Raw genomic sequence first — 55,817 nt, forward strand, 5'->3', positions numbered from 1 at the left:
TCGTCGTCCATGGCGGGGTTGTAGCCCCACAGCAGGCGGTTGCCCCAAGCCCAAGTGCCGCAGCCCATGGGTGGCAAGGACAAGGAAGTTAGGGAAGAAAGGGGCATAGATCAAGACAGGCTAGACAACGGGGCCTCGGTGTTCAACCGCGCCGATTGCAGATATAGCACAGCCTGGTCTAGGGGCAAGGGTTTGGCGAACAGATAGCCCTGGGCCGCCTCGCAGCCGAGCTGGCGGAGCTGCTGCCGTTGCTCTTCGGTTTCCACCCCTTCGGCAATACAGTCCATCGCTAGGTTGTGGGCTAGGTCAATGATGGCCTGCACAATGCCCTGTCTTTCCGGCTGCATTTGGTTGACGAAGGATCGATCAATTTTGAGGGTTTCTACCGCAAACTGACTGAGGTAGCGCAGCGACGAATATCCCGTGCCAAAGTCGTCAATGCTGAGGGTAATCCCACGCTGATGAATGGCGTCAAGGGTGTAGGCAATGCTATCCGATTGCTCTAGCAAAATACGTTCAGTAATTTCTAGCTTGAGGCGACAACCCTGCGCTCCGGTTTCGGCCAAAATGTGGTCGAGGGTTTGGATAAAGCGATTATCTCGAAACTGTTGGCCAGACACGTTGATGCTAACCTTAAACCGATCACTCAGCTTTTCTTGGGCTTCCCATTCGGCGATGGTTTGGCAAACCTGATACAGAATTTGCTTGCCAATGGGCTTAATCAGCCCAGTATCTTCTGCCAGGTCGATAAATACCCCTGGCATCACTAAGCCCTGTTGAGGGTGTTGCCATCGAGCAAGGGCCTCAAAGCCCACTAAAATATCAGACTGCAAATCAATAATAGGCTGATAGTGAACCGTAAAGGCTTCGGTGCTGATCGCTTCTCGCAGCTCATTTTCAAGGGTGAGCAGAGACAACGCCTTTTGATACATTTCCATGCCAAAGATTTCGTAGCGATTACGACCACCTTCCTTGGCTCGATAGAGGGCAATATCTACATCCCTAAAAATTTCATTGCTGTTTGTATAGGTGGCACTGCCAATCAAAATTCCAATACTAGCGGAGGTAAAAATAATCTTTCCATCTACTTCCAATGGGTTTTCTAGGGCACGGTTAATAACTTCAGCAACCTGAACCACCTCTTGGATATGATTGACATTATCTAGGAAAATAACAAATTCGTCGCCGCCCCAACGAGAAACCATATCCACCTTGCGGACCGTGGTTTTTAAAAGTTCAGCCACGGCAATCAGCAGTTTATCGCCGATCAAATGGCCAAGGCTATCATTAACCGCCTTGAACCGATCTAGGTCGATCATGAGCAGCCCGAACTGGCGACCAGGTTGACGACGACACTGCAAAATTTCCATTTCCAGTCGTTTGGCTAGCCAGTCTCGATTAGGAAGATGGGTGAGGGCATCGTGGAGGGCATCATAGCGGAGTTGCCGCTCGATTTTGATCCGCCGGGTGACATCCCGCGAACTGGTGACAATTCCCGTAATGGGGCTGTCCTCATCCATAATGGATTTAGCCAGGGTCTCAATCCAAACGTAGCGCCCCGACTGACTTCGCAACCGATAGGCGCTGGTAATAGAATCAGCGCTCTGAAAAGACTCTTGAAAATGCAGTTGGAGGCAGGGAAGATCGTCGGGATGGCAGAGATCTTGGATATTTTTACCCTGTAATTCCTCCGGGCTGTAGCCCAATAGGGTTTGCACCGAGGGGCTGATGTACAAAAACTCGCCCTGGTGGTTGTGGAGACAAACTAGATCGCCCATGTGATTGGCAATGAGGCGATAGCGAGCTTCGCTAAGCCGGAGGTCTTCCTCTACATTTTGGCGCACCTGAATTTCTGCGTGAAGGGCCTGATTGGCCTGGGCGAGTTCCTGGGTGCGCTGCTGAACTAATGCCTCTAGTTCCTGATTAAATTGCTGAAGTTGTTGCTGGGCATGGCGAAGGCTGAGCTGGGTATTGATACGCGCGATAACCTCCACCATTTTGACAGGTTTGGAGAGGTAGTCTACCCCGCCCACTTCAAAGGCTTTGACCTTATCAAAGGGATCGTCTAGGGCACTGACAAAAATGACCGGAATCGCTTGGGTGGCACTATGGGATTTGAGGGCTTGGCAGACCTCATAGCCATCCATATCTGGCAGCATAATATCGAGCAAAATGAGGTCGATCTTGGCCAACTGGGCTACCGTCAGGGCCATTGCGCCCGTTAACACACCGCGTGTTTCGTAGCCGTGGTTGGTCAGTTCTCGCGTTAGGAGGTGGAGATTATCAGGAATGTCGTCAACCACCAGGATGGTTGGCTTAGGCGAAGGGGCGAGACTCATCTTGGCTGCGGGTAAGGATCATAATCTTATCAAATTGAAAATTTTCAATGCATTCCATTAGGGCTTGTCGCAAATCAGCTTGGTCGTCTGGCAAGTCGTTGATTAGGGCTTGGAGGGCGGTTTGGTCGGCCTGGGTGGCATAGCGATAAAGCTGATCGCGCCACTCGCTAGGGAGATCGGCTAAACTTTCTGCCGATAAAGGTAGGGATGGTGGGGGGGCTGGTAATGGCGCTTGGCTCGGTTCGGCATAGACAAACTGGACTCCCAAATGTTGGATTAGTTTTTCGACAATGACAGCCTGGTGGAAGGGTTTTCGCACAAAGTCGTCACACCCGGCATCTAACACCAGTTGGCGCTCCGATTCAAAAATGCTGGCGGTGAGGGCAATGATGGCCGTGGCCTGTCCTTGGAGGTGGCCTTTGATATGGCGAGTGGCAGCATAGCCATCCATAATGGGCATCCGCATATCCATCCAGATTAAGTTAGGATGCCAATCCTCCCATTGTTCAATGGCCTCCTGGCCGTTGCTGGCCTCCCGCACGCTAAACCCTAAGTCGGAGAGGAAGCGGTTGAGTAGGGCGCGGTTGCTGGGCTGGTCGTCCACAATCAGCAGCCGCCACTCTGGGGAGAAGGGGTCGATCCCTACCGGGATACGCGCCTTGACCGGGACAGGCTGGAGTTCCTCCTTGGCAATTTCTACCGGGAACGTCACTCGAAATTGGGTGCCTACCCCCACCTGGCTTTGGACGGCGATAGCTCCACCCATCAACTGCACAAACTGATCGCTAATCCGCAGCCCTAGCCCGGTGCCCTCGTGGCTGGCTTTGCCCAATTCAGTCTGGGAGAAGGCTTTGAACAGCAGGGGCAGTTCCTCTGGGGCTATGCCGGGGCCTGTGTCCTCAACGTCCATCTGAAGCCACAGAATTTTCTCATCAGGGAGCTGGTCGGAGAGGGGCTGTACCCGCAGCGTTACCCGCCCCCGATCGGTAAACTTGATGGCGTTGCCCATGAGGTTGATCAACACCTGGCGCAGCTTACGCTCGTCTGCGTTGATCACCAGGGGCAGATCGGGGGATCGCTCTACCACCAGGCTGAGATCCTTAGCCTCAGCCCTGGGGCGGAAGAGATCTTCGATGCTGTCGATCAGCCCATCTAAATGGAAGTTGTCAGGACGCAGGCTCATCTGGCCCGCCTCAATTTTGGCTAGGTCTAAAATGTCGTTGATCAGATCCAGCAGGTGGGTACCGCTGCTTTGAATGACGTTGAGATCGGCGCGGTGGGCCTGAAGTTCGGGCCGACGGCTGAGCAACTCCGTGAAGCCTAGGATGGCGTTGAGGGGAGTGCGAAGTTCGTGGCTCATGTTGGCCAAAAACTCGCTCTTGGTCTGGTTGGCCACCTCAGCTTTTTGGCGGGCCTGCTGAAGCTCCTGAAATTTATCGGTGAGGGTAGCGGTCATCTGCTGAAAGTTTGTCACCAGGGATCGCAGTTCCACCACAGGGCTGCTGGGCCAGCGAATGGTGCGCTGCTCTAGCACCTGGGCAGGCAGGTTGGTGGTCACTTGAGCCAGATCAAACAACGGCTTCACAAACTCATGGCTGAGGGCCGCTGCAATGGCCAAGGCCACCCCTGTCACCAGCATCAAAATAAACAGCGATTGAATCAGTGCCTGTTGTACCTGCTTCGCCTGGGGATAGGCAAAGGATTCCACAATTAGCGTCCATCCGGTCAGGGCAGATAGGGGCGTTTCCCTAACAAACCGGGAATTGCGCCAGCGCATGATGTACAGCGGATGGTAGAGCGGATTGCCGGGGGTCGGCAGAAGCTGGTAGGTCAAGTCTCCCAGGGGAACTGCTTCCCCCGATTGGCGCAGGTCGAGATCGGTGCCCCACGGACGAGTTTGGTCGGTACTCACCAGCACCCGCTGGTTAGGGTCGAGCAGGGTGAGCTGAAACTGAATATCCTGGGTAGTATCCAGTAGAATGCTCTTGAGCGCCGTCAGATCAATTTCACCCCACACCCGCCCCTGAATTTCGCCCTGGCTAATGATGGGCTGGCTCAGGAGGGCACTATCTTCCTGACTGCTATCTTCGCCCAGGCTCTCCAAAACCAGAGACGGGGATGTATTCCGAGATAGAGGCAACTGGGGCAGTCGTAGGGGATGGGTAGGCCCTTGATCTGTGGTGGTGTGGGCGATGATATCGTTGGCCCCATTTGTGACTACCAAATGCCGAAAATCAGACACCAGGGCTTGAATGGTGGCGGCCTGGGCCTGGAGGATGGGCTGGGTATTCACCGAGAGGGGGGCTTGGGTCGCCGCTGCCGTGGCGACATTGGCCAGGGTGTCGGTGGCTTTTACGTGGCGCTGGTACCAACTGTCTAGCCGATTGACCAAGGGCTGAGACACGAGTTCCAGATGAATTTGCTCCTCCGCCACAATATCAGCGACCACTCGGTGGCTATTCACGGCCATCAGCAACAGCGTAGGGAAAAACGCCGACGCCACCAACAGGTTAAACAGCGTTTGCTGAAGGTACAACGCACTGGCTGACTGGGGCCGCCCCAGCCAACGATGGATGGGCGTATAGGTAATCAACAAGCTGGCAATCAGCGCATTAAAAATGCCATTAATCGCCTGCTTCAGCATGACAATCTGGGTTTGAGTAGAGTCTAGGCTTAGCACTTGGCCATAAAATAGCCACACCAGCGGAATGCCAAGGGCGACCCAGTAAATTGCCGTCAGCAGCACCAAATTGCGCTGGCGCTGACGGGTATATAACCAGGCCACAAACAAATATTCAGCGGCAAAAATAATGACGGCATAGGGGTGATTCCACAAAAAATAGGTGCACAGCCCCCCGGCGATGGCCGCCACGCCCCCCCAGCGCAATCCATAGAAATTGAGCACCAGCCAGACGGCAATGGTGCCAAAGAGGAAGTCAATGTGAAAGAAAAGTGACCAGCGAAAATAGTTGCCCAGCACCGCCAGGGTCAGCAACACCCCCAAGCCCAGCCAACTTCGGGGGCTACGGCGGCCAAGGACGAACAGAGACTCACCGACAATAGTGGCCATGGCAGATCACGAAGGACGATCAGGGAAAATACGAGGAGGCCGTGGAAGGGATCCTATACCCCTATCACACGTCCTACCTCGCATCTTACTAGCCTTAAAATGCCCAACCGACGCCAAAACTTGCAGAGGCAAAAGAACTTAATTTACCTTAACCCGCCTATCCGACTTTCCCGACCTATGGGACGAAAAGACACCCCCATACCACAGCAATCGCCCACCCAAGACAGGCAACCCACCGATCAGGGCAGCGGAATAGAGACTCAGTAGAGCACAAACACGCTCGTTGGCCACGATCTAGCCCTCACCCTCAACCCATCTCCCAGGGGGAAGAGGGATTTAGGGTAAGGGCTGCGGGGACTTTGCGATCTACTGAGACTGGGGGGTAGGGGCAACCGTACCTGGCGAGGGAGGGAATTGCCGCTTGTGCTGGGAGGGGTGCAGCGTCAAAAATGCCCATAGCACTGCAGACCTAACCAAGTAACTGAACCGCCATGACGACGATTCTGGAACAGGGCAACATTACGATCCATACCGAGAATATTTTTCCGATTATTAAAAAAGCGCTCTACTCCGAGCACGAAATTTTTCTGCGCGAACTAATTTCCAACGCCGTAGACGCCATTAAAAAGCTCTCCATGGTCTCTCGATCTGGGGAATACAGCGGCGACATCAGTAGTCCCGAAATTGAAATTAAACTAGATAAAGACAAGAAGACCCTCAGCGTATCGGATACCGGAATTGGCATGACCGCTGACGAGGTGAAGCAATATATCAATCAGGTCGCCTTTTCCAGCGCTGAAGAATTTATCACGAAGTATAAAGACAGCGCTGCGGAAGATCCAATTATTGGTCACTTCGGGCTTGGCTTTTACTCTTCCTTCATGGTGGCATCCACCGTCGAAATTGACACCCTTTCCTATCGAGAAGCCGCCGAAGCCGTTCACTGGAGTTGTGACGGCACCACCCAGTTTTCCCTTAGTCCTTCGGAGCGGAGCACCGTGGGCACCACTATCACCCTGCATCTGATGGATGGCGAGGAAGAGTACCTAGAGCCCGCCCGCATTCGACAGTTGATTAAAACCTACTGCGACTTCATGCCCGTCCCGATCAAGCTCGATGGCGAAGTCGTCAACAAGCATGAGGCACCCTGGAAAAAATCCCCCAGCAGCCTGACCGACGAGGATTATCTAGAGTTTTACCGCTATCTGTATCCCTTCCAAGAAGATCCACTGCTGTGGATTCATTTGAATACCGATTATCCCTTTGTCGTTAACGGTATTCTCTATTTCCCGAAACTCAAGCCCGACATTGATATTACCAAAAGCAGCATTAAGCTTTACTGCAACCAGGTGTTTGTCACCGACAACTGCGAGGAAGTTGTGCCCCGCTTCCTGCTACCCTTGCGCGGGGTGATTGACAGCACCGATATTCCCCTCAATGTCAGCCGCAGTTTTTTGCAAGGGGATCGTACCGTCCGTCGCATCGCTGACTATATTGCCAAAAAAGTGGGCGACAGCCTCAAGGCTTTGTATCGTGATGATTCTGCCAAGTACATTTCTAGCTGGCAAGATTTGGGTAACTTTGTCAAATTTGGCTCCCTCAATGACGACAAATTTAAAGAGCAAGTCAAGGATATTCTCATCTTCCGCACCACGGCCCAGTTCGGGAACGCGGACGAAGCTGCCAAGGTAGAAGTGCAAGCCGAAGAAGGCGATGCCTGGGCCGAAGTTTCTGAAAATCAACCTGCCACCGACGCCAACGGCAATTTCTACACCACCCTCAAAGAGTACCTAGATCGTAATCAGGGCAAGCACGAAAACCGCGTATTCTACGCCACCGATGAAGTCTCCCAGGCTACCTATATTGAGCTATTCAAAGGACAGGGCCTAGAAATCTTGTTCATGGATTCCTTCATCGACACCCACTTTGTGCCAACCCTAGAACGCGACTATTCTGACGTCAAATTCGTCCGAGTGGATGCGGATCTCGATGATATGTTGCTGGATAAGGACAAGCAAAGCGAAATTGTTGATCCCGCCACCAACAAAACCCGTGATGATGAAATTAAGGAAATGTTTGAAAAAGCTCTGAGCAAACCCAGAGTAAACATCAAACCCCAAGCCCTGAAAGGCGAAAATGCGCCCCCGGCCATGGTGCTGCTGCCCGAAGAAGCTCGCCGCATGCAGGAAATTAGCGCCCTAATTCAGCAAAAGGCCATGGAATTTCCCGAAGACCATGTGCTGATGGTGAATACCGCTCACCCGCTGATTCAAAACCTGCTGAGCCTCAGCCAAAGCACCATCCTCGGAGCAGATGGCAACACCTCTCCAACGGGTGCCCTAGCTGAGATGATTTGCAACCAGGTTTACGACACGGCCCTCATGGCCCAAAAGGGCTTTGATGCTGAAGGGATGAAAACCTTTGTAGAGCGGTCGAACGCTCTGCTGACCAAGCTCACGGAACGGTAATCTCCGTCCCTCTGCCCATTGTCATTTTCTGAAAGCTAAGCCCTGGTTTCTTGAGGAAGCCAGGGCTTGTATCGTTTTCCCAAGAAAGGATCGGGCATGGTCATCGACGCAAAGGCGCGAACTTTTGTCGGGGGTTAATCCAACCCCATGGAAGCTTCTCGACCGACGGAGGATGTCAAAATCCCAGGAGTCTTTTCCACCCCCTGGCTCTAGAACAGCCTTTAGTGAAATCGTTTAAAGGCGACACCCGGATTCGAACCGGGGGATGGAGGTTTTGCAGACCTCCGAGTAAAGCCCCTAATGCCTTGATTTGCAAGGTTTTTGAGAATCGAGCCTAAAAGCTTGCCTAGTTTATGCCCTAGTTTAGCTCGATCAACCATGCTGGAATGGGCCAAAATTAGGTAGATTTCAATGCTCAATCCTACCTATGACCACACTAAACCCCGCCACTCAAATCCCCGTCGCTAACAATACGCTTGAAAAGGTTCTTGCTTGGGCTGGATTAGCTTTCTACAAACTGCACAATAAAACCGAGTACCAAGAGCAGCGGAACGGCCCCAATATCCCCATCGTGACCGCTACGGATGGTCTGGCCGAAGACGGCTCGGAGCGGCTCATCCTTCACATCTCGCTTCCTCTGAATCCCAACTGGAGGGAAAGCACTAATCCGTTATGGCTGGATGCTATTGAAGTTTCAAACGTTGCCATGCCCACCGCCTGGTTGCCATAAATGCCCGTGTCTGCCGTTAATGCTGCCGCTACGCCCCGCGCCCCCATGCCGACTGGTGGGGGGCGTGTTGTGCAGGGAAATTTTGGTGGCCCCCGGCCCGTAAACCCCCTGCCTCAAAATGTGGTGCCGGGGAATTTCGGCGGCCCTCGCCCCGTGAACCCCCTGCCTCAAAATGTGGTGCCTGCCAATTTCGGCGGCAACCCCCGCCCCGTCAATCCCGTGGCTCAGCCAGGAACCTACACTGGCCCCCGGCCCGTGAACACTACGCGCCCCGTGGCAGGCATTACCCCAGGCGGTGCGGCGGTGGGGCTGGGTGAAGCAGTAGCACAGGCAGGCGTTGATAGCTTTTTCCGGTGGGCCTATCCCCAGCCCGATCTGCCCCCTGGTGCTGTTGGCTCCCTGCCCAGTGGGGATATCCCAAACCCTGCCAGGGATGGCGTCAATCCCACGATTGCCGATGCGATGGGCATTCCGGCCACCATCCCCGGCCCACCGCTACCTGTTTTTCCGCAATATCCCAACCAGCTTGATCCAGGGGCCATTCCTAGGGGCACAAATACAGATCTCGGAATGCCACCGCCTTTTAGGGGTGGGCAAATGGCTGTGCCCTATCGCGTTGAGGGCGTTTGGTTCGCTCCTAAACATTTTGTGGGGGCTACGCTAGACGATGGCATAGATGCTCAGTATGCTTTTTTTGCCAATGTGCAAGGGCCGATTTCTGGGATCGGCCTGTTCAATCATCCGTATTGGGGTCGGGTGTATTGTGTTTTTACCGAGACGGCTATTGTCCCGACCACGCCCATTCTAGGCGCGGGGCGGCTGAACAACGAATCAATCCGCAACCTGTCGATTCGGAGATCAGACGGATTGCCTGATACAGGCGGTGATCCACCCGGAGAAATTCTGCCCCAATATGAGCCCAACCCCTCCCGCCGCCGCCGTTCCCCGGCGTTGCCCGTGCCCAACCTGCCCAGCCAGCCAGATGATCTGCCGTGGCCGCTACGCAATCCCACGCCCGCCCCGCCGCAATTTCCCTTTGCGCCCCCGGCCCCGGCCCCTAGGACAAACCCCGACCCCACCGCACCACCTGCCCCACAGCGGCCCCTAGACCCGCGCCCCACGCCCCAACCCACGCCCCAGCCAAACCCCCAGCCCCAGCCACAGCCACAACCCCAGCCAAACCCCAGCCCCAACCCTGGCCCCCGGCCAAACTATGACCCCGGAGCACCTCGCCCCGCGCAGCGGCCCCTGATAAATCCAAATCCCACCCGGCGATTTCAGCCCCGCATCATTCCGGGCCGCATCAGCACGCCCACGCCGTTCATACCGGGCATTAATCCCAACCCCTCAAATTGGCCAGAGGTGCCCGTTCGCATTCGGCCTGGTGAGCGGCCCCGGGTAAACACGCCCACCAACCCCGATCTAAGCGGCAACCCGGCCACCAATCCCCTGATCCAGATCGTTACCCAAACGGTTAACCAAACCAACAACATTCAGCGGCCTGCGGTTTGTCGATATGATTCCCGCAACATTGCCGGGAAGTGCGACAAGATCCAGAGGGTTGTGGACGACAACAAGAAAATCCTAACGGACAATCTCGATAAAGCCTACGAAGGAGAGATTGACCTTAGCCCTTGCCCCGTGGGAGAAGATCCGCCACAGGATATCCGCTCATCCGAAGCAGACGGCATCCCCGGCATTGATGCCAAGCTGAATTTGGCCCTAGATGGCATTGCCGCCCTGTGGGAGCTGCTGAGATGCCCACCAGAGGAAAGTGACGGCATAGCCATTCCTGAAACCTGGAATCTGAAGAAGTCGATCAGCGTTGACCAGATGATCATCGTGACCAAGCCCAGCGGGAACGACGGTTCGCCGACCTATAGACGAAGCTTCACCATTCCGCACCCTCGATATACGACGCAGCGGGACATCGAAACCCTCAAGAGAATCAAGCGATTTAAGTATCGCCGTGGCAGTTTTCAGGCGACTATTCAGCTTGCCGATAATTCCTGCTGCGTGTTGAACTGCTTTAATCGAGCTGAAGCAAAACGAACATCTGAATATGTGCTGTCGTTGATTAGCCGCAATTGGGCTAGGGGGGCAATCGTTAAAATCACCGAAAAAATCAACTTGGAGATAGCACCTGTTCCCGTTGAGTTTCACGTTGCGAAGTATTACAGCAGTAGCGACGACCGATTGTTACCCGTTTGGTCTCTACCGATTCCCTAGCCTGTTTTGGGGTCTAGGGGCCAAAACGAGAATGTAATCTCCTGCCCTAAAAACAGGGTTGAACTGGGCTATAACGGAATTGTCTTTCCGTTGAGAAACCCGTTATGGCTGCTGCTATTAACTCCACTGCCACCTCTGCCGAAGCTCAAGCGATTGAAGTTGCCAGCGCGCTGAATGCCCTGGAACGTGCCCAATCCACCGACCTGGAACCCCTCAACAATGTGCAGGTTGATTTGGATGCAGAGAACGGCCTGCTGTCCATCACCATGACTCTGCCTGTCACCGTCACGGCAACCGCTACGGGCTTTGCCGTTGCAGCGGTTCCTTACCTGACCTAAATCAATACTGAACGCCTGTTTAACAATGCCCCTAACGGGGCTTCGATCTCCTAACAATCTTTTTGACTGAGGGTCATTATGGGAACCGAAAAATTGCGATTGATTGCCGACGACATCGGCGGTACTCGTCTCCGATTTAGTGGGGCAAAATACTTTTACGGAAATAGATCCGTTAAGCGGATCATTGGCATTAAGCCTGCAACCGACCGCGACAACTCAACCAACAAACTGAAAATGAAAACCCAGGACTATAAGAAGTACCTGGTTCGGATGGTTGCGGTTGCTACTGGTCAAGTCGCTGGCGGGGTTGGCACGAATCAAGCCCAGCGAGACAAGAAATTCCGAATTACGTTTTACTGCCACCCGGACAAGGTGGATAATGCAATTTTGGAGTTGCCTGGTAAGAACGTTGATCGGGGTGCTGGGATTGGGAGCCTCAAAATTGATGAGGTCTACCGCCCCCGGAAGGTCAACTACATCTAATGGTGTGGCGGCCCTTGCTGACACGGCCTGTTTTGGGAACTAATCAGGCCGTGTCCCTCTCCCCAAAAGAGTGGGGCCGCCGCAATGGCTACAGTCCCAGCGGGGTGCTGTATTTGATTCGCACCAATAAGCTTTATGCGTTTCGCCACGCAGGCCGCTGGTATATCCCAGTTGAGATGAAGCGGCGATGAGTGATCAGTGGCGATTTATCGGCAGTGTGCTGTACACCGAGAAGGGCTACCGTGATCCGCGAACCCTGCCCATGGTTTTGCAGGCGGAATATATCCGGGTGGAAGTATCGTTTCTGAAGCGCCCTGAACCGGACTGGTATCGGGCCGGATGGCTGAATCAGGTAGCCCAGTTTGGCACTAAGCGGCTATTGCTTCCTTCTCAGGTTGTGCCCCTAGAGGCTCCCTCTGGGCTTCGCATGGATACGGCCCGTCCCTATCGGATTCGGTTTGCCCCAGTGCCCTGGCTGCCAGGGGCGCGGGTGTCGTTTTGGCGGTTGCTCTAGATGCCCAAATTGACGCTCTATTTTGACCCAACCTTTGGGGATAAGTCCTGGGCCGGGTCTTACTTTTCGATTGACGCGCCAGAGCCGGAGGAGTCCCACCATACCCGCCTGGGGGAGTGGATCGTTGGCAGACATCCCCAGTGCGACTTAACTATAGGCATTCCCTCGGTGAGCCGCAAGCACGCCGCCATTGCCTACTCGTTTGCCTCAGACCGTTGGACGATCACCGACTTGGGCAGCACGAGTGGCACCCGCCTAGATGGGCAGTTGCTCCAGGCCCACGACCCCAAGCCGATCTGCATTGGCTCTAGGCTCAATTTGGGAAATGCGCTGATCCGCATTGTTGAAGACGAGCTGGACACGATCAACACGGACGATGGCCCCACCACGGTAGCAGGGCTAAATCCTCTTGATCATCACACTGGAGAACCCCTACCCCCGCCACCGTCGCCACCGCCCAAAACCATGGCCGACACCCTATACCTGGGGGCATCGTGGATTATCACCCCTACCACCATGGTGGGGATGGTGTATCGGCTGATCATCATTGCGGTGTCTGCCCTGGTAGCCGTGCTGATTTTGGGGGCACTCTAAGCGGGATGAGCTTGGCAGGGCGATGGATTTTTTGCTGTTTGCGGCTGCGGTGTTTGGGCTGGTGTGGTTGCTGGTGCTGGTGCTGGCGGTGCCTGTGCTCCTAGTGTGGGCCGTTCGCCGCCAGCGGCCACCCATATCGCCCCGTAGGCAACGCCGCCCCCGCCTACTGACGGCCACCCCTCACCAGATACGGGCTGCTGTGAAGGAAATCTCTATCTACACCCACAATGAAGAAATATCGGCCCGGTTGTTGCACCACACGCGCCTGGAGAACCGGGGCAAGCCGCTGAGCTGGTGCGTGGAAAAAACCATCCACGACCTGGTGCGAGACCGTCGATAATGGAGGGGTAGCCATCCCCCGATTGCCATGACTGCCAGTAGCGAGAGCAACGACCGCCTAGACCGGATAGAAGCCACCCTAGAGAAGCTGGCCACTGATCTGGGCCAGATGAGGGAGGAGCAAGACCGGGGCCGCAAGTGGGAAGACCGGACTTGGGATGTGATCAAGTGGGTGGGTGGCATTTCGGCGGCACTGTCGATTAGTGCGGCCATTGCCCTGGTCGGGCTGGTGATTCGGTTGTCGCTGGGCAATTAGCCGAAACCAAGCCCAAAGCAAAACCCCCGACCCATGGGCCGGGGGTTTGTGGTTACTTGGCAGCGTTGATCATCCTAATGGCCATGTTCCAGGCCGTGAGCCACCCGATAGCCGGGGCATTGGCGCGAATCTTCCGCGCCAGGTCTTCAATGTGCTGTTGGGTCATGGGGTTGCTGCTCCCAAACGAGCTGTAGGGTGTGGTTCCTCATGTAGCTTTTGAGCCGAGCAAAATGGTATTCGGCGGTTGCCCGGTTGTGGTTTTGGCCAATCAGATGCCATTTAACTTTGCATGGCCCTAGCAGGTAGATTTTCCACATAGCTAAATTTCCTCCAGCTTAGAAAGTCGTTCCTCTAGTTGCTCCAGCCGCCGTGAAAACTCCTGATCCTCCTCCAGTTGGATCAGCCGATCTTGCTGAATCCGCCATGCACCATCAAGCCGCTGGATCTGCTGATAGAGCTGAATTATCGCTGTGGCGATAACCTGCTCGCTCTCGGAAAGCCGACTGTAGTTGTCTTTCAGCCAATTCAACCTAGGCTCTAGGTGGTAATCCCGCAGCGGGTTGATGATGTCTGGGCGCAAAACATCGGCCCCCGGTTGGGGGCTGTTGTCGTTGGGTACCATAGGGGTGTCCTTAAATTTGAGAGTTTGGCGGGGGTGCTGCATTGCGGCCCCCCGTTTTTGTTACTGCTCGAAAAAGTCGTCTGGCAGGTCTCGAAGCTCACATCTCAACACATTGCACAGGGCTTTAACCTGGCGAATGGTGAGCTGTGCCCTAGCCCTACCTTTGACCCAATTTCGATACGTGTGATCCGTGACCCCAAGGGCTTTCGCCACATCTTCTTGGGTCACATCTGCTTGCATCCGAAGGACTTCCAAGGGTGACTCCTTCTTAGAATTCTGTTTCATAGTAGCGTAAACCAGTTTACGGGTAAAGCCGTTTACGCTATCCTTCAGAGGAAGCATAAATTGCTTTACGGAACAAACCCCTCTGATGCGCCCTGCCAAGTTTGCTTCAGGGGGGAACCCCAATTATCCCAACCTGTTGTGACGCTATGTATTCCGGTAAAAACTGGTTACGAATTGAGCGAATAGACGAAACGGCCATCCATCTGCGATGCGGCAACCTAGGGGCACCGAACATTCAACCCCGCGCCGCCCTGCTGCACGGGGCCGCCGCCGATGAACAGCGCCGCCTGCGGCCCGAACACCAACAGGCCCAAGCCCACGCCCCTTTTTATGACTGGGTGGGCAAGCTGCTGTGTGAAGACGACGCCAGCCGGGGCACGGGCCGATGAATGACGCTGAATCAACCTATCAAGAGTTGCTTTGCCCTAGCTGCCTGGGGTCGTGGGTTGAGCCAGATGAGGAGGAATCCCCCTGGTGGAACTGCGAAGAATGCGGCTGGACAGGCAAGCCTGATGATTTGCTGGCACTGGACGAAGATGGCCAGATTCAGCCGAACGAAGAAATGAAAACGGCGACCACCGCCCTAGGTGATCGCCTTTTTGGTGTTGTGATTCAGAGGTAAAAAATTGTGAAGACAGCCTTATTGCCGAGCCATCCGCATGGAGCCAGGATAGCAGAAATCTTTAGCTACAGTTGGCGCTGGATAGAGACCCCCAACGACGGGCTAAAGACCGACTGGAAGACCAACACAAAGCACCCCATCCGGCCCCGCATTTTGTGGCAGAAATACCAAGACGCCAGCACCATTGTGGGGGTTCGGTTTGGCAGCACCACCCGCTACGGCCTGGTGGATGTTGACCACGACAGCCCCCACAACACCCCCGAAGGGATTCAGAAATTGTGCTGGGCACTGGAGACCATCGGCATTGCGCGGCCCATCGTGATCCGTAGTTCATGGAGTGGTGGGCACCACATCTATTGCCCCCTGCCCCAGGCCGTCAACACCTTTGGCCTAGCCGTCGCCCTAGAGCAAACCTTCCTAGCCCATGGCTACCCCCTCGCCCCTGGCCAGCTAGAGTGCTTCCCCAACGTGAAAGCCTATGCCAAATGGTGGGAAGGCGAGTTTACCGAGTACAACGGGCACCGCCTGCCGCTGCAACCCGCCACCGGGAGCTGTGTAGTCGATCCCTTCGACCTAGACCCCATGCCCCAGGGCGAAAACCTGGCCATCTTCCTGGGAATGTGGGACAACCGCCAACAGCACACCGACATGGAGATGCTGCTAGAGGCCATTTCCACTGCCAAGGCCCACCGCCGCAAACGGCAGCGCATGGCCAAAGGCAAGGTAGCCCAGTGGCAAGCCGACCTGGAGGCCACTATTGCAGAGGGGTGGACAGGCCCACACCAGACCAACCACCTGCTGAAGGAAATCGCCTGCTACGGGAGAGTGTTTCGCGGCCTCGGTGGACAGGAGCTGGTGGACTACATCGAGCGCACCGCCACCAATGCCCCCGGCTTCTTCCAGTTCAGCGATCACCAGGCCGACCTCAACCGCCGTGCCCATCATTGGGCCATCTCCGCCAGCCATTACTACTGGCCCCTGGGCAGCTTGCCCTTGATCAACCACACCAACCTATCGGTAAACGAATACCGTGCCGCCGAGGCCCGCGAGCGCATCAAAGAGGCGATCACCAAGCTGGGCGATGCCGTGGGCCTTTCCATCCGCCAACTGGCCACTAAGCTGGCAGAGCTGGCCCAATGCTCCATCGCCACCCTGTACCGAAACCGGGAACTGTGGCACCCCGCAGGCACCGCAGAGGCCACCCCAGAGGCCACCCCAGAGGCCACCCCCACCGAACAGCCTGTAACAGCCCAGACAGAGCGGGTTCCAGCCACCATAGAGGAGATGAGAGCCCTCGTGAGGGAGAGCCTCGGAATCCTTGAAAACTCGACTGTTACAGGCCAAGGGGGGGAAAATGAAGTGTGTAGCTTGAAATCCCTCCTTCAAAAAAATTTAAAATCCGGGCAGAGAGAGGGGGGGCCGGGGGGGAGAGAGGGTTTTCCACAGGGGAAGGCTGTGGAAAACTCCCCCGGTGTGGGCTGGCTACCCCGGTTGGACTGGAAAGAGGGGGCCGTGGCTGATGTCCGGTAGACTCCCCGCCCCCACCGACCTCTCCCCACTGATCGCCCAGGCCGACGCCCTGCGAATCGAGCTGGGCTACAGCCGATTCAGCCACCTAAGCGCCTGGTGCGATGATGGCTCACCCCTCACCTGTGATGCCGGGGCACTAGAGCGGCTGATTGAGCGGTTATGCGTCCTGTGGGTAGAGAGGCAGCACTATCATGGCTAACTCCCCCTGGCTATCCACCGCCGCCGCCTGCAATCGCCTGGGCGTATCCCGCTGGGTGCTGGCCACCGCCAGAGCCAACGGCGAACTGAAGAAGGGCCACCACTGGAAAGTGAAGAACCCAACCGCCGCTCGCCTAACGTACCTGTGGCACGTCGAGCGGCTGGAGAAGTGGCAAAGTCAAGTTCATACTTAGTAGTAGAAAGGCGATTTTCCTAGTTATTAGTTGAAAATGGCCATAAAAAACAGGCTAAAACGGCTCAAAGCATAGCCAGTCAATGGATACGGCTGTTTTGAGTTTCTGTTAGCAACCTCAGAAAAAACACCATGCGTTAGTAAGAAATAAATTTCATTTCCTACTAACGAGGTGCCGACGGACGATCACCCCTAGCCAGCCCCGCCTGGTAGATGGCCCAATACGTCCCTTCGTCGATCCAGCGGCGGTACACCCGGCAATGGGTTTCTGGGCTGTGGCCCATCAACTTGGCCCCAAACTCAGGCGCAAAGCCAAATTCTAGGCACCGCCGCGCAAAGCAGTGGCGTAGGTCGTAGGCTTGGCACTTCCCAAACCGCTCGAAGAAACGGGCCGTCTTCGTGCCGAGCTGGGCATTAGTGTAATTGGTGATGTTCTCCAGCGGTGGCAAGACCTGGTGCTGCAATTCCCAGGCCGTCGCCCACTCTGGATAGAGCGGCCACACAAACCGCGCCCCGGTTTTGGTGTCCTCACTCACCCGCACCGTGGGGAAGTCCGCCAGGTCGCAACTATACACCTCATGGGGGCGCAACCCATACGCCGCCAGCATTCCAAACAACCATCGCCACCCTGGATCGGCAATTTGGCCGCGCCACTCTGCAATTTGGTCATCGGTGGGCAACGACCTGGGGTCAACCGCCGTCGCCGAATAGCCCCCCTTGAGCTGCGCCAGCCCCGCCGACGGCAACCCCGCAAACTCTGCGAGCTGTCGATAGGCATTGCAGGCCCGCAACCGTGATCGCGAATCCTCAGTCGTCTTTTCGGCGGTCTGCTCCAACAGGGCCACCGTCAGCGGTGCCTCGGTGGGGAGTTTGTTGAACGGTTGCTGGTAGTCCGTCCGCCAGGTGATCGCCGCCCCCCGCCACTGCCGCCGAAACCGCTCGATCCACTCCCCCACCGATTCTGCCCTGGTGCCCCGCCAATCGGCCCAATCGAAGCGGCCACCCTCCAGAGCCACCCCAATGGCCTTGGCCTGTTCCTCCGCCAGGGCCAAGCCCCTAGGGTTCGCTGGCAACCCCAGGGCGATCCGCTGCTGGTGTGGGCCATCCTTCGCACTGCCAGGGGCCGGGGGAAACGTGCCCCGGACGTAAAGTTTTTGGTTCAGCACTTGCAACCGCACCCGGATGCGCCCCGCTTTCAGTCGCCCATTGGCTCGGTTCAGCCGCTCCTGAAAATCCATGCCTAAAAATTGCCTAGAATCTTGGCCTCAATTATCTACAACTAGCCACAACTGGCAACAATACACAAAACAATACAATCCCAAAACGCTTGATTTACAAGGGCTTTGGGCTAAAACTTGGCATAAAAATAAAGGCGACACCCGGATTCGAACCGGGGGATGGAGGTTTTGCAGACCTCTGCCTTACCACTTGGCTATGTCGCCGCCTTCGGTTTACTAGTATAGCAAAGGAAGGCTCGCAGTTTTGTATCCGGCGATAAATCTGAGGATGGGCTAGCCTCCTAGGATAAACAGCCCCAGCATGGTGGCGCTATTCCATAGGCTGTGCAGCACCATGGGAGAGAGCAGGTTGCGAGTGCGGCTATAGACGATACCTAAAATGCAGCCTAGCAGGGTGAGGGGCAGCACCTCCGACAGGCTAAGGTGGGCAGCGGCGAAGATGAGGCCACTTAGCCCTACGGCCCAACCGACGCCCATGTATTTGGTGAGCGAGGGCAGCAGAAAGCCGCGAAATAGGGTTTCTTCAAACAGGGGGGCGGCGATGGCGGCAGTAGTAAAGAAGACAATCAGGGCGACGGGATCCTGTTCTTCGAGCACCGTTTGCAGGAGGGGGTTGCTGCCGCCCTGGCCTTGCCAAATTTGTTGGTTAACCAGGGCAACCATCAACATCAGCGGTAGGGCAACGAGATAGCCGCCTGCGCCCCAAAGCAGTCCTGGCAGCGAGAGTCTAATCCGAAATAGCCCCTCAGGCAGAGGGCGATAGGGCCGTACCGACAGCCACAAAACGCCCAAGCCTCCGGCGGACATGAGGAGGTAGTAGGTGAGGGAAAAGATGGCTCGTCCGCGACTGCTGAGGGCGGCACCGCTGAGGCCCAAACCACCCAGCAGCAGGGGCAGCAGGATTTGCCCGACAAAGAAGAAGCCCACAATCAGCACTTGCCAGATGGTTTCGCCATCCCAGGGAATGACCCACTCTGGGCTAGCGGGGCGGCGCAGGAGGGAGCGGTTGCCTTTGAGGAACCACTGGATGCCGAGGCCGAGGAGGATTCCAATGCCCAGGACGGCCCCCAGGACGGGTAATGTGCCGACGATAGCCAGTTTCACCAGTTGATCTTGGGCAGCGATTTGCTCTTGGTCGAGCAGTTGCTGGCGGTCGCCTTCCCGATTTTCGACACGATAGAGTTGTTCTAGAGCGCGGGTTTCAAACCAGCCCTTGAGGGATTGCCGCAGCCAAGCCTCGTCTTCGGGGAGGGCGGTTTTCTCGTCCCACAGGCGGATGAGGGTGGTGGCGGTGCGGATCAGCGCATCGGGGGCGGTGTCGCTGGTTTGGACTTGGCTCCAGCGGTCTAGGGCGGCGGGCAATTGATCCTGAGCCGCGTCCATCAACCCTAGGCGCACATCCAGTTCGGCAATTAGGGTTTGCTGTTGGGCCAGGGCGGTTTGTTGACGGCGGGGCAGGGGTTTGCCGTCATTAGCTGATTCCCCCAGGTTGGCCGGAAGGGGGGACGCCTCCTGGGCTAGGGCGGTGGCTTCTTCACGGACGGATTTGTACTGCTTTTGGGCGGTGGCGATGGGATCTTCTCCCAGCAAACCCTGACGCAGCAGGGGCCACTGGTCGGGGGGCAGTCCGGCCCCATCCCAGGCGCTACTTTCGAGCAGCAGGTCGGTTTGGTAAAGCTGAAGCTGACTGGCCACCTGGGGCTCGGTCAGGCTATTGAAGAGCGACTGCGCCAGCACCAGAGACACCAGGGCCGTAACAACAATCAGGGCCAAACGTTTGAGGGAAAGGCCCGAAGCCGTGGGGTCAGAGGGAGCCATGGTATCCGTGGTAGGTATGAATTGTGATCGATTGTGTCACGTCGGTTGAACGGCGCGATGAAAGGGATCAGCCAGGTTGTTGGGTGTTGAGCGTGGCTGAGCCGATGTGGTGGGTGAAATCTTCCTGAACCTAGTCTCTCCCTCACCCTAAATCCCTCTCCCAAGTTGGGAGAGGGACTTTGACAGCAGTTTCCGGCTCCCCTCTCCTCCCTGGGAGAGGGGCTGGGGGTGAGGGCAAGCTCAGCCTAAGCCGGGAGGGTATGCCCTACAGAATCGCGAACACCTCGCGGGCGGCGGCGAGGGTGGTGTCGATGTCGGCGTCGGTGTGGGCGAGGGAGGTGAACCCGGCCTCGAACTGGGAGGGGGCGAGGTACACGCCGCGCTCTAGCATGGCCCGATGGAAGCGACTGAACTTATCCAGGTCAGCCTGCTTGGCTTCTTCATAGCGGGTGATGGGGCCGGGGTGGAAGAACATCCCAAACATGGCGCTGATGTGGCCGCCGCAGACTTCGTGTCCGGCCTCACGGGCGGCTTGGAGCAGCCCTTCGCTGAGCTTAGCCGTCAGCCGTTCCAGTTCTTCGTAGGTGCCGGGGCGCTGGAGCAGTTCCAGGGTTTTGATGCCTGCGGTCATGGCTAGGGGGTTGCCGGAGAGGGTGCCTGCTTGATACACCGGGCCAGCGGGGGCGACCATTTCCATGATCTCCCGCCGACCGCCGTAGGCCCCTACAGGCAGACCGCCGCCGATCACCTTACCCATGGTGGTGAGGTCGGGGGTGACGTTGAACTTAGCTTGGGCACCGCCGTAGGAAATACGGAACCCGGTCATCACTTCGTCGAACACTAGCAGGGCGTCGTTTTCGCGGGTGAGGTCGCGCAGCCCCTCTAGGAAGCCCGCATCGGGGGTGATAAAGCCCGCATTGCCGACCACGGGTTCTAGAATCACGCCCGCAATTTCCCCCGGATTTTGGGCAAACAGGGCCTTCACCGCTTCCAGGTCGTTGTAGGGGGCGGTGAGGGTGTCGCTGGTGGCCGCCTTGGGCACTCCGGGAGAATCGGGCAGACCCAGGGTAGCCACGCCAGAACCTGCCTGCACCAGGAACATATCCGCATGGCCGTGGTAGCAGCCGGAGAACTTAATAATCTTGTCGCGCTTGGTGTAGGCCCGCATCAGGCGCAGCACTGCCATACAGGCTTCGGTGCCGGAGTTCACAAAGCGCACCATTTCCACGCTGGGCACGGCCTGGATCACCATCTCCGCCAGCACGTTTTCCAGATAGCAGGGTGCGCCAAAGCTCGTGCCCTTCTCCAACGCCGCTGCCAGGGCCGAGAGCACTTCGGGGTGGGCATGGCCGCAAATGGCAGGCCCCCAGGTGCCCACGTAGTCAATATATTGGTTGCCGTCTACGTCCCAAATGTACGCCCCTTTGACGTGGTCGAAGACGATGGGTTGCCCCCCCACCGACTTAAAGGCCCGCACCGGAGAGCTAACCCCCCCCGGCATCAGATTTTGGGCAGCGGTAAAGATTTCTTGGGATTTCGATGTTTTTAATGGGGCTGTACTGACCAAAGCACTTTCCTCGCAGATACCTAAAACGTAAGCATCCAGGCGGTATTGGCGACCTGGATTTGGCTCTGATCATTATCCTATTGATTGACCGAAGCACGCCCGCAGATGTTACGGAATGTTGCGTTAACGGAACATCCTATGGCCAAGCACCCAGAGGTTCTCTGGGGCCCAAGCCCTCACTCCAATGGGGTAGCCCCGGCTCACAGTACCCTGCCCAGCCTGAAAGGGGCGGCGTTTGGTACACTAAAAGTCTTGTCTTCTAGGTTTTAGCTAGCCCTCATCCCTAGCCTCCCTCCCCGGCAAGAGAGGAGCGCAAAAAGAGATTTTCACCGTCCCTCGCCTAGGTTGGGAGCGGGATGGAGAAAGCGGGCCATAGCCTTTCGCACCCCACGACAAACGCCATCCCTGTGTTTCTGTCCTTGAGCTAGCCCCATGCAACTGACCCCCCAAGAGAAAGATAAGCTGCTGATTTTCACCGCTGCTCTGGTGGCAGAACGGCGCAAAAATCGCGGACTAAAGCTGAATCACCCAGAGGCCGTCGCCTACATTTCGGCGGCTATTTTGGAGGGGGCGCGGGATGGCCGCACTGTGGCAGAACTGATGAGCTACGGCACCACCCTGCTCAGCCGGGAGGACGTCATGGATGGCGTAGCCGATATGATCCACGAGGTGCAGGTGGAGGCCACCTTCCCCGACGGCACCAAACTCGTCACCGTTCACGATCCCATTCGCTAGGGTTGCTGGGTTTGCGGCTAGCGATGGGGCGATGGCCAGCGCAGGCGACTGGTTTTGAGACATTCAGATCGTGGGCTGATTTAGCCCTAGGTTTGCCTGGTATGACAGATTCGACCCCAACGTTGGCGCACGGTCTAGCTCAATTGCTCACTGCCCCCTTTCTCACTGCCATGGATTCCTCTGTCTCTACTGCTTCCGCCACCGACTTTCCCCTCCAGCCCGACGATGTGGAGGCGGTGATTGGGGCGTTGGTGGCCCAGTTAGATCGCTACGTGTTTCCAGAGGTAGCGGAAAAAATCCAGGCTGATTTAGATCAGCGTCTCGATAGCGGCGGCTATAGCACCATCACGGGGGGGCAACAATTGGCCGATACCCTCACGGCCCAGCTCCAAGCCCTCAGCCAAGATCGTCACCTGAAGCTGCACTTTAGCCCGGTGCCCCTGCCCCACCTCGAACCCCAAGGTGAACCGACCGCCGCCGAACTAGAGCGTCAAGCCCAGGCCAGCCGTCGCCGCAATTTTGACCTCAATAAGGTGGAGCGCCTGTCGGGCAATGTGGGCTACATTCAGCTTTTTAGCTTTGAACCGCCGGAGTTGGCCGGGGATGCCCTAGCCGCAGCGATGACCCTCGTGGCCCACACCGATGCCCTAATTTTCGACCTGCGCCACAACCAGGGCGGATCTCCGGCAGCGGTGGCGTTTTTGTGTAGCTACCTGTTTCCGGCCCACCCCGCCGTTCACCTCAACGACCTCTACTGGAGCGAAACCGACGAAACCCACCAGTGGTGGACGCTGCCCCACCTGCCGGGGCCACGGTATCTGGGTAAGCCTGTGTTTGTGCTCACCAGCCCCGAAACCTTTTCCGCTGCCGAAGAATTTGCCTACAATCTGCAAACCCGTCAGCGGGCCACCATCATCGGCGAAACCACGCGGGGCGGGGCCAACCCAGGCCGGGGCTTCCGGCTCCACGATCACTTTTGGGTATTCATGCCCACAGGGCAGGCTATCAACCCGGTGACGGGCAAAAACTGGGACGGTACGGGGGTGATTCCCGACGTTAAAGTACCCACGGAAATCGCCCTCGAAACCGCCCATGTCATTGCCCTCACCCAACGGCTGGAAGCAGGGGTTGAAGGCGCGGCGCGGCGGGAAATCGAGGAAGCCCTGCCCTTGGTAGAACGCGCCATGCAGCAAAAGCGCCAAGATTTGATTGCCAACCTAGGAGGTAAAGGATGATTCCTGGAGAACTATTCCCCGCCGAGGGCGAAATTGAACTCAATGCTGGAAAAGCCACCGCCACCCTGACGGTCGCGAACACAGGAGATCGCCCCATCCAGGTCGGTTCCCACTTCCATTTCTATGAAGTCAACGCCGCTCTCAGCTTTGACCGAGACCAAGCGCGAGGAATGCGCCTAGATATCCCGGCTGGCACCGCCGTCCGCTTTGAGCCGGGGGATGAGCGCACCGTTACCCTGGTGGCTCTCGCCGGAGAACGGAAGGTCTATGGCTTCAATGCCAGAGTAGAAGGGAGCCTCTAACCCTCAATCCCAGTCGCTCACTCCCGGTGGAAAAGCCAATCCCACTTAGTCCGAGCCTGTTGAAGCCTCAATCCATAGCCGATAGCTAATTCTGCTCAGGCCGAGCCTGAAGCTCAGGGCCGATGGTGTGGCTCAGGAACTTCTGCGGTCGCGCTGGATATCGTAAATCGCCTTTTCCCAGCACCATTGCTCACTGTGGCTGGGGTTGCGAAGCTGCACTTGATCTACCAGCCGCTGAGCCACATCCTGATTGCCACCCACTAGCCGCAGCAGTTCCCGCCGCGTAGCGCCCCGCACCGAACGCGCTTTGGTCGGGGCGGCGGTGGATCGCGTGCGACGATAGCTTCTCCCCCGTCCTCGAAAACGCTTGAGCCAAAAGAACAGCCCCACCAGCAGCGCAATCGCTAACAGAAAAGAAAGATCCATGTACCCACGCTGTCCTTACCTGTAGGCTCTCATCCTAGCTTAGGCTTCGGGTGAGCTTCATCTACCCAAGGCTAAGCCCATTGGCGTAGAACACGGCCACACACCTCAGGCTGGGCCATGCCGCTGGGAAGCCTCTAACTAGGGCCATTGGTGCGGCTGGATCGGTAGATTTTGGGATGACCGCACGATACTCAAACGCGCAACTTGGGCACCCTAAGACCGTAGCGTCCTGTGTTTTATCCATGCCCGCCCAACCATCCCGTACCGCGACAGCCCTCTCCCTCAACCTGATCATGCTCCTCGCTGCGCCCCTAGCTAAGGCCCAAACCTTGCCCCCCTACGCGGGCACCCAGTGCTTTCACTTTGCCACCCAGCCCGAAGCCCAATGGCACTACTATATGGGCACCGCACCCGCCACCGTGGATGCGGATCGCGACGGTATAGCCTGCCCCGCCCTCACCCAAGGGATTCGCCAAGAGGGCAGTCGCATCTTCAGTAATCAAGCCAATCGGAGAACGGAACGATTTACCCTAGAGGTGTGGCGAGTGAGCACGACCGATGTCTATCTGCGGATTAAGTCAAGCTCTGGCCTAGATTTCACAACCCGCAGTTTTCCCTCGGATCGGGAAGCCAGGGAACACATGAGAACCTACTACCAAAACCTCCTGAACTAGGGCAATCGGCACAAGGGGGAACGCCAACCGGAAGCATCAACTGGGGGCGGCTGGCTGGTCTTCCTCCACAGCCTTGCGGGGCTATCCCCGGATTAGCAGGGCGAAAGACCAAGCCCCTTTGGGTAATCCCTAGGGGTAATTCCTGGGGCCATTGACAGGAAGATCTTAGGCGGAAACGCGGATCGGGCGCTCCCTACATCTCCGCCGAAAACCGCTCTAGGGGCTGGTTGGTAGACCACTGGTATTCCACAGCCACGTTGGAGAGCTTGCAGGTTTCCTCAATCTGCCGCTGCTGGGACAATGCCTTTCTCAGGGTGATGATCAACTCCTGGGTTTGTCGGCGCAGTTGGGGAGATTGATAGACGGTTGCCATAGTCTGCTGTTCTAGCAGTTGCAGCAGTAGCTCGTAGTGAATGTGAGACGGCAGCGGAACAGATTGGCCCGAAGTCACCATAGGTGTTGTGTCCCCAAAAATAACCCGCGTGGATAAACTGCTGACCGCTGTAGGGCGTATCGTTGATGACCGCTTTAAGGGCTATCGATGTCATCATGACCTGGCGACTAATCCCCCAGGGCCGGAAACAGTTGATGAATCGCGGCCCCTGGATCGGGCTGTCGCATCAGCGATTCTCCTACCAGTATGGCACTGGCTCCAGCGGTAGCCAAGGTTTGCACGTTTTCGGCGGTAAAAATACCGGATTCTGCCACAACTAAAGCGTTTCTGGCCTGTAGCTGATCTCGGCGGGCCGAGATCAGGGTGTCGGTAGTGGCGAGATCCGTGGTGAAGGTTTCTAGATCGCGGTTGTTGATGCCAATTAGCGTCACCGCCGGAATCGCCAGCACCCGATCCAGTTCCTCCAGGGTGTGAACCTCCACCAGGGCCGCCATGCCCAGGGCTTTGGCAATTTGCACAAAGTAGCGCAGGTCTTTATCCGACAAAATGGCCGCAATCAGCAGCACTGCATCGGCCCCTTTGCAGCGGGCCAAATACATTTGGTAGGGGTAGATGATGAACTCTTTGCAGAGCAGAGGAACATCCACCGCTTGGCGCACCTGGGCCAGGTATTCAAAATCCCCCTGGAAGAAGGCTTTGTCCGTCAGCACCGAGAGGCAAGCGGCCCCGTGGTTGGCATAGGTTTGGGCGATGGCGACGGGGTCGAAATCTTCCCGAATCACGCCCTTGCTGGGGGAGGCTTTCTTCACCTCAGCAATTAGCGTTGGGGAGGTTGGCCCCTGGCGCAGGGCGGCAATGAAATCCCTGGCGGGAGGTGCGCTCAACACATCCCGTTGCAGGTCAGTCAAAGGTAGGCGTTCCCGCATTTGGGCAACTTCCGTTTCCTTGTGCCAGACAATTTTTTCCAGGATGTTGCGCGGTTCAGAATCCGGAGCTGGAATTTGGTACTGCAAATGCTTCACCGCAACGGGGGGATTGGGGGGACGACGGCGGATGGTCATGCGGGCACCACCACCGCACGCTTGAAGGCTTCGTCCATCACCTCAGACAGGGTGGGGTGGGTGTGGACACAGAAGGACAGATCCGTCACGGTTTGGCCTTGGTGAATGGCGTTGGCGGCTTCTTGGATCAGGTCGGCAGCGTGGAGACCGATGATGTGTGCTCCCAGGATTTCCCCGGTGTCCTTGCGGTAGATCACCTTGGCCAAGCCTTCGGTTTCCCCTTCCGCTAGGGCTTTGGAGTTGCCCTTAAAGTAGCTACGGACGGTGTCGATGGCGAACCCTTCGGCCTCGGCCTTTTCCTTGGCGGCGGGTTCCGTCAGCCCCACAAAGCTGACTTCGGGGTGGGTGAAGGCGGCGGCGGGGATGCTCATGTAGTTCACCGTGCGATCCTGGCCGCAGATGTTCTCCACGGTGATCACCCCCTGGGCGGAGGCGGCGTGGGCTAGCATCATCTTGCCCGTGGCATCGCCAATGGCCCACAGGTGAGGTACAGGTTCGCCATTGCGGGTCACTTGCAGACGGTCGTTAACGGGGATAAAGCCGCGCCGATCCAGTTCCACGCCCACCCGCTCTAAGCCCATATTCTTGGCGGCGGGAATGCGTCCGGTGGCTACCAGGCAGGCGTCTACTTCTAAGACTTCCACCACTTCCTTGGTTTCGCGGTCGGCCAGTTCAATCACCACGGGGTTGCCGGGGGTGATGGTCTTGGCAATCAGTCCGGCGCGGGTGTCAATGTCGCGGGGGGCAATCAGCACCCGCTGGGCCACCTTGGCAATGTCGGGGTCGAAGGTGGGCATGAGCTGATCCAGGGCTTCGATGATGGTGACTTCGCAGCCCAGGGCGGTGTAGATGTCGGAAAATTCGAGGCCAATGTAGCCGCTGCCGATGATAGCGATCCAGTCCGGTAGCCAGTCTAGTTTCAGGGCTTCGTCGCTGGTAAAGACGGTTTTGCCGTCGGTGGTGATGCCGGGGGGCACAAAGGGCACGGAACCCGGAGCCAGAATGATGTCCTTGGCGGTGACGGTCTTTTCGCCCTCGGCGGTGTCGATGGCCACCTTTTGCTCACCGACGACTCGACCCCAGCCCTTAATAATGTCTACCCCCAGGCGGGTGAGGCTGTTGGTGAGGTCGCCCTGGATTTTGCTGACCAGATTTTTGGCGTGATCGGCGATGGCGCTACGGTCGTAGCCCACCTGACCCACTTGGATGCCCATGGATTTAAGGTGGTGCTCGTCGCGCAGTTCCCGCACCCGACCGGAAGCCGCTAGCAATGCCTTGGAGGGAATGCAGCCCCGGTTGACGCAGGTGCCGCCCATCACATCCGCTTCCACAATGGCGGTTTTGAGACCCGATTTTACGGCGTGGAGCGCCGCCCCGTGGCCCCCTACTCCGGCCCCGATAATGATTAGGTCGTAGTCAAATGCGTCGCTCACAGCAGGCTCCTAAGGCAAACCCAAAACATATAATAGCCATCGTCCCAACAGATCGGCCCACCCGTCTCAGGTGGCGATCCCCAGGCAACGAAACATCCTCCATTCTTGACCACATCGGGCCAATTAGACAACACCCTAAAAGGGCTAGATAGGGACAAGAGCAGGGTCAAGGGTGAACTCAGCCTCGCCGAGATCGGGTGGAAACCACGAATGGGGGTCTACTCCCCCAAGACAACATCCTCGTAAATCTCAGCCATGGCCAGGGTAATGTCTAGGCTGGTTAGGATGATGGGATCCTGTTTTTCGTAGGGAATAAATTGCCAGGTGTCCTGCCCACGGCGAAAGACCTCCACCGTTTTGCGCTCAGATCCGACTAGAACATACTCCTGCAAGCTCTCTAGGCGACGATATAGCGCAAATTTGCCCCCCCGGTCATAGGCTTCGGTGCTAGGGCGTGTCATCAATTGAGGTAAATTGGAAAGGCTATTGTTAACCTGATATACCCAACCATGACGACCCGCCGCCATGCCCTACGCGACGACCAATGGGAACGCATTCAGGATCTGCTGCCCGGTTCTAAAGGCTGGGTCGGCGTGACCGCCCAGGACAATCGCCGATTTGTGGAGGCGGTGCTGTATCGCTATCGGGCCGGCATCCCCTGGCGAGATTTGCCAGAGCGCTTTGGGCATTATCGCAAAGTCCATACCCGCTTCCGTCGCTGGGCGAAAACCGGAGTCTGGGAACGGCTCTTTCGCGCCTTAGCCAACGATGCCGATAACGAATACCAGATGATTGACAGCACTATCGTCCGCGCCCACCAGCACAGTGCTGGGGCAAAGGGGGGGATGCCAACGCTCAGTGCATCGGTCGCAGCAAAGGCGGATTAAGCACCAAAATCCATGCCACCTGCGATGCTTTGGGAAACCCGACGGGGCTTCATCTGACGCCCGGACAAGCCTGTGACCTCGATGGGGCAGATGTTCTGTTGGCCGATATTCCCACCGACACCGTGCTTGCCGATAAGGGCTATGACGCCGACAAACGGGTGATTGAGCCGCTCGAAGCCCAGGGCAAAACGGCGGTGATTCCGCCCAAACGCAACCGCAAGACACCCCGGGAGTATGACCGAGACTTGTACAAGGCCCGTCACCTGATTGAGAATTTCTTTGCCAAACTCAAACAATACCGAGCCATTGCCACCCGCTATGACAAGCTGGCCGAGACCTTTCTCAGCGCCATTTACATGGCGGCTTGCGTCATCTGGCTTATTTGATGACACGCCCTAGGAGACATCACCTCGACAATCAGGCAGGGGTAGCGAGAAAACCGTTGCGCCGCTCGGTCTCGCCCGTCGCAGGTCACGCTAACATCGGGGTAGATAAAGGGGCCATCGTCTGTAACGCCCACCTTGGCATCGGAGTTTCTGACCTTACAACGGCCTTGCAGACGGCTACGCAGCAGACTGGCCATGTTGAAGGCAATGTCCGCGTGGGGAATCGAGCCTCCCGTCATGGCGAACACAGCCCCATCAAAATACTCGTAGCGCAAGTCCTGCTGGGCTTCCCACTCAAAATAGGCTTGCGGGGTAAGAAAGGATGGCTGAGGGGTGGCAATCATGGCACAGCTCCAGACCCTAGTGGCTTCAGTATAGGCGCTTCAGGATGGGCCATCGACCCACGGGCTACCCTCGGCGCTGGCGTTGGGCTTCGTAGAGCAGCAGGGCGGCGGAAATGGCCACATTCAGCGACTCCACTGCCGGATGCATGGGAATCTTCACCGCCGTTGTGGCGTACTGTTGCAGGGTTGCAGACAGCCCCGCCCCTTCGTTGCCCAGCAAAATCACCGTGGGCCGGGTAAAATCCACCGACCAGTAATCCAGCGAGGCATTGGGCAACGTGGACACCAGTTGTATCCCTTGGGAACGCCAGGTTTGCAGGGTGTTTTCTAGCTGGGTATCCACCACCATCGGCAACCGAAACCACTGCCCCGCTGAAGCCCGCAGCACCTTGGGATGATCGGGCGCAACGCTGTCGGCGCTGAGCCAGAGGCCATCGACTTGGGCCGCAGTGGCGGTACGAATAATCGTGCCCAGGTTGCCCGGATCTTGCAGGGTTTCGAGGACGAGACCAACCCCGTAGATAGCGGGAATTTCGGAAGGCGGACGCTGGGGGGCCACCGCCACCACACCATCGGGATGCACCGTTGTCACCAGGGACTGAAGCACCTCTTCCGAAACGATCTCCAATCGCTGGGCAGATTGAATCAAAGCAGCGGCTAAGGCGGGATAGCGGTCTTGCCAAGCCGGAGTGTGGCAGGCCACCGAGAGGTGATAACCCACGGCCAGGGCTTCCTGTACCAGATGGGTGCCTTCCAACAAAAAACACCCCTGCTGTCGCCGAAACTTACCCTGGTGGAGCTTACGAATCTCCTTTACCAATGGGTTTTGCAGGCTGGTCAGCATGGGTGTTGAAAGGTGCCTTCAGGTTTAGAAAGGCTTGGGTTTTGACCTGGCTTTTAGATGCGGAACCCGGGACTTGAACCCGGATGTTATTGCTAACACTAGGACCTGAACCTAGCGCGTCTACCAATTCCGCCAGTTCCGCGCGGCTGCGTCGCAGTTGCGTCGCGATTACCCAATATGCACTAGGTTTGGCCCAGAGTCAACCCTTTCAAAAAAGATTTCGTTATTTGAAGAGATCGGCTATTCTGATGTGGCTTTGTGCATCGAAATTTTATTCTAGCGACCCTAGCCAAAATTAAGATTTCGGGTAGAATCTAGACGAAATTCCGGAAATGGTAGAGTTAAGCGCCGTGGAGGATACCGCTATCGTTACTTCTCTTGGATTGTCCAACCCCCTAACCACCGCAGAGGCCGATAACGCCGTGCTGGAGATTGCGGGCGGTACCCCTCTTTCAGGTCATGTCACCATCAGCGGGGCTAAAAACTCAGCCCTGGTGGTGATGGCGGGCACCCTGCTCTGTTCCCAGCCCTGCCGCCTGCGGAATATCCCGAACCTGATGGATATTGAACGCATGGGCGAGGTGCTGACGGCCCTCGGGGTCTCCATCCGCCGCAATGGCGATGCCCTCGACATTGACCCTAGCTCAATTTCCTCCACCAAAGCACCCTACGACCTGGTCAGCCGTTTGCGGGCCAGCTTTTTTGTTATTGGGCCTTTGCTGGCACGGATGGGGGTGGCGCGGGTGCCCCTGCCCGGCGGTTGTGCCATTGGGGCGCGTCCGGTAGAACTCCATGTGCGCGGGCTTCAGGCCATGGGGGCCGATGTCCACATCGACCATGGCACCGTCAATGCCTATATTCCCGGCAGCGGCAAGCGGCTGAAGGGAGCCAAGATTTACCTGGATTACCCCAGCGTGGGAGCCACGGAAACCCTGATGATGGCGGCCACCCTGGCCGAAGGGGAAACCGTAATCGAAAACGCCGCCCAAGAGCCGGAAGTGACTGACCTGGCCAACTTCTGTCGGGCCATGGGGGCCAAAATTCGCGGGGCAGGCACCAACACCATCACCATTGTGGGTGTGCCCAGTCTCCACACCACAGATTACGGCATCATCCCCGACCGCATCGAAGCCGGGACATTCCTGGTCGCCGCCGCCATCACCCGTTCAGAAATCAGCCTCTCTCCCGTTATTCCTGAGCATCTCACAGCGGTGATCGCCAAGCTCCACGAAGTGGGTGGACAGGTGATTGAAGATGGCCCTAGCCGAGTGCGCTATGTTCCAGGAGATGTCATCCACCCCGTCGATATTCAAACCGGGCCATTTCCAGGCTTTCCTACGGATATGCAGGCCCAGTTTATGGCCCTGATGGCCCTGTGTGACGGCAACAGCCTGATCACCGAAACGGTGTTTGAAAACCGCTTGCGCCACGTTGCAGAACTGAACCGTATGGGGGCCGATATTCGCCTCAACGGCAACTGCGCCATCATCAAGGGTGTCCACGGGCTATCGGGGGCTCCGGTATTGGCCACCGACCTCCGAGCATCGGCGGCACTGGTGCTGGCGGGTCTGGCGGCCAACGGCACCACGGTGATTCAGGGGCTTCAGCACCTGGATCGGGGCTATGACAACATCGAGAGCAAGCTACGCGGCCTAGGTGCCCGGATTACCCGCAAGCCGTTGGATCCATCCCTCGCGCTACCGCAGTAGAGCGTTCCGTTTCGAGCGATATCCATCCTCAACCCTCAGCCGTTGGAGATAGACACCAATGCTCCGACGGCACGACTTTTGGGCAGAGCTTCATTCAGGGTCGTGGCCGCGATGGTAGCATAGCAACGGCCCTCGCCCCAAACGACCTATGGATCTCAAAGCTCACATTCGCGACATTCCCGACTTCCCCAAGCCGGGAATTTTATTTCGCGACATTACCCCGATGCTATCGAACCCCGATGCGCTCCAGTACAGCATCGATAGCTTTGCGGAGCAGGTGGCCGACTACCAGGCCGACTACATCGTCGGTATCGAGTCACGGGGGTTTATGTTTGGGATGCCCCTGGCCTATAAGATGGGCATTGGCTTTGCCCCGGTACGTAAACCCGGAAAACTCCCTGCCGCTGTCCACTCCGCCTCCTACGATCTGGAGTACGGCAGCGACACCCTAGAACTTCACCAAGACGCCTTCCCCCAGGGCAGTCGGGTGCTCATTATTGACGACCTAATCGCCACGGGGGGCACCGCCGCTGCGACCTACGACCTCGTTGAGAAAACGGGCAGCACGGTGGTGGGCTTCGGCTTTGTGATTGAACTGCTAGGGCTCGAAGGCCGCGCCAAACTTCCCGCTGTGCCCATTACGGCGCTGATGCAGTACTAAGGCATTCGGACTAAGGCATTCGGGATGGGCGGGCCAATCGCGGGTTGAATTTAGCACAACCCTGATCTAATAAAACCCTTCCCAGTCAGGACAGTGGCGGTCTTCATCGGGGCCGAAGGGATGCATGGCGCAAACGAGGGTGTTGCCGCCGTGGGTTTCGCCAAAGAAATTGCGACAGCCCACGCAAGCCGGGTGATCCTGAAGCATAGGCTCTACCACACTGTTGATGGGAGCCGCCGCCCGGTCTAGCCAGGGGTCCAGCTCCATCAGCCGCGCCACCATGGGTTCGATCAGGGTATCTAGTTGTTCTGCCACCTCATCTACTTGATGGGAAATGGCAATTTCAAGGGGCTGGATCACCTCATTGAGGTCGTCGATCAGGCGTTCAATTTCCGGTTCTAGGGCATCTTGTACTTGATAGGCCCATTCATCGGCGGCCTGCACAAAAGGGTCTGAGGCCTGGGCAATCTGGTCGATGATGTCCTCCATCCAGCGTTCGGTATCCTGGGAGAGTTGCTGAGCAAACTCCTGCACCGCATCGCCAAAGGCATTCAAAATGTGTTTAGACCAATCATCCATTCGGGCTGTCTCGCTTGGGAATTACATGGTAGAAAATGACGTGCTAATGACTGGCTTTGCGCTTGAGGGCATCCAGTTCTTGGCGCAGGGCCGCCACCTGTTGCCGCAGGGCTTCGGCGGGATCCTCTGAAACGGCTGGGGGGCTCGGCTCGTCGTCTAGGATTTCAATGCGGCGGGGTTCGGATGGCGACTGGTTTTCGGGAATAGTGTCTTGGGCACGGCTGACCATGTCGTTCACTAGGCGCTGGGCCTCTTCGGCGGTCATTTCCCCACGGGCCACCAGTTCGTTCACCACCACCTGGGTCTGCTCTTGTAAGTCCTTGAGGGTGTGTCCGGCCTTTTCTCCAGCATAGGAGGCGACCCCCACCCCTAGGTAAAATGCTTTTTTAACGACATCTCCAAAACCAGCCATACGTTCCTCCCTTACGGATTAACCGATACTATCGGCGACATCCCTAGCTTAGGGGGCTATCGAGACAAACGCCTAGGGGGGATATCAGAACCGTTGCCCATTATTTCTAGGCTTACCAAGGGCAGATCGACCCTGTAAAGGCTCTGAAAACGCAAAAGACCCGGAGTCCACGCCTGTCACAAGCATCCCGTAATGCTGCTACCTTCCGGTCCTGACATGATTTGGGCGTTGCGACCGCATGGGTCCGAGTCCTCTTTAGGATAGCACTTTAAACGAGCTTTTCGGTAATTTGCCTGGATCAATGCAGCGATCCACGCTGGCCCCGGCCTCCTAGCGGAAGTTTTGAGGCACCCTGTGGCCCCAAATGGTGAGTCTTCCTAAAGAATTCCGGTCACTTTGGCGAATCCCCGATAGGCTAGGGAAAATTTGACTCAACCAACCCTGAAATGTGGAGGATATCCCTTGAAATCGGCTTCAGTAACCTGGCAGCCTGTGATTCTAAGCGTGCTGGCCATTATCGGTCTGGCCCTCATCACTAGCAGTTTTGTGATCATCAACCCTGGGCAGGCAGGGGTTTTAAGCATTTTGGGTAAGGCTCAGGATGGGGCCTTGCTGGAGGGATTACACTTCAAGCCACCCCTGGTATCTACGGTGGATGTCTACGACGTGACCGTACAGAAATTTGAAGTACCTGCCCAAAGCTCTACCAAGGATTTGCAGGATCTCTCAGGGCGGTTTGCCATTAACTTTCGCCTAGACCCTACGGAGGTCGTTAACATTCGCCGCACCCAGGGCACCCTAGAAAACTTGGTGTCCAAAATTGTGGCTCCCCAAACCCAGGAATCCTTCAAGATTGCGGCAGCCCGACGCACCGTAGAAGAGGCCATTACCCAACGGGCCGAACTCAAGCAAGACTTTGACGATGCCCTGACCTCGCGACTAGCTAAGTACGGCATCCTCGTCCTGGATACCAGCGTTGTAGACCTCACCTTCTCGACAGAGTTTGCCAAGGCGGTGGAGGACAAGCAAATTGCGGAACAGCGAGCCCGCCGCGCCGTTTACATTGCCCAGGAAGCCGAACAGGAGGCCCAGGCCGAAGTGAACCGAGCTAAGGGCCGCGCCGAAGCCCAGCGCCTGATTGCCGAGACCTTGAAGGCCCAGGGGGGCCAATTGGTGCTGCAAAAGGAGGCCATTGAAGCCTGGAAGGCCGGGGGCTCTCAGGTGCCCCAGGTGTTAGTCATCGGCGATGGCCAGGGGAGCGGTGTTCCCTTTATCTACAACCTAGACGGTGCTGCAACCAAACCTCTCCCCAAGGCGGGCTAAGATCCTGAGCCTTACTCCCTAGGGGGCGAGGCTCACCATATTGGCCGGGGAGTAGGTCACTTCCTTCACCATACCGGGCTGGCCCAGGGTTTCAGCCTGCTGGTTATTAAAGCTCACCACCACGGCTCCCGCATTACCAGCTCGGATGGTGAGCGCCTGATCGGCTTTCCATAGGCGACTGTCTCCGGGCTGCAAAATGCCCTCAAACTGGGTGCTGCCATCAGCGGTTACGCGCATCCAGGACTGAGCGGTTAGGGTTGTTGTAACCTCAATGGGAGCGTTGGGTGCAGCTACCTCTGGGGCGGCCTCCGGCGCAGCAGGGGCCACCGGATTTGAGAGCGCCTCTACCGGATTGAGGGGGTCGAGGGGCGGCAGCGTGGTGGTTTCTGGGGCAGTTTGCCTGAGCACGTAGGACAAGCCGCTCACCGCCGCCATCAGCACCACAAAATAAGCAGCATACAGATGAAGGGGGCGCAACTGGGCCGCAGGGGAATCTTTCCAGGAACGGGGCTGAACCCGAGGGGGCGCAAAAAACTGGCTCGCCAAATTTTCGCCATCTAGCCCAAGCACATCGCCGTAGCGGCGCAGGAGACCCCGAATGTAAACGGGCTCCGGTAAGCCGTTCAGGTCGCCCTGCTCGATGGCATTGAGCAAACTAGCCCGGATCAAAGTCTTGCTGGCCATGGTCTCTAGGGAATAGCCCTGATCCTGCCGGGCGGTCTGTAACAGTTTTCCCAATTCGATGAGTTGGGTACGGTACAGACTGTTAGAATCAACCAACTGTTTTGTCTTCATACAGGGAGCATTCACTAAAACGGCGATGTACCAGCTAAGACCTGGGGAGATGGCCGTGGGAGCGTCGGCGAAACGTCCGACTCAGCTAATAATGCCTTAATTTCGCCCGTTGATAAAGATCGGTAAGCCCCCCCTTGCAGGTTGCCTAGGCGTACCGACCCAATCGCTAGGCGGTGAAGACGCAGCACCCGATGCCCCAAAACCTCGGCGACACGGCGAATTTGGCGGTTTCGTCCCTCCCAGAGGGTGATGGCAAGATCGGTGTGGCGAGAGCCAGGGACACCGACGATTTTCACCTGGGCCGGACAGGTCAGGCGGCCATCCAGCTCAATGCCCTGCTGCCAGGTCGCCAGGGTATCTGGCGAAACCCGCCCCGCAACCCGCACGCGATAGTGCTTAGCTAGGCCGTGCTTGGGGTGGGTAAGGCGGTAGGTGAAATCGCCGTCGTTGGTCAAAATCAGGGCTCCACTGGAGTAGGTATCTAGCCGACCCACGGGATGTAAACCCAAGCACCATAGTTCTGGGGGCAGGGCATCTAGGACGGTAGGGCGGCCCTGCGGGTCAGCACAGGTGGAGACCATGCCCAGAGGTTTGTGGAGCAATAAGTAGTAGGGTTGGGGACGCTGCTGGAGCGTGAGAAGGCGCTGATCTACAGCCACTTGGTCATGGTCAGGATCGACTTTTTGGCCCAGATGAGCGGGCACACCATTGACCGTTACCCGTCCGGCAATAATCCATTCCTCTGCCTTGCGCCGAGAGGCCAGACCATGCTGGGCCAGTAACTTTTGCAGGCGTTCTGCCATGGAGTTCATCTAAGGTAGGGCCATCAGTAGGCCATTATAGCAATTGTCCCATAGGTATAAGTTCTTATCAATTTGATGGCCGTTTCAGCTCGTGGCCCAGGGCTCGCGACAGGCTGTTTCCGGCCTTGGTCGATAGGGCGTCCGAGCTGTTTTTGGTCGAGGTCTCAGGGGGTTAGCCCGTGATCTAGGGCCGTTGGGGGCAGGGTGAGACAGAGCCAAGCCCCACCCAAATCGGGATGGTTGGCAGCGGTGATGGTGCCACCATGGGCTTCCACAATTTGATGCACAATGGCAAGGCCCAACCCCGTGCCCTGGCCTTGGTCGGTGGCGGATAGGGCCGTAGTGGACAGGTCGCTGCGGCTGCGGGAGGGGTCAGCACGGTAGAAGCGATCAAAAATATGGGGCAAATCCTTGGGGCTAAAGCCGTTACCTCCGTCCACCACGTCTAGGGTTAAGGGAGTAGACGCAGCGGTGGCAGGATCAAGGTGTACGTGGATGGCGGTAGCAGCAGGGCTGTGCTTGATGGCATTATCTAGCAGGTTGAGCAGCACCCGATGAAAGAGGGTTTCGTCGAGGGGCACGAGGTAATAATCGGGGCCTTGGTAGGTGAGGCTAAGCTGTTTGACCTGGGCAAGGGGTTCTAAACTGCGCCAAGCGGACTGAATCAGCTGGGGCAGATCGACGGGCTGAAGATTCAGCCCTTGAAACTGGCGACCCTGTAGGCGGCTGAGGTTGAGCAGGTCTTCTACCAAATTGCTGAGGCGGATGGTTTCGTTAATCAGCCGATCTAGCCAAATTTTGAGAGATGGTTCCACCCTAGTTTGCAGGGTTTCGGCCACCAAGCGGATGGAGGTCAGGGGGGTCTTTAGCTCGTGGGCCACGTCAGAGGTCCAGCGATCTCGCTGCTGCACCAACAGTTCGGCCTCTTGGCGATTTTCCAAAAAAACGCCCACCTCTTGACCACTCAGAGGTAAGGCATAGCCCCGCAGAGGATAGGTGGGCTTCTCTTTGGGATGGAGTGGGTCGGGGGAGATTTGGTAGAGCATCCACTCTCGCTGGCAGGGCCGCTGCTGCTCCCGTGCCTCGTCAATCAGGGCATCAAGTTCGTAGGAACGAGCGACCTCCAGCAAAAGCCGTCGCTGCTGGAGCGGCCCCGCCAGGGGTTGACTGATGTGGAGGAGCCGAGTAGCTTCCTCATTGCACCAGATGAGCTGGTTTTCTTCATCAACCTGAAGGTAGCCCACCGGAGCCGACTGGAGTACTTTTTCGAGGGTGTCGCGGCTGGTGCCCAGTTGGTCGATTTGCTCCTGTTGTTCTGGGTGGGCGGCCACTAATTGCTCTAGCCGACCCAGGGCCACGGGCCAGGAAGGCGTTCGCAGCAGGGCCAAAATTTGCTGCTGGCGCTGTCGTTGCCGCAGGCTCAGCCCTCCCAGCACTAAACCGCCCGTTACCAGGCCCAAAAAATACCAAAAAACCGCCACAGACCAAAGGAGAATGAGGGCCAGGTCGCCCCGATCCGTCGTTGGATAACGACGCCAACAAGGACAACGCCTTCCAGCTTATCGCAAAACTAGAAATCCCCAAAAATACCTAAAGTATGGGTATCTACGATACATGGAAAGGCTGTCCATGTATCGTAGACAGCTCCCGCAGGCCACGATTAGGCGATCTGGCTGAGACCTTGGGTTGTCGTCATCGCGAAAGCTGGCGGCAGTGCTGAGCGTCTATCCGATGTTGGCAGGGCTGGCTTTGCTGGATTCTACCTGGATCAAATCCTAGCTTTTCCAGATCGTTGTGAGAACGGAGGCGGGCGTCAGATCCGCGAGTTTTCCTGTCGAGGCTGCCACATTCACCAGCCGCTCTCCAGCCCCAGCCGGAGCAGGCATCGGGGCTGCACTGAGGGCCACGGTATATACCTCCAGGGCAGCGGCGAGGGCCACCGGATAGCCCTGAACCGCCACCAGCAGGTTGGCCCCAGCAATCAACGCTGCCATTTGGCCTAGGGTTTCGGGCTCTAGCACCGTTAGGGTGGGGAGAGCCGAGCGCAGGGCCGCGATATTCGCCGCAGTGTCGGGGGTTTGGAGCGCTACTAGGGGCAAATCGGGCTGACGCTGCTGAAAATCCTTCAAAATTGCCACCCACTGGTCGGTGGGATAGGCTTCGCCCCCAGGGGCATGGCCGGGATAGACCGCCACGTAGCCACCCTGAAGCTTGGCTCCTCGGCGGAGGTCGTCTATGGCCTTGAGGTCGGCCTGGGGAACATTCAGGCTGGGGGGCGCAAGGGGAGCATCCACCTTCAGCGCCTTGAGGAGGGCAGTGTAGTTGGCGGGGTCGGTGGGCTGGGGCAATAGGGTTGTGAGGAACCAGCCATTGCTGCCGCCCTGATAGCCAATGCGGGTCGGAATTCCGCTCAGCCACAGCAGCAGCCCCAGCGACCAGGAATCGGTCAGGGTGATCACCGCTTCAAATTCTCGATCCCGCACAATGCCCAGCAGGTTGGCCCAGTCTGCTGGGCTGTTGCTAGCCTGAAAGCTGTAGGGCACCACCTCGCTGACTACCTTCGAGAGTTGGTAGATGTCCTTGGCCTCCGGGTCGGCGACCACGGCAATGTCAGCCGTATTGAAAGCCTCTTTAATTTCCCGCAGCACAGGAAAGAACTCCAGTTGGCGTTCAATCCCCCCCGGAACCAGAGCCAGTACCCGCATAATTTCCGTCCATGCCTGTTCGCAAGCTATTGTAGTGGAACCTGACCCAGATTTAAGTGTGATCTGGAGGACAAGGGGGATTAAATTTCTCCCCAGCGGCAAAATTTCCCCCCGCGTTACCCCTTCGCTGTAGATTCTACGACCACTCTATGACCGCCGTTCACCTGTTAATTCCTGCCGCTGGCCTGGGCCGCCGCATGGGGGCCGACCGCAACAAAGTTCTCCTACACCTGATCGGCCAACCGCTCATCGCCTGGACGCTCCGCGCTGCCGAAGCGGCTGAGTCGGTCGTCTGGATTGGCCTGATCTGTCAACCCACCGACCAACCCCTGCTCCAGGCGGTCATCGATGACCTGAACCTCCAAAAACCCGTGGTGTTCTTGCCGGGGGGAGACACCCGCCAAGATTCGGTCTACAACGGTCTGCACGGCCTACCCGAGGACGCCACCCAGGTCTTAATTCACGACGGTGCCCGCTGTCTCGCCACCGCCGACCTATTCAACCGCTGCGCCGCTGCCCTAGCCCACCACAAGGGGTTAATCGCCGCCATCCCAGTGAAAGACACGATCAAAGTGGTCAATGCCGACCAGCAGATCACCGCCACCCCCGACCGTCAGCACCTCTGGGCCGCCCAAACCCCCCAGGGCTTCGATGTCGCCCTGCTGAAGCAGTGCCACGAGGAAGGTCGTCGCCAGGGTTGGGCCGTTACCGATGATGCCGCCCTGTTTGAACAATGCGGATTGCCCGTACACATTGTGCCGGGGGAAGAAACCAACCTCAAGGTGACAACTCCGGTTGATTTGGCTCTCGCGGAGTTTATTTTGCAACAGCGCGAGGGGAAAAACGGAGTTTCTTAAGCCGCCAACATTTAAGACATTACGGCTCCTCCGTGGAACAGACCCTAATGAATCAGAGGCGTCTGAATCTCTATGAATAAATGTCTCAAGACCCTGATTCATGTCGCCTCTGCCTGAAATTCGCTATAAGCTCTAGAGTATTAGTCGAAAGAGCTAAGTATCATTACGTAAACTGCTAGGTATAGTTTGCTCTAAAGTCTTAGTTCTGACTACATAGAGTTTCGGAAAATACCGAATTATGAAATTTATTGTCATCACTCAGTCTGATGGGAAACGGCGTGCTACTGAACACGACTGTCCATCCCTCCATGATCTACACCAGAAACTTGCGGAATCGGGCATTGAAGACTATCAGGTTTATTGTGAGATTAGTGATCTTGTTGAGTCTTTGTCCAATCGGATGTTAGCCCTCGAACGCCGACTAGATGAACCTAGTGAAGTGCCTACTCCAATCACGGATAACCCAAATGTTATTCAAACTTCAACTAATCAAAGGCCGAATCCAAAAAGTGAGTCTAAGCTATTAGGTATTGAATTGATCGACAAGCATGTGATCCCGCAAGATCTTGATCCCGATATTTATGGCGGCAAGGTACATGTTACACTTCGCTTCCAAAATCTTACAAGTGAAAGGATTCGTGCGCTAAAGGTGAGCCTGGACTTTCTTGATCTTTTCGACGAAAAAATATTCGATGTTGACATAACCACCAATGATCCTGTTGAGCCTGGGGAATTTTATATTTGGTCTAAGAATATGACATACTTAAGCACTAACGATAAACATTCTCGATTTGTTAATCTCGACAAAGAAGATCTAACACTATTGGTGAAAAGCGAAAAAGTATTAACTTAACGCCAAGAGAGCGACATCTCTCAGTCAATATTCAGCATTGCCGTTTACCTAAACTTCTCGTTCTACAAGGATGACGTTTTCGGTAATACTTTCAAAGGTATCATCGTGGCTGATGACGAACAGTTGCTTGAAGGATTTAATCCGGCTGATGGCCTCTGCAAGGCCCTGGCGACGGGGTTTGTCCATGTTGGTGGTGGGTTCGTCAAAAAAGGCAATGTCGATGTCGGCCAAAACCTTCAGCAGGGCGAGGCGAACAGCGAGGGCGGCACACATTTGTTCGCCACCGGAGAGGTTTACAAATCGTCGCTGATGGGGGCCGTCTTGCACCAGAATGTCGTAGTCGCGAGTCCATTCTAGGGCCACATCAGGACGGTTTAGCAGTTCTCGAAACAGCCGATCTGCCTGTACCGAAATGCTGCGGACATACTGCTCGGTAATGCGGGGGCCAGCTTCGTTGTAGGCTTTGCGGGCAAAGTTAACGAAGCGCTTGATTTTTTCCTTAGCTTTGAGGTCTGCTTGGGCGGCATCTCGTTTTTCGGCCAGGGTCGCCAGGTTGGCTAGTTGTTGGTCCAAGTCCCCCAGGCGTTGACGCTGTTGGGGCAGGCTCCCCGCCAGTTGATCGGCCTCAGTTTTAAGGGCGGCGTAGCGAGTTTCCAGGGCTTCGGCCTGGGCAGGATCGTAGGTGGCGGTGGCTTCGGTGTAGCGGGTTTCTAGGTCAAGGCGCTGGGCTTCAAGCTGTTCTAAATCGGTTTCGGTGGTGCCCAGTTCTCGCTTCAGGGGGTTGCACTGGTTAGCCTGGTCGCGGTTGCGGAGGTATTGCTCGTAGGGGGCTTGGTAGGTGCTGCGCTGGGCCTGCTGGGCAGCGATGTCCGCTTCGAGGGACTGAAACTCCTCCAGTTGGGCAGTGAGGTCGGCCATTTGCTGGGTCATGTCCTGCTGCTGGGCGGCGATTTGGGCACAGGTTTGCTCCACCTTGGCCCGGTCAATGAGGGTGCGTTGCAGAATCGCCTGCCTCTGACGGGGATGGCCAAGGTCTTCTAGGGCGCTAGCGAGGTCTTGCAGGGCAGTCTCCACGGTGGCCCGGTGTTCCAACTGCTGGGAGAGGGCGGCGATCTGATCGGTCAGAGACGCCTGTTCCCGCTGCAATTGGTCGGCCTGGGTTTTGAGGGAGTCTTCCTGATCCAGTTCCGCCCGCCAGCCGTAGCGTTTTTTGAGGTCATGGGTCAGGGCTTTGAGGCTGGTCTGAAGGGTGGCTTCGTCGGTTTGGTCGGCCAAATCCCGCAGAATGCTGTCCAGGGCAGCGAGTAGTTCCCCATGGAGGTCTGAAGCATTGTGCAGAGCCTGTTGCAGCCTTTGGACGGTTTCGCCAGAAATCAGCGGTACACTGCGAACCAAGGTATCAAATTCCATCAAAATATCTTGGATATCGACGGCTTGGGCCTGCTGCTGCTGGCGGCTGTGGGTAACGAGGGCTTGAATATCGGCCTCAAACTGGCGGGCGGCGGCGAGGCGGCTAAGCTGTTGTTGCAGGCGATCCCGCTGTTCCTCCAGTCCAACAATCTCATCCACGGCGGGACGAAGCTGGGCCAAGCGGGTTTGGGCCTGGGCTACCTGGCGCTGCTGCTGTTCCAAGCGCGTTTGCTGCTGCTGAAGTCCCTGAATCTGCGCTGCCACCGCCTGAAGCTGCTCCCGCTGGGCCTGAAATTCCCGCCGCTGGGCTTCGATCTGGTCCTGCTGAGCAACTAACGGTTGCAGGGCATCCACCTCACGGGCCGTTTGCTCCAGGGCTTCGATCTGGGCTTGCCAACGGGCTAGTTCCGCCTGCTTTTGGCCGTAGGTGGTTTGCAGGGTTTGGTAGCGGCGTTGCAGGGTTTGGCGCTGGCCTTGGCGCTGGTTGAGATCCGCCAGGGCTTTTTCTGCCGCCTGATAGCCCTCGTAGGCCGGACGGTTGGCGGTACAGATTTCCACCGCCTGCTGGGCCTGGGCCACCGCCTGCCGAAGTCGCGCCAAATCCCGTTCCTTGGCCTGTCGCTGCTGGGCCAGGGTTTGGATCTGCTGGGACAAACCCTGCACCTGTTGGGCCTGGGCCTTCGCCGCCGCCCGTTCTGCCTGAAGCCCATGGAGATCCCGTTGTAGCCCGGTGAGCCGTTGCTCGGCAGATTGAATCTCCTGGGTCAAGGCCTGCTGGCGCTGGGTCAACTCCTCCCACTGGGTGAGGGATTCTTCATACTGGGCAATCTGGCGCTTTACCTGATCTACCTGGTCTTCGGCGTAGCGACGCAGGGTGTTCATCTGCTTAAAGGCTTGCTTATAGTCGTCTACCTTGAGGATGGCGTCAAAGACTGCCTTGCGCTGCTCGGCGGTTTGCAAAAAGTCGGCGGTGAAGGTGCCCTGGGGAACACCCACGGTGCGGGCAAAGAGCTGGGGCAGGTTGGTGGTCGGGCTCACCCCCAAATGCTGCCGCAGCCAGGGCAATACTTCATCCTTGAGCCGCGTATAGGGCAGGCGTTCGTTGCGCTGGGGGTCGAACAGGAGGTAGCCCTTTTGGGTGCAGCGCTGCACGGTGTAGGTGCGGCTGTCAAAATTGGAGACAAACGCCACTGTCACCTGGGCGCTGCTGCTGCCGTTGCGGATCAGATCTTCCTTGGCATAGTCGCCCTGGTGGTTGAACAAAACCCAGGCGATGGCCTCCAAAATGCTGGTCTTTCCAGCCCCGTTTTCGCCGCAAATGGCGTTCGTTCCTGGCTGAAACTCAAAGAAACGGTCTTGGTGAGCTTTGAAATTTTGAAGGGTGACGGACAAAATCTGCATGGCGCTATCCAGGGCTAAGCCGCATTCCCTAGGATAGGGGCATGGGGGCGGGATTGGGGCCAGAGCAGCGCCCTTGACGGAGGAAATCACTTAGAATAGCGGTATAGAATCTCTGTATCGGTAGCCGCCAGGTTAACGGTGGCCCCAGGTGCCACCGTCAGCCAAGCTTTTTAGACCTTTCCTTTTACTTAGACCTTCCCTTTTAACACCGTCTCCTCAATCCTCGACCCCAGCGTCCAGGTTATTTGCGATCACCATCTGCTGCCCAGATCGCCCTGTTATCGGCCCCGCATCGCTCTATGACAACCCCCAACCCCCTTTCCTCTCCACCGCTGTCGGCGACGGATGCGGGTGCCCCTAAGGCTTTGGCTCCGGATCGCTGCCGTGACTGCCAGGGTCGGCTGTTGCAGAATGGCTTTGACCAGCTCTTCAATGCCGTGGCGGCTCCGGTGGCCATCAAAGATCACCGCCACCGATGGCGCTTCCTAAACCAAGCCTATGGGGAACTGCTAGGCCACACCCCGGAGGATTTGGTGGGGCAGTCGGAGTCGGATATTTTGCCGACGGCGGTGGCAGAGGTTTTTGCAATCACCGAACAGCAGGCCCTCACGACCGGGCAGAAGCAATCGGCCCAGGTGATCATGCCTAGCCAAGGATCAACCCCGCGCACCGTGATTATTGAGGTGTCTCCGGTGGTATCTTCGGGGAGTGATCCCCTGCTGATGGTGACGCTGCAAGACATTAGCGCCCAGCAGCAGGTGCAGCAGCTCAACAGCGATTTAGAGCAGCAGGTGGCCCAGCGCACCGCCCAACTGCAAACCGCCCTAGACTTTGAAGCCACCCTCAAGCGGATTACCGACCGGGTGCGCGACAGCCTCGATGTCAACCAAATTATGCTGACGGCGGTGGAGGAACTGACCGAAGCCCTGGGGGCCAAGGGGTCGAATACCGCCCTGTACGATCTGGAGCAGGGCACCTCTACGATCTACTACGAATACAACAGCTACAACAGCTCTATCCCCGCCTACCAGGGGCGCGTAGCCCAGATGGAAGCCTTCCCAGAGGTCTACGACCAACTACTGGGCGGCCAGTACTTCCAGTTTTGCTCCATGGAACCCAACCCCGACCGGGGCTACGTGGCGATGCTGGCCTGCCCCATCTTGGATGACCGGGGGGTCTTGGGCGATCTCTGGCTGATCAATGGCCGCGACTACGGTTTTCGGGACATTGAAATTCGCCTGGTGCAGCAGGTGGCTAACCAGTGCGCCATCGCCATTCGCCAAGCGCGGCTGTACGAAGCGGCCCAATCCCAGGTGGCCGAACTAGAGCGGCTGAATACCCTCAAGGACGACTTTCTTAGCACCGTCTCCCACGAATTGCGGACGCCTGTCACCAGTATGCGGGTGGCGCTGCAACTGCTGGGGGCGAGTTTGGCCCAGGAATGCAACCTAGCCGAGGAACTGCACAAACCCAAGGCCGAACAAATTCGCATCGCCCGCTACTACCACATTCTGCAAGAGGAGTGTGAGCGAGAGATCAGCCTGATCAATGACCTGCTCGACCTCCAGCGCCTCGACGTGGGCAACCATCCCATCCAAACCGAGCCGATTGTGCTGAAAACTTGGCTGCCCAGCCTCACGGATAGCTTCATTACCCGCGCCAAAAGCCGGGATCAGCAGCTTACCCTCAACACCGCCCCCAACCTGCCTGTCTTACACACCGACCTCGCCAGCCTAGAGCGCATCCTGGCCGAACTGCTGAACAACGCCTGTAAATACACCCCTCCGGGCGAGCGAATTGGCCTGCGTGTGGAGCCCGTGCCCGATAGCCACCAAAGTCAAGTTCAGTTTGTGCTGACCAATACGGGCGTCGCCATTCCCGAATCGGAACTGGCCCGTATTTTCGATAAGTTCTACCGCGTCCCCAGCGCCGACCCCTGGAAGCAGGGGGGCACCGGGCTGGGGTTGGCCCTAGTGCGGAAGCTGTGCCGTTATCTCGGCGGTGAGGTGGCCGTCTCCAGTGAGGCCCAAAGCACCTGCTTCACCGTCACCCTGCCCACCCAATTTGCCCTCAGCCGCTAGCCATGTCTCTCCCCTCCAACCCTCCCCCCACCGACCGGAGCCCAGATGCCGTCGTCTACCAGGGCCAGTTTGGCCCCTACACCATCACCGACCAAGACCGATTGGGGGTGCAGATCTATCGTGGCGGCCTAGGGATAGCCGCACTGGCCCTAGGTGCGGGGGTGCTGCTGGGGCTTGGATTTCCCCAACATCCGGCCCTGGTTCAGGCGATTAGCCTGTGCTACACCGGGCTGTGGCTAGGGCTGGGCCTCAGTTTGACCACCATCCACATTTATCTGGTGCCCCTCCACCGCCTGCTTCAGGTTTTTTGGCTGGTGGGCGGTGTGGCCACCCTCGCCATTGCCCACGGCATTGATGGCCCCCTGGCGGAAACCGTAGTCGCCTACCCCCAAACCCTCTGGGGCATTGGCTTTACCTTTGCGGCGCTGACCGGAATTTATATTAAGGAAGCCTTTTGCTTCAATCGCCTAGAAACTAAGCTGCTGACGCCCCTGGTGCCCTTGCTACTGTTGGGGCACCTCTTCGGCCTGCTGTCCACTCCGGCAGAACAGGCGCTGCTGCTCCTCTGGGCACTGCTGTTTGGGGTGTTTGTCCTGCGTAAGTTGGCCCAGCCCCTTGTCCCCGACATCGGCGACAAATCCGTCTTTGCCTACCTCAAAACGGGAACAACGCCGGGGTCGCCCACCTCAACGGCGGATGGCTGACCACGGGATCTACCCCAGAACACCATTAGAGGGGGTGAGGTTGGGGCACCTGGGCTAGGAGGGCCTCGGCCTGGGCACGGGTAGGCATGGAGGCTTGGGCTCCTCGCTGGGTAACGGCATAGGCCGCGACGGCGGTGGCCCACTGCACCGCTTGCTCTGGAGATTGGCCCCCCACCCAGGCTGTGGCTAGACCACCATTAAACGCATCACCAGCGGCCACGGTATCCACCACGGGGACGGTGATGGCAGGCTGGTGAAAGCCACCGTTGGGCGTAGCCACCACGGATCCCCCCTGGCCCAGCTTCACCACCACCTGGCGGGGGCCTTGTTGGCGCAGGGCTTGGGCCGCTACCCAGGCCGAAGCCACATCGGTGACGGCAAAACCGACCAGTTGACTAGCCTCCGTTTGGTTAGGGGTAAGCCAGTCCACCGCCTCCAGGAGGGGTGCGGGGAGGGGGCCAAGGGCCGGAGCCGGATCAAGGATGACGGTGGCTCCCTGGGCCTGGGCGAACTGCGCCACCGCCTCAACAGCAACCCAGGGCACCTCCAGTTGCAGCAGCACCCCATCCCCTGCCCGCAGCCGCACCGCCAGACTTTGCACCTCCCGCTGGCCGACCTTGCCATTGGCACCGGGCACCACCACAATCTGGTTTTGGCCAGCGTCATCCACCACAATGAGGGCGACGCCTGTGGGGGTTTGGGCATCTAAACTAATGGCTTCAGCAGCCACCCCCGCTGCATTTAGGCTCTGGATCAAACTGCGGCCAAAGCTGTCGTTGCCCACCCGGCCAATCAGGGCCGCAGCCATCCCCAACCGCGCCACCGCTACCGCTTGATTGGCCCCCTTTCCCCCCGGCACCGTGGTGAAGGTCGTACCCAAAAGCGTCTCGCCCGGAGTGGGTAGATGGGGCACTTGGCTGACCAAATCCATATTGAGACTGCCGAAGCTGTAGATCATAGCGACCTCCCACCGTATCCATCCTTGTTCTGGCACCGGGGGGAGGGCACTCCCCTACGGCCCTAGTTTATGTCCCTGGCTGAGGCGGTACAGCCAACCCTAGCGCCTGGGGTGGGCGTTCCACCTCCGAGGGCGATGCCGCACAGGCCGGAACGCGCACAGGGTCAGATTTGACCAAGGGCAACCAGTGGTCTTCCTGGCTGACATAGCCCAGTTCCACCTGGTAGTCGTGGTTGTCGGTGGGGATGGGCAGATGCAAATCCTGCTGATCCTCACCGACGGGGAAGGAGTCGATGCGGGCAGGGGGATGGCGTTCCACATCGCGGTCGGTTACATCTAACAGTCGAAGTCTTAGAGTCCGTCCGCCCCGCTCCCGCTGTTGAGCCCGGAGTTCATCCGGCACTTCCCAGTAGGCGTAGGCACGGCGGCAGTGGCGAGGGGTGAGAATAATTCGCCCCCTGATCTCCGTTGGCTTGCCCGCCGCCGTGAGCACCGCTTGCCGACCCTGGTGCTTGAGCAACCACCACAGCAGCCCGCCGAGGAGAGGAATGGCCAGTAACCATCCCCAGGCTTGCCCGTCGCGCCCCCAAGGACGGACGGAGGTGTCGTTATCCGCCGCCTGGGCTGGGTCAGCGAGGGCGAGATCACCGCTGGGCGGGGGAACGGAGGCCGGGATTAGGTTATCGGGGGCCGTTACAATGCCCAGAAAAGCCAGGGCAACCGGGCTGGGGTTACGGCCATCATAGACATAGGTGCGAGGTTGGGAGTAGGGATAGCGGCCATCGGTGGGCAGCACATCATCCACCGTCAGCAGCCGTACATCCTCCCGGCCCTGCACCTGGGATACTACGGCATAGCCTATACCGTCATTCCCCAGGGCAGCAATCACCGCCTCGGTGCTGTCCTCAGCCACCGTGACCACCGTGGGGCCAGGGTTGAGCCCCCGGTCGGCCAAGGCAGGGTAGTCACCTAGGGCCAGGCGGGTGTCGCTGGCAGCAGGCCGATCCACAAACCGCAGGGGGAGGTCAGGGCCACCCAACGCCGCCCAATTATCAATCTCGCCATAGAACATCTGGGCCAGTTGGTCGAGGGTGATGCCGCCATTCAGGGGGTTTTCTGGCCCCACCATGAGGGCGATTTTCTCCCGGCGAATGGGTACCTCCACCAAGCCCTGGGCCTGTTCTGCTGGGGTGAGCCGACGGCCCATAGCCACCACATCCACCTCCCCCCGCCGCAGGCGATCTAGGGCCACATCGGTGCCGCTGGTGGCGATCTGCACCATCAGGCCGGGGTACCGTTCTAGGAGCCGCCGCTGGAACACCTCATTGCTCACGGCCATGCTAGAGGAGCCGTCTAGGGTGAGTCGAGCATCGGCGGGAATTTGGGCAGGGATAGGAAAAACCGGAGACTCTAGCGTACCGGACAGGGATTCTAGCGTACCGGAGGCCTCGGCTAGGGCTACGGCCCCACCCACCACAGGCGCTAGATCCCGGCTAAGGACCGTCGTGCCAAGGGCAAGGGTCGTGAGGGCAGCTAGGGTAGATCGCAAAGGAGCCATGGATCGCAACGGGTAGCCATCAAAACGGTGAACATAAGTGCCTAGGCCACGTTAAAGGCCAGACTCAGAGCCCCCTAGGAGACTGCGGATACCTGGTTTAGGACAGGCCAGCGGCGGGAGGCGCTTGAAGAGGGTGGGGTTGTAAGGGGGATTGTTTGCCGCAGGTTTTCTCCACAGTACCGGAAAGCCCCTCCCTGCCCGTACAGTCGCCCCTAGGCAGCAGAATTTCTTAACCTTTTTGGCCCCACAGAGCCCCTCAACAGAGCCCTTCAGACGCCCTAGGCAACCCCAGGGCCAGCATCCCCAGAAAGTTCGATGTCAATTCGCGATGGGTGCTGTACCATGGGCGAACTGTAGGCGATGTTCCCACCCCAAAGACCATGAAAGGATTTTTGATCGGCCTGTCAAAACTGATTTTAGGGGTTGTTATTGCCCTGGCCCTGCTGTCTATGGCCGGGGTGGCCACAGCGCGATACTTTATGGCCCGGTTGGCCGTCTTGCCCCCCAAACCCCTCTACGGAGCTGAGTTGCCCGCACCGCCCCCGCCGGAACCCGTAGATTTGGCCCCCGCCGCCGCCCCAGAGGCCACCGCCCCAGAGTCCGCCGCCCCCGCTGAAGCTCCGCCAGCGGTAGCCGATGAGCCTGCCCCCCCCGCCGAAGCCCTGCCCCCCGGCAGCTACCAGGCGGTTGTTTCCCAGCCCATTGGGTTAATCATTCGCTCTGGCCCCGGCACCGAGCATGGCCAAGTGGGCGGGGTAGACTACAACGCATCGGTGGTGGTGCTAGAGGAACCCGCTAACCAGGGCTGGATTAAGGTGCGCGTGGTATCGTCGGGGGCTGAGGGCTGGGTGAAGGCGGGCAATACCCGCCGTCAAGAGTAGGCCAGCCTAGGGTTCGATGGTGACTTTGTTGCGGTAGAAGGCAACGTGGCCTTTGATGTTGTTGGCCGCAGGTTTGGGGTCAGCGTAGTACCAAGCTGCACCCGCGTTGACTTGGCCGTCTACCACGATGTCATAGTATTGAGCAGTGCCCTTCCATCCGCAGATCGTTGTTTTAGAAATGGGCTGAAAATAGTCCATCTTGAGAGCGCTGGGGGGAAAATAGAGGTTTCCTTCCACGGTTTCGCACTGGTTGCTTTCGGCGAGAAGGACGCCATTCCACATAACCTTGGCCATGGTTGAGATGCCTTATAAAGGACTACGGTGTTCATTCTAAGGGGTTGTGAGGGCGGCATCACGCCAGCAGCGACGGGGGCGCAGCCCAACATCCCCAGCCGGGTGATGGGAGGCCCGTGACCCCGCAGGCGTGGCAGAGGGCAAGCAAGAGGATGAGAGCAACATGGGACTAGATCAACTGGCACACCTGCGCATTGTGCTCGTGGAGCCAGCGGGGCCTAGGAATGTGGGGTCGGTGGCGCGGGTGATGGCGAATATGGGGCTGCGTCATTTGGTGTTAGTCAATCCCCAGTGCGACCCCACCAGTGCAGAAGCGGTACACATGGCGGTGCATGGTCAGGCGGTGTTGGCAGCGGCCCAAGTGGTCAATACCCTGCCAGACGCCTTGGTGGGCTGTCATCGGGCAGCGGCGACCACGGGACGCATCCACCCCCAGCACCACGGGCTCGAAACGCCGGAGGCGGTGCTGCCCTGGCTATTGCCCCAGGAAGCCCATCTCCACCACCCCACGGCCCTCATCTTTGGCCCAGAGGATCGCGGCTTGAGCAACGAGGAGCTGATCTATGCCCAACGATGGATCCGAATTCCCGCTAGCGCCACCTATCCCTCCCTCAACCTAGCCCAAGCGGTAGCCGTTTGTAGCTACCTGCTGCATCGTCAAGCGGAGGCCCAACCAGGATTTTTGCTAGAGGGTTCCCCCCCGTCCTCCCCCGTACCAAAGCGTCCTGTCCCTTCTCCCCGTTCCTCAGCCGAGGCCGAGGCCGTCGCCACGCTGGATCAAATTGAAGGATTTCACCAAGATCTAGAGACGATTTTGCTCAAGATCGGTTATCTTTACCCCCATACTGCTGCCAGTCGCATGGCTAAGCTAAGGCAACTGCTGCACCGGGCTGAACCGAATTCCCAAGAATTGGCTATGCTTAGGGGCGTTTTGCGGCAGGTAAATTGGGCCATCACCCACGGCCCTCGCTCCTCCTAGCATTTGGCTGGGGTTACGGGTCTAGATCGCAGGTCTTAATAATCAGGTTTGGGTGACGGGTTTGATTGAGTGGGTTTGGGTGACGGGTTTGATTAGCGGATCCCAGGCTTGATTGACGAAAATTGACGGATAGCCTGCTTGCGGGTCATTCCTTTTGCGGCTCATCTCGACGGTACAGCAACATCGCCATGGCACAGCACGACGACTTTTCTACCTCTCCCTCTCGGCCTAGTTCCCCCAGCGAGACCGGAGCATCTACCGCCCCAGGCTGGAGCGGGGCCAGGGGCGTTGGTCGCAGCCCCGATGCGCCCGCTGGCGAAGATTGGCGGTATCGCCCTTCACCAACAGCCCGCCGCCGCAACCAGTGGCGACAGTATAAGCATATGACCCCTGACTTTGGCCCCTCTACCCCAGATCTCGATACCCCAGATCCCCTGGCCTCACCGCTTGTATCCTCCCCAGCGCCGTCTTCGGCCAAGGCTGCGGCCCTCCCCAGCTTCAACCTGAAGGGCAGTGCGGCCCAGGGAGCCAGCGCCCCGGCTCCGGCCCAGTCTTCCCTGCGTCCGGCGGGGTTGCAGGGCTCCGTAACGCCACCCCCCCAGCGTCCTCTGGCTCAGCATTCCGTTGCCCCCACGTCCAGAGCCGCTACCCCCAACCCCGTGGCTCCTAGTCGGCACCCCCACAGCACCCCCCAGGGCCAGCCCGGAACGACCCCGTTCCCCCCTCGCCCTGGGTCAGTTCCAACCGCTGGGTCGGCCCCGACCAACGTAACGCCGCTGCGGTCGGCCAAGAATGCCCGTCGCCGGACGACCGGGATCGCCACCGGAGTGGCAGCGGCGGCGGCGGCCACCACGGCTGGTCTAGCGGCCTTGGCTGCCCCACCTCGGCCTGAAGGCGGAGCCCGGCAGCAGCGGTTTTCTCCCCAGCGGCGGTTGGCCAAGCTGCCCCAGCCCGCCCTCTATGCCATTCGGCTGGCCATTTTGGGGATTGGGGTAGCCGCTATTGCGGGCACCCTGCTGTCGGTGTTCAGCCCTAGTAATGTGGCCTCCAACCGGAGCGATCTGACCACTACCGCCACCGCCAATCGCCGCAGTGGGGGGGCCGCTCTTCCAGGCCAGGGGGCTGTGAGCATTGCTGCCATCCAGCCCAGCACAGAACTCACGAGGCTGAAGGCCCAACTCGACCAGCTTGCCACCCTCACCCCCGGCCTGACGCCTGGAGTCTACGCCTTTGATATCGATTCAGGCCGCTATGTAGACCTCAATGGCACCCAGGCCGTGGCGGCAGCCAGCACCATCAAAGTGCCCATTTTGGTGGCTTTTTTGCAGCAGGTAGATGCGGGCAATCTGGCTTTAAACCAGGCTGTCGTGTTGCAGGATCGCCATGTGGCAGGAGGGTCGGGCACCCTAGCCAACGATGCCATCGGCAGCGAATACACCGCCCTTGACATTGCTACCCGCATGATTGTCCACAGCGACAACACAGCCACCAACATGATGATCGAAGCCCTGGGTGGCCTGGAGGCAGTCAATCAGCAGTTCACGACCTGGGGGCTAGAGTCCACGGCCCTCCGTAATCCGTTGCCCGACCTTGAGGGAACCAACACCACCAGCACCCGCGACTTGGCCCTACTGATGGCCCTGGTCGATCAGGGCGATCTGCTGAGTCGGCGGTCGCGGGAGCGACTGTTCAGCATCATGCAGCGTACCGTTAACCGTAGCCTGATTGCCTTTAGCCTCACCGATGGTTCCCTCGTGGCCAACAAAACAGGCGATATTGCCCTAGCCTTGGGGGATGTGGCCCTGGTGGATACCCCCAACGGCAACCGCTATGCCCTCGCGATTATGGTGCAGCGCCCCAACAACGATGGCCGTGCCAGCGAGCTCATTCGCCGCATTACCGACACCGTACACCGGGAACTCAATCAACCGATTGCCCCGGTGGGTCGCCCTGCTAGCTCCAGTACAGAATCCGGGGCTGAGGGTAGTCCAGCCAGTTCTGAGGTAAATCCAGCGGGTTCTTTAGGCGACGGCGAGGGCAGCATGGAAGGCGGCATGGAAGCGGTGCCTAGCGATCTAACCCCATCTCAGCCCGCCCCCAGCCGGGGTGGTCGCCCCGGAACGACCCCCAGCGGCGATCAAATTCCTCCGGGCTAGGCCCACGGGATCAAAGCTAGCATGACAAAATCCGGAAGTATCTAGGCCAAGATTCATAAAGAGATGTTACAGGTAATGTCGCATCCTTAGTTTCACACCGGATTTAGGCACACTAAGGCCATAGCTTTGTAACTGCTGATACATGAATCCGGCCCGGTCTCGATTTACCTTCTCCTCTGCTTGGCGGCATCTGCCGCTGCGGGTGATATTGGTCGTGCCCTTTGTTGTGCAAATCACAGCGGCTGTTACAGTGACGGGCTGGCTAGCTATGCGCCACGGTGAGCAGGCTGTTAATCAAGTGGCTAGCCAGTTGCGGGCTTCGGTGTCGCAGCAGATTGAGCAGGAGTTGGATAATCTGCTGACCACGCCCCACCTGATCAATCAAATCAACGACGATGCCATCCGCCTAGGGCAACTTGATCCCGATGATCCCGATGCGCTATTTCGCCACTTTTTGAAGCAGTCCCAGCGCTTCCCGGCCATAGACTCCATCTTTTTTGGCCATCGGAATGGCGAATTTGTGGGCCATAGCAACCTTGGCCCCAGTAGCCATCAACGGATGCGCGGCGGGCCGTCCCTAGGTGGAGAAATTCAGTTTGCCAAGGTGGACGAAGCGGGCAACCTGCTGAGTGCCCACAACACCACACCGGGTTGGGACACCCACACTCGGCCCTGGTATGTGGCGGCGACGCAGGCCCAGGGGCCAACCTGGGGCAACGTATTTCCCTACCATGCCTACCCGGTGCTGGCTCTGCCTACCGCCCGTCCGGTATGGGATGGGGATGGCAATCTGCTGGGGGTGCTGGGCAACAATTTCTTTCTGTCGAGAATCAGCGATTTCCTCGCCACCCTTCAGATTAGCGAGCATGGTCAGGCGTTTATTCTGGATCGCAAGGGGCTGATCGTCGCGAGTTCTACCTTGCCTAACCCCTTTGTGGTGGTCAACAACCAGCCTCAGCAGATCTACTCCATCACCAGCCAAGATGCGCTGATCCGGGCGAGCAGCCAATTTCTGCTGCGACAGTACAACGGCTACCTAACGGATATTCAGCAGCCCAGACAGTTTGAATTTTACCTAGATCGGCAGCGGCAATTTTTGGAGGTAATTCCCTTTCAAGATGAGATGGGGCTCGACTGGCTGATTGTAGTGGTGGTGCCTGAGCGAGACTTTATGGCCACCATCGAAGCCTCGCGACGCTACACGGTCATCCTGTGCCTGTTAGCCTTTGCCGCTGCTGTGGGGATAGGGCTGCTCACCAGTCGCTGGATTACCCAGCCCATTGCGCGGGTGCAGCGGGCGGCCCAGGCCATTGCCAAGGGTGAACTCGATCATCGGCTACGCCCTAGCTGCCTAAACGAACTGGAGCAACTGGTGTTGGCCTTCAACACGATGGCCACCCGCATTGCGAATACTGTGCAAGATCTGCAACAGTCTAAAACCGATCTGGAGCTTGCTAACGTAGAGGTTCAGCAGCAGTCCGCCCTGTTTCGGTTGATGGCGGAGAACATGACCGACCTGGTTTGCTTGCAGACCCTAGAGGGCAAATTTCTCTACGTCAGCCCGTCGGTGGAGTGGATTTTGGGCTATCAACCCTCTGACCTGCTAGAAACCCGGCTTTGCGACTGGGTACACCCTAGCGATGTTTCCACCTGCCGTCAGTCTGGTCGGCACCAGTGGCTATCGGGGGAATCCACTAAGGCCGCCTATCGGATGCGCCACAAACTCGGTCACTACCTTTGGATTGAAACCGCGACCCGCCCCATTCTCAACCCATCCGGGGAGGTGATTCAGTTACAAACCGCCTCCCGCGATGTAACCGAAACCATGCGCATGCGGAAGCAGCTCCAGCACGATGCCCTCCACGATAGCCTCACCGGATTGCCCAACCGCAAACTGTTGCAGGATCGGCTAGAGGTGGCCCTCCATCGCGCCCGTCGCCACAGTGGCTACCAGTTTGCGGTGCTGTTTTTAGATGTGGATCGATTTAAGGTCGTCAACGACAGCCTAGGCCATCTCATCGGCGATGAATTGCTGATCGAAATGGCCAGCCGCCTACGGGCTGTGGCGCGTCCGTCCGACTTGGCTGCCCGTCTGGGAGGCGATGAATTTATTCTGCTCATGGACGATGTGGCCGATCTGGCGGAGGTGATTGGCCTTGCCGAGGCAGTGCTGGCCAGCCTGCGCGAACCGCTGCATCTCAGCAGTCAGGAGGTGTTTGCCACCGTCAGCGTGGGCATCGTCCTGGGTAGCGGCACCTATACTGACGCCGCCGAACTGCTGCGGGATGCCGACATTGCCATGTATCGCGCCAAGCACAAGGGTCGCGATGGCTACGAGGTCTTCAACAGCGCCATGCACACCCAGGCCATCAGTCGCCTGCAACTGGAGACGGAACTGCGCCGATCCCTGCTGGATCACCCCGAAGAATTTATCTTGCACTATCAGCCCATCGTCGATCTGACGACCGCCGCTGTGCAGGGGTTTGAAACCCTGGTGCGCTGGCAGCATCCCCACCGTGGCCTCGTTCCTCCCGACGAGTTCAT

General features: G+C 58.0%; 54 protein-coding genes, 2 tRNA genes and 1 other RNA gene (2 of these 57 only partly in view). 29 read left to right on the plus strand and 28 right to left on the minus strand.

Annotation, left to right across the window (positions count from 1 at the left end; translation table 11 throughout):
• The 3 genes in view from GFS31_RS11400 to GFS31_RS11410 are tightly spaced (at most 3 nt apart) and all read right to left on the minus strand, a layout consistent with a single transcriptional unit that may run on beyond the window.
• A protein-coding gene (locus GFS31_RS11400) for an aldo/keto reductase (protein WP_198804944.1) crosses the window boundary here: on the minus strand, nt 1–107 show its beginning. Its footprint begins 880 nt before the window's first position; 107 of the gene's 987 nt are visible here — the first part of the coding sequence; the start codon lies at nt 105–107; its stop codon lies off the left edge, out of view.
• 3 nt (nt 108–110) lie between these two features.
• Nucleotides 111–2,339, minus strand: coding sequence for an EAL domain-containing protein (locus GFS31_RS11405; RefSeq protein ID WP_198804945.1), 2,229 nt, complete (start codon nt 2,337–2,339; stop codon nt 111–113).
• Nucleotides 2,317–5,409, minus strand: coding sequence for an ATP-binding protein (locus GFS31_RS11410; RefSeq protein ID WP_198804946.1), 3,093 nt, complete (start codon nt 5,407–5,409; stop codon nt 2,317–2,319). The genes GFS31_RS11405 and GFS31_RS11410 overlap by 23 nt, the downstream gene beginning before the upstream one ends.
• A 491-nt stretch (nt 5,410–5,900) precedes the next feature.
• Between GFS31_RS11410 and htpG the strand changes: the two genes are divergently transcribed.
• The 9 genes from htpG to GFS31_RS11455 all read left to right on the plus strand — a co-directional run bounded on the left by htpG (nt 5,901) and on the right by GFS31_RS11455 (nt 13,360).
• On the plus strand, nt 5,901–7,877 hold the full coding sequence (htpG, locus tag GFS31_RS11415) for a molecular chaperone HtpG (RefSeq protein WP_198804947.1): 1,977 nt from the start codon (nt 5,901–5,903) through the stop codon (nt 7,875–7,877).
• 427 nt (nt 7,878–8,304) lie between these two features.
• Entirely contained in the window at nt 8,305–8,607 is a 303-nt protein-coding gene (locus GFS31_RS11420) for a hypothetical protein (protein ID WP_198804948.1), read from the plus strand.
• A complete protein-coding gene (locus tag GFS31_RS11425; RefSeq protein ID WP_198804949.1) occupies nt 8,608–10,836 on the plus strand; it encodes a hypothetical protein in 2,229 nt (742 codons plus the stop codon). It begins immediately after the preceding gene.
• Between the two features lie 104 nt (nt 10,837–10,940).
• Complete coding sequence (locus GFS31_RS11430; RefSeq protein ID WP_198804950.1) at nt 10,941–11,174, plus strand: hypothetical protein; 234 nt, start codon at nt 10,941–10,943, stop codon at nt 11,172–11,174.
• A gap of 78 nt (nt 11,175–11,252) precedes the next feature.
• The gene (locus GFS31_RS11435; RefSeq protein ID WP_198804951.1) at nt 11,253–11,657 is read left to right on the plus strand and encodes a hypothetical protein; all 405 of its coding nucleotides are present in this window, start codon (nt 11,253–11,255) and stop codon (nt 11,655–11,657) included.
• 187 nt (nt 11,658–11,844) lie between these two features.
• Complete coding sequence (locus GFS31_RS11440) at nt 11,845–12,171, plus strand: hypothetical protein (protein ID WP_198804952.1); 327 nt, start codon at nt 11,845–11,847, stop codon at nt 12,169–12,171.
• Nucleotides 12,172–12,765 (plus strand): FHA domain-containing protein, encoded by a 594-nt coding sequence (locus tag GFS31_RS11445; RefSeq protein WP_198804953.1) that lies wholly within the window; start codon nt 12,172–12,174, stop codon nt 12,763–12,765.
• A gap of 22 nt (nt 12,766–12,787) precedes the next feature.
• A complete protein-coding gene (locus tag GFS31_RS11450; protein ID WP_198804954.1) occupies nt 12,788–13,105 on the plus strand; it encodes a hypothetical protein in 318 nt (105 codons plus the stop codon).
• A gap of 27 nt (nt 13,106–13,132) precedes the next feature.
• Nucleotides 13,133–13,360 (plus strand): hypothetical protein, encoded by a 228-nt coding sequence (locus GFS31_RS11455; RefSeq protein ID WP_198804955.1) that lies wholly within the window; start codon nt 13,133–13,135, stop codon nt 13,358–13,360.
• 319 nt (nt 13,361–13,679) lie between these two features.
• Here GFS31_RS11455 and GFS31_RS11460 read toward each other — a convergent pair whose 3' ends face one another.
• Together GFS31_RS11460 and GFS31_RS11465 are read right to left on the minus strand one after the other, a co-directional pair.
• Nucleotides 13,680–13,982, minus strand: a complete 303-nt coding sequence (locus GFS31_RS11460) for a hypothetical protein (protein ID WP_198804956.1) — start codon at nt 13,980–13,982, stop codon at nt 13,680–13,682.
• Nucleotides 13,983–14,042: 60 nt separating this feature from the next.
• Nucleotides 14,043–14,324, minus strand: a complete 282-nt coding sequence (locus tag GFS31_RS11465) for a helix-turn-helix transcriptional regulator (protein WP_315865621.1) — start codon at nt 14,322–14,324, stop codon at nt 14,043–14,045.
• Nucleotides 14,325–14,413: 89 nt separating this feature from the next.
• Between GFS31_RS11465 and GFS31_RS11470 the strand changes: the two genes are divergently transcribed.
• The 4 genes from GFS31_RS11470 to GFS31_RS11485 all read left to right on the plus strand — a co-directional run bounded on the left by GFS31_RS11470 (nt 14,414) and on the right by GFS31_RS11485 (nt 16,811).
• On the plus strand, nt 14,414–14,656 hold the full coding sequence (locus GFS31_RS11470) for a hypothetical protein (RefSeq protein WP_198804958.1): 243 nt from the start codon (nt 14,414–14,416) through the stop codon (nt 14,654–14,656).
• Nucleotides 14,657–14,895: 239 nt separating this feature from the next.
• Nucleotides 14,896–16,419 (plus strand): hypothetical protein, encoded by a 1,524-nt coding sequence (locus GFS31_RS11475; RefSeq protein WP_198804959.1) that lies wholly within the window; start codon nt 14,896–14,898, stop codon nt 16,417–16,419.
• The gene (locus GFS31_RS11480; protein WP_198804960.1) at nt 16,409–16,618 is read left to right on the plus strand and encodes a hypothetical protein; all 210 of its coding nucleotides are present in this window, start codon (nt 16,409–16,411) and stop codon (nt 16,616–16,618) included. Before GFS31_RS11475 ends, GFS31_RS11480 begins: the two co-directional genes overlap by 11 nt.
• Nucleotides 16,611–16,811 (plus strand): hypothetical protein, encoded by a 201-nt coding sequence (locus tag GFS31_RS11485; protein ID WP_198804961.1) that lies wholly within the window; start codon nt 16,611–16,613, stop codon nt 16,809–16,811. The genes GFS31_RS11480 and GFS31_RS11485 overlap by 8 nt, the downstream gene beginning before the upstream one ends.
• 163 nt (nt 16,812–16,974) lie before the next feature.
• Here the strand turns inward: GFS31_RS11485 and GFS31_RS11490 are convergent, their stop codons facing one another.
• The 4 genes from GFS31_RS11490 to hemL all read right to left on the minus strand — a co-directional run bounded on the left by GFS31_RS11490 (nt 16,975) and on the right by hemL (nt 21,433).
• Nucleotides 16,975–18,048, minus strand: a complete 1,074-nt coding sequence (locus tag GFS31_RS11490) for an integrase (protein WP_225907393.1) — start codon at nt 18,046–18,048, stop codon at nt 16,975–16,977.
• 132 nt (nt 18,049–18,180) lie between these two features.
• Nucleotides 18,181–18,252, minus strand: a tRNA-Cys gene (locus tag GFS31_RS11495).
• A gap of 69 nt (nt 18,253–18,321) precedes the next feature.
• The gene (locus GFS31_RS11500; RefSeq protein ID WP_198804962.1) at nt 18,322–19,866 is read right to left on the minus strand and encodes a CPBP family intramembrane glutamic endopeptidase; all 1,545 of its coding nucleotides are present in this window, start codon (nt 19,864–19,866) and stop codon (nt 18,322–18,324) included.
• A gap of 265 nt (nt 19,867–20,131) precedes the next feature.
• On the minus strand, nt 20,132–21,433 hold the full coding sequence (gene hemL, locus GFS31_RS11505) for a glutamate-1-semialdehyde 2,1-aminomutase (RefSeq protein WP_198804963.1): 1,302 nt from the start codon (nt 21,431–21,433) through the stop codon (nt 20,132–20,134).
• A gap of 432 nt (nt 21,434–21,865) precedes the next feature.
• On the opposite strand from hemL, the gene ureA reads away from it, so the two are divergent.
• The 3 genes from ureA (at nt 21,866) to GFS31_RS11520 (ending at nt 23,705) form a co-directional block, all read left to right on the plus strand.
• A complete protein-coding gene (ureA, locus tag GFS31_RS11510; protein WP_198804964.1) occupies nt 21,866–22,168 on the plus strand; it encodes an urease subunit gamma in 303 nt (100 codons plus the stop codon).
• Between the two features lie 170 nt (nt 22,169–22,338).
• Entirely contained in the window at nt 22,339–23,403 is a 1,065-nt protein-coding gene (locus GFS31_RS11515) for a S41 family peptidase (protein WP_198804965.1), read from the plus strand.
• Nucleotides 23,400–23,705 carry an urease subunit beta gene (locus GFS31_RS11520; protein WP_198804966.1) on the plus strand — a complete coding sequence of 102 codons (306 nt, stop codon included), beginning with the start codon at nt 23,400–23,402 and terminating at the stop codon, nt 23,703–23,705. Before GFS31_RS11515 ends, GFS31_RS11520 begins: the two co-directional genes overlap by 4 nt.
• Before the next feature lie 132 nt (nt 23,706–23,837).
• Here the strand turns inward: GFS31_RS11520 and GFS31_RS11525 are convergent, their stop codons facing one another.
• A complete protein-coding gene (locus GFS31_RS11525) occupies nt 23,838–24,131 on the minus strand; it encodes a hypothetical protein (RefSeq protein WP_198804967.1) in 294 nt (97 codons plus the stop codon).
• A gap of 242 nt (nt 24,132–24,373) precedes the next feature.
• Between GFS31_RS11525 and GFS31_RS11530 the strand changes: the two genes are divergently transcribed.
• Nucleotides 24,374–24,805 (plus strand): hypothetical protein, encoded by a 432-nt coding sequence (locus tag GFS31_RS11530; RefSeq protein WP_198804968.1) that lies wholly within the window; start codon nt 24,374–24,376, stop codon nt 24,803–24,805.
• A gap of 193 nt (nt 24,806–24,998) precedes the next feature.
• Here GFS31_RS11530 and GFS31_RS11535 read toward each other — a convergent pair whose 3' ends face one another.
• The 4 genes from GFS31_RS11535 to GFS31_RS11550 all read right to left on the minus strand — a co-directional run bounded on the left by GFS31_RS11535 (nt 24,999) and on the right by GFS31_RS11550 (nt 28,154).
• Nucleotides 24,999–25,259: a DUF5340 family protein gene (locus GFS31_RS11535; protein WP_198804969.1), complete on the minus strand. Its 261-nt coding sequence runs from the start codon at nt 25,257–25,259 to the stop codon at nt 24,999–25,001.
• A 107-nt stretch (nt 25,260–25,366) separates the two neighbouring features.
• Entirely contained in the window at nt 25,367–26,260 is an 894-nt protein-coding gene (gene trpC, locus GFS31_RS11540) for an indole-3-glycerol phosphate synthase TrpC (RefSeq protein WP_198804970.1), read from the minus strand.
• The gene (lpdA, locus tag GFS31_RS11545; protein ID WP_198804971.1) at nt 26,257–27,693 is read right to left on the minus strand and encodes a dihydrolipoyl dehydrogenase; all 1,437 of its coding nucleotides are present in this window, start codon (nt 27,691–27,693) and stop codon (nt 26,257–26,259) included. The genes trpC and lpdA overlap by 4 nt, the downstream gene beginning before the upstream one ends.
• A 218-nt stretch (nt 27,694–27,911) precedes the next feature.
• Nucleotides 27,912–28,154, minus strand: coding sequence for a Uma2 family endonuclease (locus GFS31_RS11550; protein ID WP_225907394.1), 243 nt, complete (start codon nt 28,152–28,154; stop codon nt 27,912–27,914).
• A 48-nt stretch (nt 28,155–28,202) separates the two neighbouring features.
• On the opposite strand from GFS31_RS11550, the gene GFS31_RS11555 reads away from it, so the two are divergent.
• Nucleotides 28,203–28,966 (plus strand): IS5 family transposase gene (locus tag GFS31_RS11555; protein WP_410503851.1). Its coding sequence is split into 2 segments (ribosomal slippage): nt 28,203–28,538 and nt 28,541–28,966, totalling 762 coding nucleotides; the frame shifts between segments, so codons are not numbered across the junction.
• Here the strand turns inward: GFS31_RS11555 and GFS31_RS11560 are convergent.
• The 3 genes from GFS31_RS11560 to GFS31_RS11570 all read right to left on the minus strand — a co-directional run bounded on the left by GFS31_RS11560 (nt 28,933) and on the right by GFS31_RS11570 (nt 30,296).
• Nucleotides 28,933–29,310, minus strand: a complete 378-nt coding sequence (locus GFS31_RS11560) for a Uma2 family endonuclease (RefSeq protein WP_263974828.1) — start codon at nt 29,308–29,310, stop codon at nt 28,933–28,935. The two genes, GFS31_RS11555 and GFS31_RS11560, sit on opposite strands and share 34 nt — an antisense overlap.
• Nucleotides 29,311–29,374: 64 nt before the next feature.
• Entirely contained in the window at nt 29,375–30,154 is a 780-nt protein-coding gene (locus tag GFS31_RS11565) for a TrmH family RNA methyltransferase (RefSeq protein WP_198804973.1), read from the minus strand.
• A 58-nt stretch (nt 30,155–30,212) separates the two neighbouring features.
• Nucleotides 30,213–30,296: transfer RNA gene (locus tag GFS31_RS11570), tRNA-Leu, on the minus strand.
• Between the two features lie 190 nt (nt 30,297–30,486).
• Between GFS31_RS11570 and murA the strand changes: the two genes are divergently transcribed.
• Both murA and GFS31_RS11580 read left to right on the plus strand, forming a co-directional pair.
• On the plus strand, nt 30,487–31,863 hold the full coding sequence (gene murA, locus GFS31_RS11575; protein WP_198804974.1) for a UDP-N-acetylglucosamine 1-carboxyvinyltransferase: 1,377 nt from the start codon (nt 30,487–30,489) through the stop codon (nt 31,861–31,863).
• Nucleotides 31,864–32,011: 148 nt separating this feature from the next.
• Nucleotides 32,012–32,524: an adenine phosphoribosyltransferase gene (locus GFS31_RS11580; protein WP_198804975.1), complete on the plus strand. Its 513-nt coding sequence runs from the start codon at nt 32,012–32,014 to the stop codon at nt 32,522–32,524.
• Between the two features lie 66 nt (nt 32,525–32,590).
• Here GFS31_RS11580 and GFS31_RS11585 read toward each other — a convergent pair whose 3' ends face one another.
• The 3 genes from GFS31_RS11585 to ffs all read right to left on the minus strand — a co-directional run bounded on the left by GFS31_RS11585 (nt 32,591) and on the right by ffs (nt 33,766).
• Entirely contained in the window at nt 32,591–33,103 is a 513-nt protein-coding gene (locus GFS31_RS11585; RefSeq protein WP_198804976.1) for a hypothetical protein, read from the minus strand.
• 43 nt (nt 33,104–33,146) lie between these two features.
• Nucleotides 33,147–33,515, minus strand: a complete 369-nt coding sequence (locus GFS31_RS11590) for a phasin family protein (RefSeq protein WP_198804977.1) — start codon at nt 33,513–33,515, stop codon at nt 33,147–33,149.
• Nucleotides 33,516–33,669: 154 nt separating this feature from the next.
• An RNA gene (gene ffs, locus GFS31_RS11595) (signal recognition particle sRNA small type) lies at nt 33,670–33,766 on the minus strand.
• 211 nt (nt 33,767–33,977) lie between these two features.
• On the opposite strand from ffs, the gene GFS31_RS11600 reads away from it, so the two are divergent.
• On the plus strand, nt 33,978–34,838 hold the full coding sequence (locus GFS31_RS11600; RefSeq protein ID WP_198804978.1) for a prohibitin family protein: 861 nt from the start codon (nt 33,978–33,980) through the stop codon (nt 34,836–34,838).
• A gap of 18 nt (nt 34,839–34,856) precedes the next feature.
• On the opposite strand, the gene GFS31_RS11605 is transcribed toward GFS31_RS11600, so the two are convergent.
• The 4 genes from GFS31_RS11605 to GFS31_RS11620 form a co-directional block, all read right to left on the minus strand.
• Nucleotides 34,857–35,618: a helix-turn-helix domain-containing protein gene (locus GFS31_RS11605; protein WP_198804979.1), complete on the minus strand. Its 762-nt coding sequence runs from the start codon at nt 35,616–35,618 to the stop codon at nt 34,857–34,859.
• A gap of 29 nt (nt 35,619–35,647) precedes the next feature.
• Nucleotides 35,648–36,436 (minus strand): pseudouridine synthase, encoded by a 789-nt coding sequence (locus tag GFS31_RS11610; RefSeq protein ID WP_198804980.1) that lies wholly within the window; start codon nt 36,434–36,436, stop codon nt 35,648–35,650.
• 164 nt (nt 36,437–36,600) lie between these two features.
• Complete coding sequence (locus GFS31_RS11615) at nt 36,601–37,917, minus strand: PAS domain-containing sensor histidine kinase (protein WP_198804981.1); 1,317 nt, start codon at nt 37,915–37,917, stop codon at nt 36,601–36,603.
• Nucleotides 37,918–38,211: 294 nt separating this feature from the next.
• A complete protein-coding gene (locus tag GFS31_RS11620; RefSeq protein WP_198804982.1) occupies nt 38,212–39,141 on the minus strand; it encodes a glycosyltransferase family 9 protein in 930 nt (309 codons plus the stop codon).
• Between the two features lie 149 nt (nt 39,142–39,290).
• On the opposite strand from GFS31_RS11620, the gene ispD reads away from it, so the two are divergent.
• Together ispD and GFS31_RS11630 are read left to right on the plus strand one after the other, a co-directional pair.
• A complete protein-coding gene (ispD, locus tag GFS31_RS11625; RefSeq protein ID WP_198804983.1) occupies nt 39,291–39,998 on the plus strand; it encodes a 2-C-methyl-D-erythritol 4-phosphate cytidylyltransferase in 708 nt (235 codons plus the stop codon).
• Between the two features lie 238 nt (nt 39,999–40,236).
• The gene (locus tag GFS31_RS11630; RefSeq protein WP_198804984.1) at nt 40,237–40,851 is read left to right on the plus strand and encodes a hypothetical protein; all 615 of its coding nucleotides are present in this window, start codon (nt 40,237–40,239) and stop codon (nt 40,849–40,851) included.
• Between the two features lie 48 nt (nt 40,852–40,899).
• Here GFS31_RS11630 and GFS31_RS11635 read toward each other — a convergent pair whose 3' ends face one another.
• Nucleotides 40,900–43,662, minus strand: coding sequence for an AAA family ATPase (locus GFS31_RS11635; RefSeq protein ID WP_198804985.1), 2,763 nt, complete (start codon nt 43,660–43,662; stop codon nt 40,900–40,902).
• 299 nt (nt 43,663–43,961) lie between these two features.
• Between GFS31_RS11635 and GFS31_RS11640 the strand changes: the two genes are divergently transcribed.
• Nucleotides 43,962–45,743, plus strand: coding sequence for an ATP-binding protein (locus GFS31_RS11640; protein ID WP_198804986.1), 1,782 nt, complete (start codon nt 43,962–43,964; stop codon nt 45,741–45,743).
• Between the two features lie 2 nt (nt 45,744–45,745).
• A complete protein-coding gene (locus GFS31_RS11645; RefSeq protein ID WP_198804987.1) occupies nt 45,746–46,447 on the plus strand; it encodes a DUF2301 domain-containing membrane protein in 702 nt (233 codons plus the stop codon).
• A gap of 25 nt (nt 46,448–46,472) precedes the next feature.
• On the opposite strand, the gene rbsK is transcribed toward GFS31_RS11645, so the two are convergent.
• Nucleotides 46,473–47,405, minus strand: a complete 933-nt coding sequence (gene rbsK / locus GFS31_RS11650) for a ribokinase (RefSeq protein ID WP_198804988.1) — start codon at nt 47,403–47,405, stop codon at nt 46,473–46,475.
• 67 nt (nt 47,406–47,472) lie between these two features.
• Nucleotides 47,473–48,963: a substrate-binding domain-containing protein gene (locus GFS31_RS11655; RefSeq protein ID WP_198804989.1), complete on the minus strand. Its 1,491-nt coding sequence runs from the start codon at nt 48,961–48,963 to the stop codon at nt 47,473–47,475.
• 380 nt (nt 48,964–49,343) lie between these two features.
• Here GFS31_RS11655 and GFS31_RS11660 point away from each other — a divergent pair, with 380 nt between their 5' ends.
• Complete coding sequence (locus GFS31_RS11660) at nt 49,344–49,844, plus strand: SH3 domain-containing protein (RefSeq protein ID WP_198804990.1); 501 nt, start codon at nt 49,344–49,346, stop codon at nt 49,842–49,844.
• A gap of 6 nt (nt 49,845–49,850) precedes the next feature.
• On the opposite strand, the gene GFS31_RS11665 is transcribed toward GFS31_RS11660, so the two are convergent.
• On the minus strand, nt 49,851–50,138 hold the full coding sequence (locus GFS31_RS11665) for a DUF427 domain-containing protein (protein WP_198804991.1): 288 nt from the start codon (nt 50,136–50,138) through the stop codon (nt 49,851–49,853).
• 163 nt (nt 50,139–50,301) lie between these two features.
• On the opposite strand from GFS31_RS11665, the gene GFS31_RS11670 reads away from it, so the two are divergent.
• The 3 genes from GFS31_RS11670 to GFS31_RS11680 all read left to right on the plus strand — a co-directional run.
• Nucleotides 50,302–51,117 carry an RNA methyltransferase gene (locus tag GFS31_RS11670; protein ID WP_198804992.1) on the plus strand — a complete coding sequence of 272 codons (816 nt, stop codon included), beginning with the start codon at nt 50,302–50,304 and terminating at the stop codon, nt 51,115–51,117.
• 188 nt (nt 51,118–51,305) lie between these two features.
• Nucleotides 51,306–53,273: a serine hydrolase gene (locus GFS31_RS11675; RefSeq protein WP_198804993.1), complete on the plus strand. Its 1,968-nt coding sequence runs from the start codon at nt 51,306–51,308 to the stop codon at nt 53,271–53,273.
• 142 nt (nt 53,274–53,415) lie between these two features.
• Nucleotides 53,416–55,817, plus strand: partial view of an EAL domain-containing protein gene (locus GFS31_RS11680; RefSeq protein ID WP_198804994.1) — the 5' portion only. Its footprint extends 643 nt past the window's final position; only the first 2,402 of its 3,045 coding nucleotides appear in the window; its start codon is at nt 53,416–53,418; its stop codon lies off the right edge, out of view.

The sequence above is a fragment of the Leptolyngbya sp. BL0902 genome (assembly GCF_016403105.1).
Classification (GTDB): Bacteria; Cyanobacteriota; Cyanobacteriia; order Phormidesmidales; family Phormidesmidaceae; genus Nodosilinea.

What these genes read in the sequence shown, in the direction of transcription:
- GFS31_RS11435 (WP_198804951.1), top strand. Translation starts at nt 11,253, where the DNA reads ATGGGAACCGAAAAATTGCGATTGATTGCCGACGACATCGGCGGTACT.
- htpG (WP_198804947.1), top strand. Translation starts at nt 5,901, where the DNA reads ATGACGACGATTCTGGAACAGGGCAACATTACGATCCATACCGAGAAT.
- GFS31_RS11470 (WP_198804958.1), top strand. Translation starts at nt 14,414, where the DNA reads ATGTATTCCGGTAAAAACTGGTTACGAATTGAGCGAATAGACGAAACG.
- murA (WP_198804974.1), top strand. Translation starts at nt 30,487, where the DNA reads ATGGTAGAGTTAAGCGCCGTGGAGGATACCGCTATCGTTACTTCTCTT.
- GFS31_RS11630 (WP_198804984.1), top strand. Translation starts at nt 40,237, where the DNA reads ATGAAATTTATTGTCATCACTCAGTCTGATGGGAAACGGCGTGCTACT.
- GFS31_RS11530 (WP_198804968.1), top strand. Translation starts at nt 24,374, where the DNA reads ATGCCCGCCCAACCATCCCGTACCGCGACAGCCCTCTCCCTCAACCTG.
- GFS31_RS11535 (WP_198804969.1), bottom strand. Translation starts at nt 25,259, where the DNA reads ATGGTGACTTCGGGCCAATCTGTTCCGCTGCCGTCTCACATTCACTAC.
- GFS31_RS11440 (WP_198804952.1), top strand. Translation starts at nt 11,845, where the DNA reads ATGAGTGATCAGTGGCGATTTATCGGCAGTGTGCTGTACACCGAGAAG.
- GFS31_RS11500 (WP_198804962.1), bottom strand. Translation starts at nt 19,866, where the DNA reads ATGGCTCCCTCTGACCCCACGGCTTCGGGCCTTTCCCTCAAACGTTTG.
- GFS31_RS11490 (WP_225907393.1), bottom strand. Translation starts at nt 18,048, where the DNA reads ATGGATTTTCAGGAGCGGCTGAACCGAGCCAATGGGCGACTGAAAGCG.
- trpC (WP_198804970.1), bottom strand. Translation starts at nt 26,260, where the DNA reads ATGACCATCCGCCGTCGTCCCCCCAATCCCCCCGTTGCGGTGAAGCAT.
- GFS31_RS11465 (WP_315865621.1), bottom strand. Translation starts at nt 14,324, where the DNA reads ATGCTTCCTCTGAAGGATAGCGTAAACGGCTTTACCCGTAAACTGGTT.
- GFS31_RS11640 (WP_198804986.1), top strand. Translation starts at nt 43,962, where the DNA reads ATGACAACCCCCAACCCCCTTTCCTCTCCACCGCTGTCGGCGACGGAT.
- GFS31_RS11430 (WP_198804950.1), top strand. Translation starts at nt 10,941, where the DNA reads ATGGCTGCTGCTATTAACTCCACTGCCACCTCTGCCGAAGCTCAAGCG.
- GFS31_RS11525 (WP_198804967.1), bottom strand. Translation starts at nt 24,131, where the DNA reads ATGGATCTTTCTTTTCTGTTAGCGATTGCGCTGCTGGTGGGGCTGTTC.
- GFS31_RS11645 (WP_198804987.1), top strand. Translation starts at nt 45,746, where the DNA reads ATGTCTCTCCCCTCCAACCCTCCCCCCACCGACCGGAGCCCAGATGCC.
- GFS31_RS11425 (WP_198804949.1), top strand. Translation starts at nt 8,608, where the DNA reads ATGCCCGTGTCTGCCGTTAATGCTGCCGCTACGCCCCGCGCCCCCATG.
- GFS31_RS11480 (WP_198804960.1), top strand. Translation starts at nt 16,409, where the DNA reads ATGTCCGGTAGACTCCCCGCCCCCACCGACCTCTCCCCACTGATCGCC.
- GFS31_RS11565 (WP_198804973.1), bottom strand. Translation starts at nt 30,154, where the DNA reads ATGCTGACCAGCCTGCAAAACCCATTGGTAAAGGAGATTCGTAAGCTC.
- GFS31_RS11635 (WP_198804985.1), bottom strand. Translation starts at nt 43,662, where the DNA reads ATGCAGATTTTGTCCGTCACCCTTCAAAATTTCAAAGCTCACCAAGAC.
- GFS31_RS11610 (WP_198804980.1), bottom strand. Translation starts at nt 36,436, where the DNA reads ATGGCAGAACGCCTGCAAAAGTTACTGGCCCAGCATGGTCTGGCCTCT.
- ispD (WP_198804983.1), top strand. Translation starts at nt 39,291, where the DNA reads ATGACCGCCGTTCACCTGTTAATTCCTGCCGCTGGCCTGGGCCGCCGC.
- GFS31_RS11410 (WP_198804946.1), bottom strand. Translation starts at nt 5,409, where the DNA reads ATGGCCACTATTGTCGGTGAGTCTCTGTTCGTCCTTGGCCGCCGTAGC.
- rbsK (WP_198804988.1), bottom strand. Translation starts at nt 47,405, where the DNA reads ATGATCTACAGCTTCGGCAGTCTCAATATGGATTTGGTCAGCCAAGTG.
- GFS31_RS11485 (WP_198804961.1), top strand. Translation starts at nt 16,611, where the DNA reads ATGGCTAACTCCCCCTGGCTATCCACCGCCGCCGCCTGCAATCGCCTG.
- GFS31_RS11405 (WP_198804945.1), bottom strand. Translation starts at nt 2,339, where the DNA reads ATGAGTCTCGCCCCTTCGCCTAAGCCAACCATCCTGGTGGTTGACGAC.
- GFS31_RS11580 (WP_198804975.1), top strand. Translation starts at nt 32,012, where the DNA reads ATGGATCTCAAAGCTCACATTCGCGACATTCCCGACTTCCCCAAGCCG.
- GFS31_RS11660 (WP_198804990.1), top strand. Translation starts at nt 49,344, where the DNA reads ATGAAAGGATTTTTGATCGGCCTGTCAAAACTGATTTTAGGGGTTGTT.
- GFS31_RS11620 (WP_198804982.1), bottom strand. Translation starts at nt 39,141, where the DNA reads ATGCGGGTACTGGCTCTGGTTCCGGGGGGGATTGAACGCCAACTGGAG.
- GFS31_RS11590 (WP_198804977.1), bottom strand. Translation starts at nt 33,515, where the DNA reads ATGGCTGGTTTTGGAGATGTCGTTAAAAAAGCATTTTACCTAGGGGTG.
- GFS31_RS11445 (WP_198804953.1), top strand. Translation starts at nt 12,172, where the DNA reads ATGCCCAAATTGACGCTCTATTTTGACCCAACCTTTGGGGATAAGTCC.
- GFS31_RS11585 (WP_198804976.1), bottom strand. Translation starts at nt 33,103, where the DNA reads ATGGATGATTGGTCTAAACACATTTTGAATGCCTTTGGCGATGCGGTG.
- GFS31_RS11515 (WP_198804965.1), top strand. Translation starts at nt 22,339, where the DNA reads ATGGATTCCTCTGTCTCTACTGCTTCCGCCACCGACTTTCCCCTCCAG.
- GFS31_RS11455 (WP_198804955.1), top strand. Translation starts at nt 13,133, where the DNA reads ATGACTGCCAGTAGCGAGAGCAACGACCGCCTAGACCGGATAGAAGCC.
- GFS31_RS11560 (WP_263974828.1), bottom strand. Translation starts at nt 29,310, where the DNA reads ATGATTGCCACCCCTCAGCCATCCTTTCTTACCCCGCAAGCCTATTTT.
- GFS31_RS11450 (WP_198804954.1), top strand. Translation starts at nt 12,788, where the DNA reads ATGGATTTTTTGCTGTTTGCGGCTGCGGTGTTTGGGCTGGTGTGGTTG.
- GFS31_RS11670 (WP_198804992.1), top strand. Translation starts at nt 50,302, where the DNA reads ATGGGACTAGATCAACTGGCACACCTGCGCATTGTGCTCGTGGAGCCA.
- GFS31_RS11665 (WP_198804991.1), bottom strand. Translation starts at nt 50,138, where the DNA reads ATGGCCAAGGTTATGTGGAATGGCGTCCTTCTCGCCGAAAGCAACCAG.
- GFS31_RS11655 (WP_198804989.1), bottom strand. Translation starts at nt 48,963, where the DNA reads ATGGCTCCTTTGCGATCTACCCTAGCTGCCCTCACGACCCTTGCCCTT.
- GFS31_RS11675 (WP_198804993.1), top strand. Translation starts at nt 51,306, where the DNA reads ATGGCACAGCACGACGACTTTTCTACCTCTCCCTCTCGGCCTAGTTCC.
- GFS31_RS11520 (WP_198804966.1), top strand. Translation starts at nt 23,400, where the DNA reads ATGATTCCTGGAGAACTATTCCCCGCCGAGGGCGAAATTGAACTCAAT.
- GFS31_RS11420 (WP_198804948.1), top strand. Translation starts at nt 8,305, where the DNA reads ATGACCACACTAAACCCCGCCACTCAAATCCCCGTCGCTAACAATACG.
- ureA (WP_198804964.1), top strand. Translation starts at nt 21,866, where the DNA reads ATGCAACTGACCCCCCAAGAGAAAGATAAGCTGCTGATTTTCACCGCT.
- GFS31_RS11550 (WP_225907394.1), bottom strand. Translation starts at nt 28,154, where the DNA reads ATGACACGCCCTAGCACCGAAGCCTATGACCGGGGGGGCAAATTTGCG.
- GFS31_RS11460 (WP_198804956.1), bottom strand. Translation starts at nt 13,982, where the DNA reads ATGGTACCCAACGACAACAGCCCCCAACCGGGGGCCGATGTTTTGCGC.